Below are 56,959 nucleotides of genomic sequence, written 5' to 3' on the forward strand. Positions count from 1 at the left end.
CAGAGGGGAAACGGGCTGTGGCATCAGGTCAAACGCTTTGACAGTGTACCCGCCTGACGGCGGGTAACTGAAGTGACTTTAAACATACAAGGGGACATTTCTTTTTCTGCTTTACCGTCTGCGCCTATCCATGTGAGAGCGGGGATTTTTCTTTCCACTCTGCCCCCTGGCACTTCTTCACTTTCCCCCTCTCCCTTCCAGGGAGAGGGCCGGGGTGAGGGTAATAACCCCTGCAATAACAGCCACATGACTCACCAGGCCTGTTTTGTGCTAGATTACGCCGGTTTTTGGAACTCAGTCAGAAGAAAAGATTAAATAATGCGCAAATTCTGGACAAAAGAAGAAACTTTGTGGAGTTTCGCCTTATATGGTACTGCCGTTGGCGCAGGAACCCTTTTTCTCCCCATTCAGCTCGGCTCCGCCGGGGCCATCGTTCTCCTTCTCACGGCCTTGATTGCCTACCCGCTGACCTACTGGCCGCACCGGGCGTTGTGTCAGTTTATCCTGTCGGCCAAAACCTCCGGCAGCGGCGGTATCACCAGCGCCGTGACTCACTACTACGGCAAAACGATCGGCAACCTGATCACCGGGCTCTACTTCGTCGCGTTTTTTGTGGTGATCCTGATTTATGCCGTCGCCATTACCAACTCGCTCATCGAACAGCTGGCCAAGCATGGGCCGATTACGACCACAATCAGAGTGCTGGTTAGCCTCGGCGTTGTCGCGGCGCTGAACCTGATCTTCCTGATGGGGCGGCAGGTGACCATCAAAGTGATGGGGTTCCTGGTTTTCCCGCTGATTGCCTACTTCCTCTTTTTATCCCTCTATTTGACCAGCAGCTGGCAGACGTCTTTGCTGACCGAGGGTTTAGTCCTCGACCGCCACGCACTGGGTGAGATCTGGATGTCGATTCCGGTGATGGTCTTTGCCTTCAGCCACACGCCGATTATCTCTACTTTTGCCGTCGCACAACGCGAAAGCCACGGTGAAGGCGCGATGAATAACAGCAAGAAAATCATGCGGGTCGCTTACTTTGTGATTTGCTGTAGCGTGCTGTTCTTCGTGTTTAGCTGCTTCCTGTCGATTCCGGCTCAGGATATTACCGCCGCGAAGGCTCAGGGCCTGACGATCCTTTCCGCGCTGTCGATGGTGCCGGGCACGCCCGCCTGGCTGGGCATTTCAGGCTTTGTCGTCGCGATTGTGGCGATGTCTAAGTCGTTCCTGGGCACCTATTTCGGGGTGATTGAAGGGGCAACAGCGATAGTTAAGTCCTCGCTGGGCGCGGCGGGTATGAGCCGAAGCCGGGCCTTCTGCCGGGCAGTGTCTATCACCCTGATTTCACTGCTGACCTTCGTGGTGTGTTACATCAACCCGAATGCGCTGGCAATGATTTACGCCATCAGCGGGCCGCTTATCGCGCTGATCCTCTTTATTATGCCAACGCTGTCGACCTACCTGGTGCCCGCGCTTAAGCCGTGGCGTTCGCTGGCTAATCTGCTGACGCTGATTATCGGGATTTTGTGTGTGTCGGTGATGTTTATTCACTGATTTCCCTCTTCGAGAGGGAAAGAGGCAAAAGGCAAGAAAAGTAGAAGAGTATCAATGAGATCCCCTCTCCCTTTTAGGGAGAGGGTTAGGGTTAGGGTTAGGGTTAGGGTGAGGGTAAAGCTTATCCCGCTCTTTTCGTCAGCATCCAGAGGCTGATCAGCAAGAAGGTCACGCTAGGTAGCAGCGCCCCCAGAATCGGCGGAATGTTGTACACCAGCGTTAGCGGGCCAAACACCTGGTCCAGCACGTAGAAGATAAAACCAAAGCTTATCCCCGTCACCACTCGCACGCCCATCGGCACGCTTCGCAGCGGGCCAAAGATGAACGACAGCGCCATCAGCATCATTACCGCCACCGAGACCGGGGCAAAAATCTTGCTCCACATATTCAACTGGTAGCGTCGGGAGTCCTGGCCGCTGGTTTTCAGGTACTTGATGTAACCATAAAGCCCACTGATCGACAGCGAGTCAGGATCAAGCGCAACCACGCCAAGCTTGTCAGGCGTCAGGTTAGTTTTCCATTCCCCGCTCACGGTTTGCGACCCGGTGATCTGCTTCGGATCGGAGAGATTTGATTCGTCAACCTGCGACAGACGCCAGACTTTATGCTCGGCGTCATACTTCGCCGCCGCGGCATTGCGAACCGAAAGCAGACGGCGCTCACCGTTGAAATGGTAAATCATGATGCCAGCAATTTCTGTTTCGCTGTTGACGTGATCGATATAGACGAAGTCATGGCCGTCCTTCGCCCAGATGGCGTTGGTGGTGGACAGCAATGAGCCGCCAAGCAGCATTTGCGCACGGTAGTTACGCGCCATTTGCTCGCCCTGAGGGGCAACCCATTCACCGATGGCCATCGTCAATAGAACCAGCGGAATCGCGGTTTTCATCACCGAGGAGGCGATTTGCATCCGGGTGTAGCCAGACGCCTGCATCACCACCAGCTCGCTGCGCTGAGCCAGCATCCCCAATCCCAGCAGCGCGCCTAATAACGCGGCCATCGGGAAGAAGATCTGAACATCTTTTGGCACGCTGAGCAGGGTGTACATCCCCGCGCCCAACGCGGAGTAAGAGCCCTGACCCGTTTTCTTCAACTGGTCAACGAACTTAATGATCCCCGACAGCGACACCAGCATAAACAGAGTCATCATGATGGTGTTTAAGATGGTTTTACCGATATAACGGTCAAGTACGCCAAACATTTAAGCCGCTCCTTTGTAGCTAAAGCGGGCACGCACTTTGCGCATAGGTACCGTATCCCACAGGTTCAGGACAACGGCCAGCGCCAGATACGCCAGGTTGACCGCCCACATCCAAATCATCGGATCCAGCTTTTCCTTTGCCCCGCTGGAGCGCAAAGAGCTTTGCAGCAGGAAGAAGACCAGATAGAGCAGCATCGCTGGAAGCATCGACAGCACGCGCCCCTGACGCGGGTTCACCACGCTCAGCGGCACCACCATCAGCGCCATAATCACCACCGACATGATGAGCGTCAGGCGCCAGTGCAGCTCGGCGCGCGCGGAGGGCTCAGGATTCTTCCACAGTTCGGTCATGCTCATCTGGCTGATATCGGAGGGATCGAGCATCACCGCCTGATGCCCCACCACGGCCTGATAATCTTTAAAATCTGTAATGCGGAAATCGCGCAGCGCCGAGGTGCCTTCAAAACGGGTACCAGTGTTCAACTTCACGATCTGCGTGCCGTCCGGGCGCTGGAAGATTTGGCCAGAGTCCGCGACCACAACGGAAGGGCGTGTACTGCCCTTCGGACGTACCTGAGCGAGGAAGACATCTTTAAACTCTTTCCCCTGTACGCTTTCGATAAACAACACCGCGCTGCCGTTAGTCGCGACCTGGAACTGCCCTTGCGCCAGGGCTGCCATGCCAGGGTTAGCTCTGGCTTCAGCCAGCACTTCGTCCTGATGACGAGCGGACCACGGGTTCAGCCACATCACGTTTACGGTGGCCACAATACCGGTGAAGAGTGCGAGAACCATCGCGGCTTTGACCAGTACTGCTTTACTCAGACCGCAGGCATGCATTACCGTGATTTCACTCTCGGTGTACAAGCGGCCGAGCGTCATCAGTAAGCCGAGGAAAAGGCTCAGGGGAAGGATTAGCTGCGCCATCTCTGGCACACCTAACCCCAGCAAAGATAACACCAGATTTGTCGGAATTTCGCCGTCGGCAGCAGCACCGAGGATCCTGACCAGCTTCTGAGCAAAGAAAATCAGCAGCAAGATGAAAAGGATCGCCAGCTGGCTCTTAAGCGTCTCCCGAACCAGATACTTTATGATAATCACATTAAATACACCTGTAGAAACGAGTCTTTTTGCAGGAAAATCGCTTGTTTCATCGCTTATACGTCATTTATTCTCTTTAATCGTCGAAAACATCGCTAAGATTAGATAGCCCGGCGAACTCGCATTACGGGACGATGTTCAGACACAAGAGAAAACGTAAATCCATTCGTTAAGATTAACACGAAGTCATCGCAACAGCGGAGATGAGTTACTCAAGCTTGCAATTTTAGCCTGTAGCCCCCGCCGTTGTCTTTAAGATTCAGGAGCGTAGTGCATGGAGTTCAGTGTAAAAAGCGGTAGCCCCGAGAAACAGCGTAGTGCCTGCATCGTTGTGGGAGTCTTTGAACCGCGTCGCCTGTCCCCGATCGCAGAACAACTCGATAAAATCAGCGATGGCTACATCAGCGCGCTTCTGCGCCGTGGTGAGCTGGAAGGAAAACCAGGGCAAACCTTATTGCTTCACCACGTACCGAACGTGCTGTCTGAACGCATTCTGCTGATTGGCTGCGGCAAAGAGCGCGAGCTTGATGAGCGCCAGTACAAGCAGGTGATTCAGAAAACAATCAACACCCTCAACGACACCGGCTCAATGGAAGCGGTTTGCTTCCTGACCGAACTGCATGTCAAAGGCCGCAACACCTACTGGAAAGTGCGCCAGGCAGTTGAGACAGCTAAAGAGACGCTGTACAGCTTCGATCAGCTGAAAACCAACAAAACCGAACCACGCCGCCCGCTGCGTAAAATGGTGTTCAACGTGCCAACTCGTCGTGAGTTGACCAGCGGTGAGCGCGCCATTCAGCACGGCCTGGCTATCGCTTCCGGCATCAAAGCCGCGAAGGATCTCGGCAACATGCCGCCAAACATCTGTAACGCCGCTTACCTGGCCTCTCAGGCTCGTCAACTGGCGGACTCGTTCAGCAAAAACGTGGTCACCCGCGTGATTGGCGAACAGCAGATGAAAGAGCTGGGCATGCATTCCTACCTCGCGGTAGGTGAAGGCTCACAGAACGAATCACTGATGTCGGTGATTGAATATAAAGGCAATGCCTCCCCGGATGCTCGTCCGATTGTGCTGGTTGGCAAAGGCTTAACCTTCGACTCCGGCGGCATCTCCATCAAGCCTGCCGAAGGCATGGATGAGATGAAGTACGACATGTGCGGCGCGGCTTCCGTGTACGGCGTGATGCGCATGGTTGCTGAGCTGAACCTGCCGGTGAACGTGATTGGCGTACTCGCTGGCTGTGAAAACATGCCTGGCGGGCGCGCTTACCGTCCGGGTGACGTGCTGACCACGATGTCCGGCCAGACCGTTGAAGTACTCAATACCGATGCCGAAGGCCGTCTGGTCCTGTGTGACGTGCTGACCTACGTTGAGCGCTTCGAGCCAGAAGTGGTTATCGACGTCGCAACGCTGACCGGGGCCTGCGTGATCGCCCTTGGCCATCACATCACCGGCCTGATGTCGAATCACAATCCGTTGGCGCACGAGCTTATCAGCGCGTCTGAGCAAGCCGGTGACCGCGCATGGCGTCTGCCGCTGGGTGACGAGTATCAGGAACAGCTGGAGTCCAACTTTGCCGATATGGCAAACATTGGCGGCCGTCCTGGCGGCGCGATTACGGCGGCGTGTTTCCTGTCGCGCTTTACCCGCAAGTACAACTGGGCTCACCTGGACATCGCCGGTACCGCATGGCGTTCCGGCAAGGCAAAAGGCGCAACTGGCCGCCCAGTCGCCCTGCTGTCTCAGTTCCTGTTGAACCGTTCCGGGTTTAACGGCGAAGAGTAAGCGTAAAGCTTTACCCTCACCCAGAACGGGCATAAAACGCCGTTTGCTTCCCTCGCCCTTCTGGGAGAGGGTTAGGGTGAGGGGCAACAACATTCAACTTAACAAGCTGGTCTCATGAAAAACGCAACGTTTTACCTGCTGGATAACGACACCCATGCCGAAGGGCTGAGTGCCGTGGAACAGCGGGTGTGCGAGCTGGCTGCGGATGGATTCCGTGCAGGCAAGCGGGTGCTGGTCGCCTGCGAAAACGAACAGCAGGCGATTCGCCTCGACGAAGCGCTCTGGCAGCGAGATGCTCAGGCATTCGTCCCGCACAATCTGGCTGGTGAAGGCCCGCGCTACGGCGCACCGGTTGAACTGGCATGGCCCCAGCGCCGCGGCAGCGCGCCTCGAGATTTGCTGATTAGCCTGCTGCCACAGTTCGCAGATTTTGCCACCGCTTTCCTGGAAGTGATAGACTTCGTACCTTACGAAGAATCCCAGAAACAACTGGCTCGTGAACGCTACAAAGCGTACCGCGTTGCCGGTTTCCACTTGACTACGGCGACCTATACCCCGCCGGGAACGACATAGCAGACAATGGAAAAGACATATAACCCGCAAGATATCGAACAGCCGCTTTACGAGCACTGGGAACAGCAGGGCTACTTCAAACCGAATGGCGACACCCGCCAGGAAAGCTTCTGCATCATGATCCCACCGCCGAACGTCACCGGCAGTTTGCATATGGGTCACGCCTTCCAGCAAACCATCATGGACACCATGATCCGTTACCAGCGCATGCAGGGCAAAAATACCCTGTGGCAGGCGGGCACCGACCACGCCGGTATCGCAACGCAGATGGTTGTAGAACGTAAAATCGCCGCCGAAGAAGGTAAAACCCGTCACGATTACGGCCGCGACGCGTTTATCGACAAAATCTGGCAGTGGAAGGCAGAATCCGGCGGTACCATTACCCGTCAGATGCGTCGTCTCGGTAACTCCGTAGACTGGGAGCGCGAGCGCTTCACCATGGACGAAGGCCTGTCCAACGCGGTGAAAGAAGTGTTCGTCCGTCTCTATAAAGAAGACCTGATTTACCGCGGCAAGCGCCTGGTCAACTGGGACCCGAAACTGCGTACCGCGATTTCCGATCTCGAAGTTGAGAACCGCGAGTCCAAAGGCTCCATGTGGCACCTGCGTTACCCGCTGGCCGATGGCGCTAAAACCGCAGACGGTAAAGATTACCTGATCGTCGCCACCACCCGCCCGGAAACCGTTCTCGGTGATACCGGCGTGGCCGTTAACCCGGAAGATCCACGTTATAAAGACCTGATTGGTAAATTCGTGGTACTGCCGCTGGTTAACCGCCGCATTCCTATCGTGGGCGACGAGCACGCGGACATGGAAAAAGGCACCGGCTGCGTGAAAATCACCCCGGCGCACGACTTTAACGACTACGAAGTTGGCCGCCGTCACCAGCTGCCAATGATCAACATTCTGACCTTCGACGGGGATATCCGTGAAGCGGCAGAAGTGTTCGATACCAACGGCGAAGAGTCCACCGTTTACGCCTCCGACATTCCGGCTGAATTCCAGAAACTGGAGCGCTTTGCGGCACGTAAAGCCGTGGTCGCGAAGTTCGACGAAATGGGCCTGCTGGATGAAATCAAACCTCACGACCTGACCGTGCCTTATGGCGACCGTGGCGGCGTGGTTATTGAGCCAATGCTGACCGACCAGTGGTACGTGCGTACCGCCCCGCTGGCAAAAGTGGCGGTAGAAGCCGTTGAGCAGGGCGACATCCAGTTCGTGCCTAAGCAGTATGAAAACATGTACTTCTCCTGGATGCGCGATATTCAGGACTGGTGTATCTCCCGTCAGCTGTGGTGGGGTCACCGTATCCCGGCCTGGTACGACGCGGAAGGCAACGTGTATGTTGGCCGTAACGAAGCGGAAGTTCGCGCCGAAAACAACCTGGGTGCCGACGTGGCGTTGGACCAGGACGAAGACGTGTTGGATACCTGGTTCTCCTCTGGCCTGTGGACCTTCTCCACCCTGGGCTGGCCGGAAAACACCGAAGCGCTGCGCACCTTCCACCCGACCAGCGTTATGGTCAGCGGCTTCGACATCATCTTCTTCTGGATTGCTCGCATGATCATGCTGACCATGCACTTCATCAAAGATGAAGACGGCAAGCCGCAGGTGCCGTTTAAGACCGTCTATATGACCGGCCTTATTCGCGATGACGAAGGCCAGAAGATGTCCAAATCCAAAGGCAACGTTATCGACCCGCTGGACATGGTGGACGGCATCTCTCTGGAAGATCTTCTGGAGAAACGTACCGGCAACATGATGCAGCCGCAGCTGGCGGAGAAAATCCGCAAGCGCACCGAGAAACAGTTCCCGAACGGTATCGAGCCGCACGGCACCGACGCCCTGCGCTTCACCCTGGCGGCGCTGGCCTCTACCGGCCGCGACATCAACTGGGACATGAAGCGCCTGGAAGGCTACCGCAACTTCTGTAACAAACTTTGGAACGCCAGCCGCTTCGTGCTGATGAACACCGAAGAGCAGGATTGCGGCTTCAACGGCGGCGAAATGGTGCTGTCTCTGGCCGATCGCTGGATCCTGGCCGAGTTCAACCGCACCGTGAAAGCGTACCGTGAAGCGCTGGACAGCTACCGCTTCGACATCGCCGCCAACATCCTGTACGAGTTCACCTGGAACCAGTTCTGTGACTGGTATCTGGAGCTGACCAAGCCGGTTATGAACGGCGGTTCTGAAGCGGAACTGCGCGGCACCCGCAATACGCTGGTGAACGTGCTGGAAGGTCTGCTGCGCCTGGCGCACCCGATCATTCCATTCATCACCGAAACCATCTGGCAGCGCGTGAAAGTGCTGAAGGGCATTACCGCAGACACCATCATGCTGCAGGAATTCCCGGCCTACGATGCGTCTCAGGTTGATGAAGCCGCCTTCGCAGACACCGAGTGGCTGAAGGACGTGATCACCGCGGTGCGTAACATTCGCGCCGAGATGAACATCGCCCCAGGCAAGCGTCTGGACGTGTTGCTGCGCGGCTGCAGCGAAGAAGCGATTCGTCGCGTGAGCGAAAACCGCACCTTCCTGCAGAACCTGGCTCGCCTGGAAAGCATCACTATCCTGCCAGTCGATGACAAAGGTCCGGTTTCCGTGACCAAAATTATCGACGGCGCAGAGCTGTTGATCCCGATGGCCGGTCTGGTGGATAAAGCCGCTGAGATCGAACGTCTGGCGAAAGAAGTGGCGAAGATCGAAATCGAAATTGGCAAGATCGAAGGCAAACTGTCCAACGAAGGCTTTGTCGCCCGCGCGCCGGCTGACGTTGTCGCCAAAGAGCGTGAGCGTCTCGAAGGCTTTGCCGACGCCAAAGCGAAGCTAATTGAACAGCAGGCCGTTATCGCCGCGCTGTAATCAGCCCCTGGCATAATTCGCCCCGCACTTCGGTGTGGGGCGTTTTTTATCCAGCTTGCGCCCTCCGTAATGAAGTGCTATTAACTGCTTTTATCCTTCCCTAAGCCTATGAGTCACATGATGAACACCACAGCCCCGGTCGATGTGAAGCTCCAGCTGCGCCGGATTGTTGCCGAAGATAATTCGGCTATCGCCCGGGTTATTCGCCAGGTGTCCGCCGAATACGGCCTGACCGCCGATAAAGGCTACACCGTTGCCGACCCAAATCTTGACGAGCTTTATCAGCTCTACAGCCAGCCAGGCCATGCGTACTGGGTGGTAGAAATCAACGGCGAAGTGGTGGGAGGCGGCGGCGTGGCACCGTTATCGTGTAGCGAGCCAGATATTTGTGAGCTGCAGAAAATGTATTTCCTGCCGGTGGTTCGCGGCAAAGGGTTAGCCAAGAAACTGGCGCTGCAGGCGCTGGATCACGCCCGGGCTCAGGGCTTCAAGCGCTGTTACCTGGAAACCACCGCGTTTCTGAAAGAAGCCGTTGGCCTGTACGAACATTTAGGTTTTGAGCATATTCCTGCCCCCCTCGGCTGCACTGGCCACGTGGATTGCGAAGTCACCATGCTCAAAACCCTGTAATTCTCTGCGAAACGGCGGGCATCAGTGCAGCCAGTGCACGCCATCCTCAGGCTGGAAGTAGCCGTTATACCGCATCTGGAAAGCCGTGATCTCCGGTTTCTCCGGCTCCATTTCGCGCAGAAATCCCTGCGCCAGGCGAACCTGGGCGTCGGTTATCGGCGTGGCAAGCCGGGCTTTTTGCAGCCTTCGGTACCACTGCTGGAGATTTTGATCGCTGCCGTCGACAATCACCATCTGCCAAATCAACAAAACCTGCGCCGCATTTTGCAGATGGGACTCATCCGGGCGGTGAAGATACTGCAAAAACGCGTCCCCCTGCGCTTTCCCCATCTGATCGATCATCGATTCTACCGGCACCACGTCGATCCCCAGGCGCTCACTCAGCCGGCGAATGGCCCGCCGTGAATCCGACGTCAACACCCGAAAGCCGACAATAAACACCACGCAAAGCGTGGCTAACATAATCCAAATCATGAAGTTAAATACCCGGCAGCTGAACGACAATTTGCTATCAATGAATGCCGGGCAGTATAGCGCAATCACTTTTCCTGGTAATGCCTCACGCTGGCGTTATTCGCGGGCATAAAAAAGCCCGGCGTTATGCCGGGCTGGAACAGTTCAAAATGCGCTTAAGCGATGTTCAATTGCTGAATTTTTTTCTCGCGGCGAATTTTTCGCTCTTCAAATACGGCGACGATGGCCATCAGCACGATACAGCCGATTGCGGCGGCGTCCAGGGCGGCAAAGGTGCCAGCCCAGCCGGTGAGGCCGAAAATTGGCGTCCCGTCAGCAATCATCCCCAGACCCAGCTTGGCGAAGCTGTCGCCGATCAGGTAAGCGAAGGTGCCTTTGATACCGTCCGCCGCGCCGATAGCTTTCTTAGGCACGAAGCCAACGGCCGCCACGCCAATCAGCAGCTGTGGGCCGAAGACCAGGAAGCCAAGAGCAAACAGCGAAGCCAGGTAAACGTACTGGTTGCTCGCATGCTGGTACACGCCCAGCGTAGCGATGATTAACGCCAGCGCCACGCAGGCCACCAAAGCACGACGGCCGTTGGCAAGGTCAGACAGCCAGCCCCACAGCAGCGTGCCAACCAGCGCGCCCACTTCGAACAGGGTGAAGCCCTGAATCGCCACTTCTTTGGAGAGTTTCAGCTCCTGGAAAGCATACACAGTGGACCACTGGTCGATGCCGATGCGCACCACGTACAGGAAGATGTTGGAGAAGCACAGCAGCCAGATCACTTTGTTTTTCAGCACGTACTCAACAAAGATCTGCCATTTGGTCATTGAGTTATCTTCGGCTTCTTTGTCTTCTTCGCTGACCTCTTCGCCAAACAGCTCTTCGGCGGTGCCGAGGCCGTAGGATTCAGGGGAATCGCTGCCGTAGCGCAGGGCAATAAAGCCGACAATCAGGGCGATAACGGACGGGAAGATAAACATCCCGATAACGTGGCCGTTGAACAAGTAGTTAGCGCCGAACAGGGCCACACCAGCCGCGCCAGCGCCGCCCAGGTTGTGGGAGATGTTCCACATGCCCAGATAGCTGCCGCGCTTGCGGCGTGGCGTCCATTTGGTGATGGTCGAGTAGCTGCACGACCCGCCGGTGCTCTGGAAGAAACCACTCAGGGCGTAGAAGGCAATCATCAGGAACAGGCTAACCGAGCCTGCGCCCATGCTGGCGCTGAAGCCGAGCATACAGATGGCAGAGAGGATCAGCATAAACGGCAGGAACTGCTTGGTGTTTTTGCCGTCCGCGTAATAGGAAACCAGGGTCTTGCCCACGCCGTAGGTAATGGAGAAGCCGAGGCCGATCATCCCCAGTTGCGTCATGCTCAACCCGTAGGTGGAGATCATGTCGTTCTGGGCGATGTTAAAGTTTTTGCGGATCAGGTACATCGTCAGGTAGCCAATAAACACCACCAGATACGACTGCATGAACGGTTTGAACCACATTTTTCGCCGCACTTCGAGCGGCAGATCCAGGGTGGGCTTACGCACCTGGTTTAGAAAGGCCAGCATGGATGACTCCTGATTTGAATACCTGCTTAATGGCAGGCATTGTAAAAATCAGCGAGTAAACTGGCCTGAGACAGCGTCCAGGCCGAACCGGGAAAATTTCCTAGTTTTGCCCTTTATGGCGCAAAAGGGTGAGGAGTATCACGCTTCGTTAGCCTCACGCGGGGCCTGAGCGTTCAAGAACGGCAGCAGCAGCAAAGCTGATATCCCGGCGGCAATCGCGATCACGGCGAAAAAGCCGCTCCAGTGCCAGATGTCGATCACCCGCGCCAGCGGCCAGCCGGAAAGCGATGCGCCAAGATAGGCAAACAGCCCGACAAACCCCGTCGCCGCGCCTGCCGCCTCTTTGTGCGAGCATTCTGCCGCCGCCATGCCGATCAGCATCTGCGGCCCAAACACGAAGAAACCGGTGGTAAAGAAACAGGCCGCCTGCATCACGTAGCTGGCAAAGGGCATCAGCCACAGAGAGCCCACTGAAAGCAGAATGCCTGCGGCGAAGATCAGGTTCATCGGGCCACGGTTGCCGTTAAAAAGCTTGTCCGAGCCCCAGCCCGCTACCAGTGCGCCGATAAATCCGCCCAGCTCAAACATGGTCACCGCTGAGTTGGCGGTCACCAGCCCGACGCCGAGCGTTTCGGACATGTAAAGATTGCCCCAGTCATTGATCGCCGCCCGCACCACATACACCAGCACGTAGCACAGCGAGAGCAGCCAGATGTAAGGGTTAACCAGCACGTACTTGTAGAGGATTTCTTTGCGCGTCAGCCCCGCGCCTTCCTGCTGCTGGGCGATTTCCAGGGCGTCATGCTGCCAGTCCCCTACCGCAGGCAAGCCCACGGTTTGCGGCCTGTCGCGCAGCCGCCAGCAGAGGAATAACCCGGCGATGATAGCCAGGCCTCCGGCAATCATCATCCCGACACGCCAGCCGTACTGCAGCGCCGCGGCACCCATGATGATCGGGATTAACGCCCCGCCTACGTTGTGCGCTGTATTCCAGACGGCCCACCAGCCGCCGCGCTCGCTGCGGGAATACCACGCCGTCAGCAGCCGGGCACAAACCGGCGATCCCCAGCCCTGGAAAAAGGCGTTCAGCGCCCACAGCAGCGCAAACGCCCACAGCGAGGTCGAGAAGCCAAACAGGATATTCACAACGCCGGTGGCTATCAGCCCGATGCCCATAAAGTAGCGGGCATTGGAAAAGTCGCTGACAATCCCGGAGAAGAACTTCGACAGGCCATAAGTGATGTAAAACAGCGTCGCCAGCAGGCCGATATCGGTTCGCTCCATCACGCCGGTGGCGAGGATTTCCGGCGCGGCGGCGTTAAAGCTTTTGCGGGTGAAATAAAACAGCGCGTAGCCGAGCCAGATAGTGATCAGGATATGACGACGCCAGTAGCGGTAGCGGGCATCAATCTCACTTTTGTTGCTAAGCGGCGCGACGCTTGCCGGGACCTTTAAAAAACTGAACATACTCGTCCCTCAAACATAACGTAATGGCAGACTAACGCTGACGCGTGTGCCGTGAGTGCAGGAAATAGCGAACGTCCCGCCCAACGCTGTCACGCGTTCGCGCATGCCGGTTAGCCCAAAACCCTGCTGCCCGGAACCCGGCGGCAAACCGCTGCCATCGTCTTCAATGACCAGCATCAGCCGCTCGTCCTGTTGCCAGCCCTGGAGCGTTACCGCGCTGGCGCTGGCGTGCTTCACGATGTTATTGAGCCCTTCCTGGCAAACGCGAAACAGCGTCACGCGCTGCCCCTCGCTAAGCAGAGGTTCATCGATTTGCCAGTTGATGTGGCCGACGATGCCGCGACTTTCCAGCTCCATCTCGCGCATCAGGGAGCGTATCGCCTGCTCGAGCGATAAATCATCCAGCTGGCGCGGACGTAAACGCCCAAGCAGGCGGCGAACCGAGTCATATACGCCCAGCGAAAGCTGTTCGATATGCGCCCCGCTACGCTTCACGCCCTCACTTTCTGGCGCCAGCCGCTGCACGATCCCGGCCTGAGTGCGGATCGCCGTAATGGTCTGCCCAATGTCGTCATGCAGTTCGCGCGCCACTTCCCGCCGCACGCTTTCTTCGGTTTCCAGCAGGCGTTCGGCCAGGCGACGGTTGCGCGCCAGCTCGGTTTGCAAAGACTGGTTAAGTTCACGCAGGCGCTGGATCCCCGCCCCCAGCAACAAGCCGGTCAGGCTTTGAGCCAGCAGTGACAGCAGAAGATCCACCGGATGATCGTGCCAGGTCTGGCTGGCGATCAGCGCGATGGCGTTCATCAGGGTGGCAATCAGCGCCCCCTGCCAACCGTAGTGCCAGGCCAGGGCGATAATCGGCAGCGCCAGGCAGAACGGCGTAAAGCGAGAGAGTTCGGCGGGTAGCCCCAACTGCAGCCAGAGGCTGACGGCGAACAGCAGCAAATACCAAATCAGATGCCGCCCCCGCCAGTTAACCGGCTGGGAAACCAGCGCCGGGCCGAGGGGCTGCCAGACGGTGCTGGTCAGATAGTGCCAGAGCACCAGACAAGTCGGCGCCAGGGTTAATCCGCCGGTCAGGGTCAGCAGCAGCGCATTCAGGGCATCACTGCCCTGGTTCAGCCACGGCAGCGACTGAAGCAAAGCGGCCGCAATAAGCGCCGCCCCCTGCCGCAGCAGGGTTCGCCAGTCGCGCTGATGGCGATAGCGGGAAATCAGCGCCACCGGCAGGACAGTGAGCACCCCGCCCAGCATTAACAACGGCAGATGCGCCAGCGCCACTTCCTGCGCGAGCCAGAAAAGCATCAGCCACTCCGCGCCCAGCAGAACCGGCCAGTAACCGCGCGGGCACTGCAGCATCAACCCTAAACGTAACCCAAAGGGGAACAGCAGCACCGCCAGCTCAGGCCGTTCCACCAGGTGCAGGCTGATGCTCCACAGGCAAAACCAGCCGGCGGAAAAGATAAAAGAACTGGCGATAACGGCAATCAGCCGCGAGAAGAAAGGCCGCATTACCAACCGTCAAACAGGCGTCGCGCCAGCGCCACATCGTTGCTGACGTCGAGCTTTTCCATCAGGTTGGCGCGGTGCACGTGCACCGTCTTTGGCGATAGCCCCAGCTCGGTGGCAATCTCTTTCACCGCCATGCCCTGCGCCAGTTTTTCCGCCACCTGCCGCTCGCGCTTCGTCAGCGGATCCTGCCGCCCGGCGGCCAGCTTCAGGGCGATGTCCGGCGTCAGGTAGCAGCCGCCCGTTGCCACCGTACGTACGGCGGCAATCAGTTCGTCGGGGCTGCAGCGTTTGGATAAAAAGCCACGCGCGCCAGCGTTCAGCGCCTGCTCCACCAGCGCCGGGCTGTCGTGCACCGACAGCATGATGATCGCCATCCCTTTCGGCAACTGGCTTAGCAGCTCCAGCCCGGAAATGTCCGGCATCGAGATATCGCAAATGCACACCTGCACGCCCTGCCCCGGCAGCCCGGCCAGCGCCTCGCGCCCGGAACCAAACTCGGCCACGACCTGAAAATCCGCCTCCAGCCCAAGAAGTTGGGCAAAACCAGAGCGGACGATAAGGTGGTCGTCGATAAGGGCAATAGCGGTCATGATGCTTTCCAGGAAGGTAAAAAAACGCGCTTACCTTAGCGACAAGCGCGTGACTGTTCAAGTCTTAAGCGATTCTGACGCCCTGGCTGCGGATTATCCCTGCGCAACCGACAGGCGAATGATCCCGGCCGCGCGGGCCGGTGGCAGCTGCAAAACGTTGCGCCAAAGTTCCTGGACCTGGTTGCAGACCAGCCCCTCTTTGCCGACCCCGTTATGCGGGTTCGACATTAGCTGGAGATCGCTCCCGTAGCGCCGGGTCAATTGCTGCACGATGGGCTGAATGTCTTTTCGAGCCTGCTCGCGTTCGGCATCGGTCACGCTGTGTTTGTCCTCGCCGTAGGCGGAGCGCATCATCGCCGCATCCACCTGCATACGGCGCATCGTCACATCCTTAGGCAGAATTTTCGTGGAGTTGATGCCGCCTTTTACGTCCGGAAACAGGAAGCGGAAACAGGCGTCATCGCTGGATTTTTGCACCATAGCCGTTTGCTGCATGTTCACCTGCATAAACGCCACGACGTTGTCATCCGTCGCGCTTTGCAGGCGCTTCGTCTCCACGGCGAGGATCTGCGGCTGGATGGTGTCGATCACTTCCTGCTCGGTTTTGCCCTGCCGGTGCATCTCTACCGCCTGCTGGCGAATGGACATCCACAGCGCGGGCTCCTGTTCTTTCAGCACCTGGTAAACCGGCATCTGGGCCATAGCATCATCCAGACCCGCCAGTTCCTGCCCGGCCCGCTCGCGAGGGATAAGGTATTTTACGTCAAAGATGTTCCACGCCATGATCGCAACCAGCGCAATGACCACCGCGCCCGCTTTACCGACCCAGCCCTTCTTGCGAAAAACCGCGACCACCGCGGCGATCGCAGCCCCGATATAGCCTGCAATAATGACGTGGGTCCAGTTCATGGTACATCCTTCTACTCTGCTGCGGGTACGCCGCTGTGGAAACGAAACTCGTCGTCATGACTTTGAATAAGCCCGGCCTCAAGCTTGCCAAAGAAACGAACGCGTTCACTGATATCGCCCCCGGCAATCTGCTCCGCCAGGGTTAAATAATCCTGATAATGACGCGCCTCAGAACGCAGCAGCGACAGGTAAAAACGCTGTAATTCATCATCCAGGTACGGCGCCAGCGCGGCAAATCGTTCACAGGATCGCGCTTCAATGTAGGCCCCGCAGATAAGCTTATCGACCAGCATCAGCGGTTCATGAGTGCGAGTTTCACTCAGTAAACCTTTAGCGTAGCGGCTGGCAGTAATTTTGGCGTACGGGATGTTACGGGCAATCATAATTTCCCGCACCTGCCAAAAATGGTGCAATTCTTCTTTGATAAGCAACACCATGCTGTCGATAAGTTTCTGCCCCCAGCCGTTTGCCGTTTTCGGCATGATGCTTTTGCTCAGCCCTTTGTGGAGCGAGAGAAAGTCCGGTTCCTCGCCGTCGCGGAAGGTAAAGGCTTCATAAGGCTGCAGCCAGGCCAGCAGCGCCTGCGAACTGTCTTTATCGGCAACGTATTTGCGGATCAGCAGCATCGCGGTTTGCGCGGCTTTCAGCTCGCACACCATGTGGTCGGTTAACAGCAGCGGCAGATTTTCCGGGCGGCGGGCTTTATGAATCCACGCTTCGGGCGTTGGGCACTGCAGGAATTGGGTAATCGGGGAGAGGAGTTGCTGGTAGTCCATGGGGTATCCTGAAGCGCAGCGGCTGAACGCCGCTGCACCGCTGACTTTTAGTGACGAACGCCGTCGTCGTCTTCGTCCTGATATTCGTCGTCTTCGTCGCCTTCCTCACCCTCTTCGCCGTTCGGGTCTTCGAAGTAGGTGCCCCAGCCGTCGTATTCCACGCCGAATTTCTCTGCCAGATTCAGCAGTTGTTCAACCTGGGCGCCGATCAGTTCAGCATTCAGCGCGCATTCGCTCAGAATGTCGCAGCAGATAACGGTGTCGCCTTCTTCTACTTCCAGCTCCTCCGGGTCGGTCACTTCATAACCCAGCTTGAACGCTTCAACGGCGGCTTTCTCCAGCGTTTCAAAATCATCCGCAGAAAGGTGGTGTTCAATGGTGTACAACGCGTCAGGATCGCTCCCGTCATCCAGCAGTTCTTCAATGATTAAACGTGTTTCTTCGCGCTGTTCTTCCAGCTGTTCTGGATTTGCCATGGCCCTTTCCTCAAATGTGTCGGCAGATACTCTCATTTTCACACACGCCGGGGTTTGCCTCCACCTTTCACCGCAAAGTTTTAACACACGGGGTTGCAATTGAATATTCATACATATAAATTGAATTTTAATTCAATTAAGGCTTGCGCCACGCGAGGAAAAAATGAGTCACTTCTATCAGAAAAACTTTCTTAAGCTGCTCGATTTTACCCCTGCCCAACTGAACGAATTGCTGACCCTGTCCGCCAAGCTGAAAAGTGACAAGAAAAAAGGAACAGAGATTCAGTATCTTACTGGTAAAAATATTGCGCTCATCTTCGAAAAAGATTCGACTCGTACTCGTTGCTCTTTCGAAGTTGCCGCTTACGATCAGGGTGCACGCGTCACTTATCTCGGCCCAAGCGGCAGCCAGATTGGGCATAAAGAATCAATTAAAGATACCGCGCGCGTACTCGGGCGGATTTATGACGGCATCCAGTACCGTGGCTATGGCCAGGATATCGTCGAAACCCTGGCCAGCTATGCGGGCGTGCCGGTGTGGAACGGGCTGACCAACGAATACCACCCGACCCAACTTCTCGCGGATTTACTCACCATGCAAGAACACTTGCCGGGCAAAAGCCTGAATGAGATGACGCTGGTGTACGCCGGGGACGCACGCAACAACATGGGTAACTCCATGCTGGAAGCCGCAGCTCTGACTGGACTGGATTTGCGCCTGGTGGCACCTAAAGCCTGCTGGCCGGATGAAAAGCTGGTCGCCGAATGCAAAGCCATGGCCGAAAAGACTGGCGGGAAAATCACGTTAACCGAAGATGTTGCCGAGGGCGTTAAAGGGGCGGATTTCATCTATACCGACGTTTGGGTGTCGATGGGCGAGGCCAAAGAGAAGTGGGCCGAACGTATCGCCCTGCTGCGCCCTTACCAGGTCAACAGCGCCATGCTGGCGTTAACCGGCAACCCGCAGGTTAAATTCCTGCACTGCCTGCCGGCGTTTCACGACGATCAAACCACGCTGGGTAAGCAAATGGCGCAGGAGTTCGATCTGCACGGCGGCATGGAAGTCACCGACGAAGTTTTTGAATCCTCCCACAGCGTGGTGTTCGACCAGGCTGAGAACCGGATGCACACCATTAAAGCCGTGATGGTCGCCACGCTGGCAAACTAGTTTCTTCGCTCCCAGGGCTTCTCCTGGCCCCTCGTCGGTTATCCGTCCGAGGGGTTTTCTTTTCTCTCGCCTGGTTATTACTAAAAATGTTGCACGTTTGATGCACCACCAGCATTTTTTATGCACTAAAAGGACATAACCTCATCTCCCTCTCTTTTTATGCCCCATACAACAGTCTGTTTTCATTGAAATAAAAAGAATAAATTCGCTGCGCTCACAGTTTGCATGCACGGCATTAGTACCAAAATAAAAATAACTATTTCTCCCTGCGTTTCCCTTCACGGCATTAAACAGATTTCATAATGAATAATCATGCAAATAGAAAAAGGAAAACAATTTAAATCAATAAGTTATGACATTCATCATTAGGAATAAACTCACATAGTTTTAACACTCAAAAATAATTAAAAACGGTTCTTCGTATAATTATGCATTCATCATGATCGATGAAATTACCGTTCTCTGACACCCATCAATTAATAACAAAACAAATAAAAACCACCTTGAGCACGTGATAAATCTCACATTAAATGGTTGTGAAGAAATTAATATACGCCACGAAGACAACTTAACAGGTTATTAAAATCGCGACGCAATACTCATTGCGTCACAGGCACTTTTATTTCCTAATAAATGCAAAGGAATAGTCATGGACAAACATTATGTCGGTTCCGAAATAGGTCAATTACGCAGCGTGATGCTGCATCGGCCAAACCTCAGCCTGAAAAGACTTACTCCTTCAAACTGTCAGGAATTGTTATTTGACGATGTGCTTTCCGTTGAGCGTGCCGGTGAAGAGCACGACGTTTTTGCCAATACGCTGCGCGGCCAGGGCGTAGAAGTCCTGCTGCTCACCGACCTGCTGACCCAGACGCTGGATGTCAGCGATGCCAAGGCCTGGCTGCTGAATACTCAGATTTCAGACTATCGGCTCGGGCCCGCATTCGCCTCGGACGTTCGCGGCTGGCTGGCCGATATGCCGCATCGCGAACTCGCCCGTCGCCTTTCCGGCGGGCTGACCTATGGGGAAATTCCGACGCACATTAAAAATATGGTCGTGGATATTCACGCCACAACAGATTTTATTATGAAGCCGCTCCCTAATCATTTATTCACCCGTGATACGTCCTGCTGGATTTATAACGGTGTCTCTATAAATCCAATGGCAAAAGCGGCTCGCCAGCGCGAAACAAATAACTTAAGGGCCATTTATCGCTGGCACCCAGCATTCACTGACGGAAAATTCATTAAGTATTACGGCGACGAAAATATTAATTATGACCACGCCACGCTGGAAGGCGGTGACGTATTAGTGATTGGCCGAGGAGCCGTATTAATTGGTATGTCCGAACGAACCACACCTCAGGGCATAGAATTCCTCGCTGAATCATTATTCAGGCATCAACAGGCAACGCGCGTGATTGCCGTTGAACTGCCGAAGCACCGCTCCTGTATGCACCTCGATACCGTCATGACCCATCTCGATCTCGACACCTTCTCCGTTTACCCGGAAGTCGTCCGCAAGGACGTGCAGTGCTGGACGTTAACCCCTGACGGCCACGGCGGCATCAAGCGCCACCAGGAAACCAGCCTGGTGAACGCCATCGAAAAAGCGCTGGGTATCGATCAGGTCAAGCTCATCACCACCGGCGGCGATGCCTTTGAGGCCGAGCGCGAACAGTGGAACGACGCCAACAACGTGCTGACCGTTCGCCCCGGCGTGGTCATCGGCTACGAACGCAATATCTGGACCAACGAGAAATACGACAAAGCCGGGATCACCGTCCTGCCTATTCCGGGCGATGAACTGGGCCGCGGGCGCGGCGGCGCGCGCTGCATGAGTTGCCCGTTGGAACGCGACGGAATTTAAGGGAGGAAAGCATATGCAACAGAAACCCACTCTCGTAGTCGCGCTCGGCGGGAATGCACTGCTGAAGCGCGGTGAGCCACTGGAAGCCGACCTGCAGCGTAAAAACATTGAGCTGGCGGCAAAAACTATCGCCCAGCTTACCCACGCCTGGCGCGTGGTGCTGGTGCACGGCAACGGTCCGCAGGTCGGCCTGCTGGCCCTGCAAAACAGCGCCTACCAAAACGTAAGTCCTTATCCGCTCGATGTTCTCGGCGCGGAGAGCCAGGGAATGATCGGCTACATGCTGCAGCAAGCGCTGAAAAATCATCTGCCTGACCGCGAAGTCAGCGTGCTGCTGACCCAGGTTGAAGTGGACTCGCAGGATCCGGCGTTTAGCAATCCGACCAAGTACATCGGCCCGGTGTACAGCAAGGAGCAGGCGGATGCGCTGGTGCGTGACAAAGGCTGGTCGGTAAAAGCTGATGGCCAGTACTTCCGCCGCGTGGTGCCGTCCCCGCAGCCTAAACGCATCGTCGAAAGCGATGCCATTACGGCGCTTATCCAGCGTGATCACCTGGTTATTTGTAACGGCGGCGGCGGCGTGCCGGTGGTGGAAAAAGCCGACGGCTACCACGGGATTGAAGCCGTCATTGATAAGGATCTTTCCGCCGCATTGCTGGCCCGACAGATAGAGGCCGACGCCCTGCTGATCCTCACCGACGCAGACGCCGTTTATCTCAACTGGGGCACGCCGGCACAGCGCCCACTCACCAGCGTGACGCCGGCAGAGCTTGAAAGCATGAGCTTCGATGCAGGCTCGATGGGGCCAAAAGTGTCTGCCTGCAGCCGCTTCGTCGCCAGCTGCCACGGTATAGCCGGGATAGGTGCGCTGGAGGATGGCCCGGCAATTCTGGCTGGGGAGAAAGGCACGTTAATTCGGGAGCCGTGAAAGCCCCCTCACCCTAACCCTCTCCCCAAGGGGGAGAGGGGATAAAGCCAGGGAACAAAACAGATCCACCTGCACTTCCCCCTCTCCCTTCCATGGAGAGGGCCGGGGTGAGGGTAAAAAAATCTTCTCATTCAAAGGATAACAAAAATGACTATCAACCTAAAAAACCGCAATTTCCTGAAACTCCTCGACTTCAAACCGGCAGAAATTCAGTACCTCATCGACCTGGCCCGTGAACTGAAGGCCGCCAAACAGGCTGGAACGGAGAAAAAAACGCTATGTGGTAAAAACATCGCGCTGATCTTCGAGAAAACCTCCACCCGCACCCGCTGCGCCTTTGAAGTTGGCGCGTTTGACCAGGGCGCGCTGGTAACTTATCTGGGGCCAAGCGGCTCGCAAATTGGCCATAAAGAATCCATGAAAGATACCGCCCGTGTGCTGGGGCGGATGTACGACGGGATTGAATACCGCGGCTATGGCCAGGACATTGTTGAAGAGCTGGGGGAATACGCTGGTGTGCCGGTGTGGAACGGGCTGACCAATGAATTTCACCCGACCCAGATCCTCGCCGACCTGATGACCATGCTGGAGCACGCGCCGGGTAAAAAACTGCAGGATCTCTCCTTCGCTTATCTCGGCGATGCCCGTAACAACATGGGCAATTCCCTGATGGTGGGCGCAGCCAAAATGGGCATGGATATTCGCCTTGTTGCGCCCAAAGCCTTCTGGCCTGAGTCAGCGCTGGTCGAGCAATGCCGCGCCATCGCCAAAGAAACGGGCGGCCGCATCATGCTGACGGACAGCGTTGCAGAAGGCGTTGCGGGCGTGGATTTCCTCTACACCGACGTTTGGGTTTCGATGGGCGAGCCTAAAGAAGCCTGGGCCGAACGCGTAAGCATCATGACGCCTTACCAAATTAACCAGAATGTCCTAAACGCGACCGGCAACCCGAACGTCAAGTTTATGCATTGCCTGCCGGCCTTCCACAACGAACACACCAAAGTCGGCAAAGAGATCGAAGAAACCTACGGCCTGAAGGGGCTGGAGGTGACCGAAGAGGTCTTTGAGTCAAAACACTCCATCGTCTTCGACGAAGCCGAAAACCGCATGCACACCATTAAAGCCGTGATGGTCGCCACGCTCGGCGAGTAACACAGTCGGGCGGTGGGAACTCCTCGCTGCCCGTATTGCCCTTGTGCTGCTTCGCGCAGCGGGAGAAAAGGAAATGGCCGATGTTACCCATGAAGGTGCCGCAGACACCTCCACAAGCAGTGAAAGAAAACTCGGACTCAGCGCGCTGGTGGCGCTGGTTATAGGCTCGATGATTGGCGGGGGCGTTTTCAGCCTGCCGCAAAACTTTGCTTCAGTAGCTTCACCCGGCGCATTGCTGATCGGCTGGGCTATCACCGGCGTCGGTATGCTTTGCCTGGCGTTTATTTATCAGAATCTCAGCGCGCGTTGCCCGGATCTTGACGGCGGCGTTTACAGCTATGCCCGGGCCGGGTTTGGCGACTTTATTGGCTTCCAGTCCGCCTGGGGCTACTGGTTCTCCGCCTGGCTCGGGAACGTCTCTTACGCGGTATTGCTGTTCAGCGCCATGAGCTTTTTCATTCCGGTTTTTGGCGACGGGAATAACCTGCCTTCCATTATCGGCGCCTCCGTTGTGCTGTGGCTGGTGCATGCTCTGGTACTTCGCGGGGTACGCGAAGCCGCCTACATCAACACCATCCTCACCGTGGTAAAGGTCATCATCCTGCTGGTCTTTATTGTCGCGGTGCTGATTGCCTTCCGGATTGGCGTGTTCACAGCAGATTTCTGGGGCCGCATGATGCTGGTCGAAGGCTCACGCCCGGAAATTTTCGACCAGGTTAAAAACACCATGCTGGTCACCACCTGGGTGTTTATTGGCATTGAAGGGGCAACCGTTGTTTCCGCCCGGGCGGCAAAACGTGAGGATATCGGTAAGGCGACGGTCATTGGTCTGCTGGGCGCGTTGGCGATTTACGTGCTGGTCAGCGTGCTGTCGATGGGGATCCTCGATCAGGCCGCTCTGGCCGGGCTGAAGAATCCGTCGATGGCGGGCGTGCTGGAAAGCGTGGTCGGGCCGTGGGGAGCAAAGTTCGTTGCCGGAGGCGTGATTCTGTCGGTAGCCGGCGCGCTGCTGGCCTGGACGCTGTTTGCCGCTGAATTACCTCGTGTCGCGGCGATTGACGGCATTTTCCCTAAAATTTTCGCCAAAGAGAACGCCCGCCATTCACCCTCGTTTTCGCTGTGGATCACCAATGGCTTAATTCAGCTCTTCCTGATCCTCACCTTGTTCTACGCCGCTGGCTACCAGGCGCTGTTCTCCATCGCCACGGCAGCCATTTTACCTCCGTACCTGTTCAGCGCGGCCTACGGGTTAAAGCTGGCCTGGACCGGGGAGCGTTATGGGCAAGGGGAATCACGAACCGGCGGCATCCTGCTTGGCCTGATTGCAACGGCTTACGGCTTCTGGCTTTGCTACGCCGCGGGCGATTCGATGTTGCTTAGCTCGCTGTTATTCACGCCGGGCATTCTGGTGTTCCTGTGGCAGAAAAAAACCCAGGGTCAGCAGCTGCTGAAAAGCTATGAACTGGCGATCGCCGTGGCCATTCTGGCCCTGGCCGCATGGACATTAAAACTGGTGATAAGCGGAAATTTACAGATAGCCTGACGCCATTAACGCCACAATCGTGGCGTTAAACTCTTCACTTCAATCCATTGACGACATTTTTAAGGAATAAAATTAATAAAAATCTTTTCTATCAATAAATTACGTTCATCAACCGTGCAATGAAAACGCACCGGTCATCACAGGAGTGTATAGAGACCATGAGGACATCCCGCCTCTCGTTCGAGAAAGAGCAGCGCCAGCTTGAACTGTGCCAACAGCTCATCAGCCACAAGAGTTATCACTCCCAGGAGCAACTGCGCCATGACCTGAAACAGCACGGCTTCGAAGCCATCAGTCAGTCCACTGTCTCCCGCCTGCTCAAGCTGCTGGGCGTCATAAAGTTGCGCAATGCGAAAGGGCAAAAAATTTATGCTCTTAGCCCTCAAACTTTACCTCAGCCCAACGCGGCGCGTTCGGTGGCTGAAATGGTGCTAAGCGTCGAGCACAACAGTGAATTTGTCATGGTGCATACAGTGTCAGGCTACGGCAAAGCGATAGCAAAAATTCTCGATCATCACGCCATCGCTGAGATTTTGGGCGTGGTCGCCGGGAGCAGTGTGGTCTGGATTGCGCCGCGTGAAGTGCAAAAAACGCCGCTGTTGCATCGCCGCATCATGCGTATGCTGGGCCAGGCGTAAATGCGCCGCAACCGATTGCAGCGCCCCTGAAAAAGTGTGATTTTAGCGCTTGCAGAGAACACCCACGCGCGTATAATGCGCCACAATTTGCCGGGAGGAAGCATGGTTTACTGTGTTCAAAAAAATGTCGTAGCTCGACGTCTGAAAGCAGACGCGGCAGGGCGTTTTTCTTCCCGTTGCACCGTCGAATTTCTAAATTCCCAAATTGCTAAGGCCCCTCGTTGAGGGGCCTTTTTTTTGCCCGTCGGCCCGAGAACAGGAGAGAAGCATGACTAACCCGCTCTATAAAAAACACATCATTTCCATCAATGATCTCAGTCGTGAAGAACTTGAACTGGTGCTGGCGACCGCGGCAAAGCTAAAAGCGAACCCCCAGCCGGAGTTGCTGAAGCACAAAGTTATCGCCAGCTGCTTCTTTGAAGCGTCGACCCGAACTCGCCTCTCGTTTGAAACCTCCATTCACCGCCTGGGCGCTTCGGTCGTCGGATTCTCCGACAGCAGCAACACTTCGCTGGGCAAGAAAGGCGAGACGCTGGCGGATACCATCTCCGTCATCAGTACCTACGTGGACGCCATCGTGATGCGCCACCCGCAGGAAGGCGCGGCTCGCCTCGCCACCGAGTTTTCCGGTGAGATCCCGGTGCTGAACGCCGGTGACGGCGCGAACCAGCATCCAACCCAAACCCTGCTGGACCTGTTCACTATTCAGGAAACTCAGGGCCGCCTCGAGAACCTGAATATCGCCATGGTCGGCGACCTGAAATATGGCCGCACCGTGCATTCGCTGGCCCAGGCGCTGGCAAAGTTCAACGGCAACCGCTTCTACTTCATCGCGCCACCCGCGCTGGCGATGCCGCAGTACATTCTCGACATGCTGGATGAAAAAGGCATTGCCTGGAGCCGCCACGAGTCTATCGACGAAGTGGTGGGTGAGCTGGACATTCTGTACATGACCCGCGTGCAGAAAGAGCGTCTGGACCCGTCTGAATACGCCAACGTTAAAGCACAGTTTATCCTGCGCGCCGCCGACCTGATCGGCGCACGCGGCAACATGAAGGTGCTGCACCCGCTGCCGCGCGTGGATGAGATCACCACCGACGTAGACAGCACGCCGCATGCCTGGTATTTCCAGCAGGCCGGTAACGGTATTTTTGCTCGCCAGGCGCTGCTGGCGCTGGTGTTGAATCGCGAACTGGTTTAAGTGAGAGGACAAGAAGATGACGCACGATAATAAATTACAGGTTGAAGCCATCAAGCGCGGCACCGTTATTGACCACATTCCGGCTCAGGTTGGCTTTAAGCTCCTGACTCTGTTCCAGCTGACCGAAACCGACCAGCGCATTACTATCGGCCTGAATTTGCCGTCCCGCGAGCTGGGCCGCAAAGATCTGATCAAAATTGAAAATACCTTCCTGACCGACGAGCAGGTGAACCAGCTGGCGCTGTACGCCCCGCACGCCACGGTTAACCGCATCGACGAGTACGAAGTGGTAGGCAAAAGCACCCCAAGCCTGCCGGATCGCATCGAGAAGGTGCTGCTGTGCCCGAACACCAACTGCATCAGCCACAACGAGCCGGTGGCCTCTTCGTTCGCCGTGAAACAGCGTGCCGACGATATCAGCCTGAAGTGCAAGTATTGCGAGAAAGAGTTCGCTCGCCACGTGGTTCTGGTAGATTAACGACCACTAATGACAAGCCACTCCCCGTCTCTATAATGGGCGGGAGTTTAAATCCAATACTAAGGAGAAAGTATGTCACGTACGCTTAGCACGGAAAATGCACCGGCCGCTATCGGTCCTTATGTTCAGGGTGTCGATCTCGGGAGCATGATCATCACTTCCGGGCAGATCCCGGTGAACCCAAAAACCGGCGAAGTGCCGGAAGACGTAGCCGCTCAGGCTCGTCAGTCCCTGGAAAACGTGAAGGCTATCGTTGAGTCCGCGGGCCTGAAAGTGGGCGACATCGTGAAAACTACCGTGTTTGTGAAAGATCTGAACGATTTCGCGACCGTGAACGCCACCTATGAAGCCTTCTTTAACGAACATAACGCGACCTTCCCGGCTCGCTCCTGCGTTGAAGTGGCTCGTCTGCCGAAAGACGTCAAAATCGAAATCGAAGCTATCGCCGTTCGTCGCTAATTCGCCGCCGCGCTTTGCTTCTGGCCCCGCTTTCACGGGGCCATTTCTTGCTTACTTCACCACCGCCCGCAGCAGTTTTTCCAGCGGATACACCGCCGCAATCACCACTTCATCGCGAGTCTGCGCCGCAGCATCCAGCTGAGCCTGAATGGCTTTCAGCTCGTCATCGCTGAGCGAACCTTGCTTCGCCACCAAATCCGTCAGCCTTAAGCCCAGCCCGGCGAGCTTGTCCACGTCCTCGGCAACCGGCTTGAGCGGTTTTAGCACGTAGTTGCCGTCGATCAGCGCCAGCACGTCCGGGGTGTTGTTCTGCCAGCGGGTGAAGATATGGCGCAGCGCTTCCGCACTGTTCCCGTCTTCCCTGTCGGCAATCAGTTTGTCCACCCAACCGTTAATCGCCCTGACCTGCCCGCTTTCTGCCCCAAGCGCATCGGCAAAGCGGTTCAGCGGCTCAAAGTGGTTGTAATTCCCGGCCTGGAATTTCAGGTGCTGGCGCGTGTAGTACTGCGCCGGCTCGACGGCCTGGGCCAAAATTTGCAACGGCATGATCTCCGGCGTACCGGCCAGGCGCGTGAGCTGCGTAACGGATTCGGTATGCTGACGCAGGCCAACGGACACCGTGGACCAGGCATCGATGGCCTGCATACGCTGGTACATATTGTCCACATCGGTGACGTCTTTAGCCGACCACAGCCGCTCGGCCACGGCAAAAGTCCGCGGCCAGAGTTTGATATCCAGCAGCGGGGAGATCACATTTTCCGCCCACAGCGCCGCTTCGCCGCCGAGGATATTGCTCATCTGCGCGTCGGTTGGCACCACAGGCTGTTTGCCATCAGGAATTCCTTCGAGCTTTTGTCCGGTCGCCGGATAGCGCACGTTGCCCACCAGGAAGTAGCCGTTAAGCTTGTCGTTTTCCAGCGTCACCACCGGGCGCGTTTCCCCCATCCAGGTATCTACCGTAAATGTCACCTGGGTAGGGTTCAGCCATTTTACGTCGTGAACTGCGCGGCGGGATTTGCCCTTGAAGTCGATAAATCCGCGCCAGCCGCCGTCACTTTTCACCAGCGTAAAGCTGCCTTCTACCGCGCTGCCTTTCAGGCGAGGCATGCTGAAGAACCAGCTCTGTGCGCTGTCGGCCTCGCTGATGTGATCCACATTGTTTAGCCCAACCGGCAGGACCTCATTGCGGTAGTGGTAGGCGGTGGACTGCGGCTGGTCGAGGTAAAAGCCCGTGGACAGAATGCCTTTGTAGCCGTGGGCCGCGATTGCCCCCAGCGAATCCTGCCCCTGCCAGGACTGGATCAAAATGTTCTTCGGTAGATCCGGGTGATAAATCTCGTCCCAGCCCATCATCTGGCGCTTATGCTTCTCGAGAATTTTCTCCAGCCGCTGGTTGAAGTACGTTTGCAGCGCGTGTGAGTCGGCCAGGTTGTGCTGCTTCATAAATTGCTGGATGGCGGCGTTTTCTTTCCACTGGGTGTCATCCACCTCATCGCCGCCGATATGCAGATAATTATCCGGGAAAATAGCGGTAACTTCGCCAATCAGCGTATCGACAAATTTGTAGGTCGCTTCGTTAGCCGGGTTCAGCAACGGCTTCAGGACGCCCCAGTTGCGCTCCATCTGGTATGGGCCCGGCGCGCTCATCAGCTCCGGGTAAGCGACAGCCAGCGCTGAGCCGTGGCCTGGCAGGTCAATTTCCGGCACAACGCGAATGCCCAGCGAGGTGGCATAGCGTACCACCTGCTTCATTTGCGCCTGGGTGTAGAACTGCCCGTCGCTCGCCAGCTGCTGGAGCTTAGGATAATGGGTCGACGCAAAGCGCCAGCCCTGATCGTCCGTCAGGTGCCAGTGGAAGACATTCAGCTTGGCGGCTGCCATCCCGTCCAACTGGCGGAGAATGTCGTTCACCGGCATAAAGTGGCGAGCCGAATCAAGCAGCAGCCCGCGCCACGGGAACCGCGGCACATCTTTGATTTCGACATAAGGAATCGACGTATTTTGCGGACCATTTTGAATCAGCTGCAGCAAGGTCTCCATGCCGCGCATCGCGCCAAAGCGCGTGTTAGCGGTGAGCTTCACGCCGTCCGCCGTCACGCTTAAGGCATAGCTTTCGTCGCTGTCTGCTTTAGGTAGAGGATCAACGACCTGTTTAATTTGAATAGCAATCGTGGGTTTTGCAGGCTGTGCAGCCGCTGGCTGAAGCTGCCACCCGGTTTGCAGGCTGATACGCTGCCGCCAGCGATCAACGGCGCCGTCGAGCTTGTCGCCGCTAATGGCAATAGACACGGCGTTAGTCAGCGGCAGGCTGCCCTGCGTGGCCGGGAGTTCGACCTGCTGCGGCCAGGGCATTAACGGGAGATCCCCTGCGGGAGCGGCCTGCGCCTGGCAGGCAACGGCGATACCTGCTGCCAGCAGGCTGAAACGAAGCGATTTGAACATGGACAATCCTTTCACGTGACGGGCCAGAAAATAGCAAAAACAATCTGTTATCACGTGAAGGATTTTTCAGCAAGGCGGCGGCGAGATGTGGATCACATCTCGCCATTTTTTGGACTACTGCCAGCCGTAACGGCGGCTGTAGAAGCCTTTTACCGCCTGAGTCAGCATCATGTAGCCTGCCAGGATGATCACCAGCAGCGGGAAGTAGCTCAGCGGCAGCGCCTGCAGGTGGAGGTACTCCGCCAGCGGGGAGAACGGCAGTGCAATCCCGAGCGCCATCACCAGCAGCGTCATCACCATCAGCGGCCAGGCCGGACGGCTTTGCAGGAACGGAATGCGGCGGGTACGGATCATATGCACAATCAGCGTCTGTGACAGCAAGCCTTCCACGAACCAGCCGGACTGGAACAGCGTTTGCGCTTCCGGGGAATTGGCTTTGAAAATCCACCACATCACGCCGAAGGTCACGATATCGAAGATGGAGCTGAGCGGCCCGAAGAACACCATAAAGCGGCCCAGGTCGGCCGGGTTCCAGCGCTGCGGCTGCTTGATTTGCTCATCGTCGACGTTATCAAACGGGATCGCGACCTGCGAGACATCGTACATCAGGTTCTGAATCAGTAAGTGGATCGGCAGCATCGGCAGGAACGGCAGGAAGGCGCTGGCCACCAGCACGCTGAAGACGTTGCCGAAGTTGGAGCTGGCGGTCATTTTGATGTACTTGAGCATGTTGGCGAAGGTACGACGCCCTTCGATCACGCCCTCTTCCAGCACCATCAGGCTTTTTTCCAGCAGGATGATGTCGGCAGCTTCACGGGCGATATCCACCGCGCCGTCGACGGAAATACCGATATCCGCCGCGCGCAGGGCCGGGGCATCGTTGATGCCGTCACCCATAAAGCCAACCACATGGCCTTCACCGCGCAGCAGGCGAACGATGCGCTCTTTGTGCATCGGCGTCAGGCGGGCAAACAGCGTGGTTTGCAGCGCTACGCGCGCCAGCGCTTCATCGCTCATTGCCTCGATGTCGCTGCCGATGATCACGTCGCCCACGTCCAGGCCGACTTCACGGCATACTTTTGCCGCGACCAGTTCGCTGTCGCCGGTCAGGATTTTTACCGCAATGCCGCTGGCTTTCAGCGCTTTTAACGCCGGCGCGGTGGTTTCTTTCGGCGGATCGAGGAAGGCAATGTAGCCTTCAAGGATCAGGTCGGACTCATCCACGCGGCTGTAGTCTGCGCTGCGAGCAGGCAGGAATTTGGTGGCAACGGCAACCACACGCAGGCCCTGGCTGTTTAGCGAGTCGGTTACGCTGCGAATGCGCGTCAGCATCCCTTCGCTGAGCGGCACAATTTCGTCCCCGTGGCGTACGTGGGTACAGACGTTGAGGATCTCCTGCAGCGCGCCTTTGCAGATAAGCTGATGCACGTCGGCCTGCTCGGAGACCACAACCGACATGCGGCGGCGGTCAAAATCAAAAGGAATTTCATCTATTTTGTGCCAGCGGGCAACCGCCGTACGAGCATGGTCAGCCTCGACGCCTTCCAGTACCGCCACGTCGAGCAGGTTTTTCAGGCCGGTCTGGTAGTGGCTGTTCAGCCAGGCGGTATGCAGCACGCGATCGCTTTGCTCACCGAAGATATCGGTGTGGGTTTCCAGCACGATGCGGTCCTGTGTCAGGGTGCCGGTTTTATCGGTACACAGGATGTCCATCGCGCCAAAGTTCTGGATAGCATCCAGGTGTTTCACAATGACTTTTTGCTTCGACAGTTTGACCGCCCCGCGCGCCAGCGTGGAGGTCACGATCATGGGCAGCATTTCCGGCGTCAGGCCGACGGCAACGGAGAGCGAGAACAGCGCAGCTTCCCACCAGTCGCCCTTGGTGAAGCCGTTAATCAGCAGCACCACCGGCACCATCACCAGCATAAAGCGGATCAGCAGCCAGCTTACGCGGCTGATCCCCCGCTGGAAGGCGTTAGGTTCACTTTCCTGCTGGGTGACACGCCCGGCAAGCTGGCCGAACCAGGTGTTGCCGCCGGTGGCGATAATCATCGCCAGCGCGGTGCCGCTCACCACGTTGGTGCCCATAAAGCAGAGGTTGTCGCACTCCAGCGGGTTGTGCTGGTCGTGCTGACGGCTGACGGCGACTTTCTCAACCGGCAGCGATTCCCCGGTCAGCGACGCCTGGCCAACAAACAGGTCGCGCGCCTGCATCACGCGCAGGTCGGCCGGGATCATGTCACCTGCGGCGAGCTTAACAATGTCACCAGGTACCAGCTGGTCCAGCGGAACTTCGACGTAGGCATATTCGCCCTGATCGTTGATCACGCGCAGCACGGTGGCCGTGTTGCTCACCATCGCTTTCAGCGCATCCGCCGCGCGGGTGGAGCGGGTTTCCTGGATGAAGTTCAGCAGGGTGGAAATCACCACCATCAGCGCGATGACGCTGGCGCCGAACAGATCATCTTCCGTGGCGTAGGAGAAAATCCCCAGCGCCGTCAGCAGCAGGTTGAACGGGTTGCGGTAACAAACCCAGAGATGCACAAACCACGGTGCGGGTTTCTGCGCCGGGATCTGGTTCAGGCCGTGGGTTTCGCGCGCCTTTTCGACTTCGCGAGCGTCCAGCCCTTCCGGATGGCTGCCAAATTCAACGTAGAGCTGCTCTTCGCTGGCAGCGGCATATTTCAGGCAGGCCTGGGTCAGCGTCGCCGGAATATCGGCGGCCTTCGCCACCACTTTCCCGTCAGGCATAGGATCGCGCTGCACCAGGCGGCGCGGCAGGTGGCGGCTCAGTTGGGACATCAGCTGGCGTGTGAGGTTTTTAAATTGCATAAACGTCCTTAGCACCGTCTTAGCGGTACCTAAGTTTCCTGCAGGCGCAACAACGCTGCACCAGGCAGGAGAGCATCAACAAGCAGGGACGTAAAAGAGAGCGGTCGTCACTGCCTTACAAAACCGGTAAGGCAGCGGGCGTTAACCTGTGGCTTACCGGAAAATTCCTGTTACTTCAGGGTGAGGACTGGGATCGGGTTCCATGTCATCTCCGGTAGCGTTGAAAGAAAAATAGCATTACGCCTTCTGGCATAATGAGAATGCCCGGTATACTACGCCCGTAAAACTAAACCGTCTGTAAACCAGATTTTGCCCATATCGGGAACGGGATAGAGCGTTAATATTTTAATCCTGGTAAGTATATTCTAAATAATCAGGATTACAGGTTGGTGGCAAACGAGTGACAATCACTGCATTCGTGTCCCAAAGGAAAAAGGGCTAGCCACCATTGTCTAACCAGCCAATTTGCACCGTGACCGCCAGGGAAAAGAACAACCATGCAAAGTCGCCTTACCATCAAAGATATTGCCCGCCTGAGCGGCGTGGGGAAATCTACCGTTTCGCGCGTATTGAACAATGAAAGCGGCGTCAGCGCCCGCACGCGGGAACGGGTTGAAGCGGTAATGCAGCAGCATGAGTTCTCCCCTTCCCGCTCGGCGCGCGCGATGCGCGGGCAAAGCGACAAAGTCGTCGCCATTATCGTGACCCGCCTGGACTCCCTGTCGGAAAATCTGGCGGTGCAAACCATGCTGCCTTGCCTTTACGAGCAGGGCTACGACCCGATCATGATGGAAAGCCAGTTCTCACCAGAGATGGTTGAGGAGCATCTTGGCATGCTGCGCCGCCGCAATATCGACGGCGTGATTTTGTTCGGCTTCACCGGCATCAACGAGAAAGTGCTGCAGCCCTGGCGCTCCACGCTGGTGCTGATGGCGCGCGACGCCAGCGGCTTCGCTTCAGTGTGCTACGACGATGAAGGCGCCATTCACATCCTGATGTCTACGCTTTATCAGCAGGGCCACCGGGATATCAGCTTCCTTGGCGTACCGCACGGCGACGTCACCACCGGTTACCGTCGTCACCAGGCGTATCTCGCGTTTTGCCGTGACCACGATATTGTCCCCAATGCTGCCCTGCCGGGCCTCGCCATGAAGCAGGGCTACGAGCATGTGGTTGAAGTCCTGACCCCGAAAACCACCGCCCTGCTGTGCGCCACCGACACCCTGGCGCTGGGCGCAAGCAAATACCTCCAGCAGCAAAACCGCAGCGATATTCAACTGGCGAGCGTGGGAAACACGCCGCTGATGAAATTCTTGCATCCTGAAATCATCACCGTTGACCCAGGCTATGCCGAAGCCGGTCGCGCCGCGGCTTTGCAGCTGATCGGACAGATTTCTCAGGGCCAACAGCTGCGGCAAATCGTCATCCCTAGCCACCTGCAATAAAACGCCCCTGAACGGGATTTTGTGATCTTCGCCCGGTTTCGGGAACGTTCCCATTTTCGCATAATAGAAACCTGGCTACCCTTACAACAGGTCATTACCTCCTACCCAGGGTGTTACTCATGAGCAAAGTAAAACAACAAGACATCGACAAACTGATCGAACTGGTTGGCGGACGCGAGAATATCGCCACCGTCAGCCACTGCATTACCCGCCTGCGTTTTGTGCTGAACCATCCCGAAAATGCCCATCCTAAAGAGATCGAAAACCTGCCCATGGTGAAAGGCTGCTTTACCAATGCCGGTCAGTTCCAGGTGGTTATCGGTACCGATGTGGATGATTACTACAAAGCCCTGATTGCCACGACCGGGCTCGACTCCGCGGACAAAGAGCAGGCCAAAACGGCGGCCCGTCAAAACATGAAATGGCACGAGCAGCTGATCTCCCACTTCGCAGAGATCTTCTTCCCGCTGCTGCCTGCGCTGATCAGCGGAGGTTTGATCCTTGGCTTCCGTAACGTCATTGGCGACCTGCCGATGAGCAACGGGGAAACCCTTGCCCAGATGTATCCGGCGCTGAAAACCGTCTATGACTTCCTGTGGCTGATTGGCGAGGCGATCTTCTTCTATCTGCCGGTGGGCATTTGCTGGTCCGCGGTGAAGAAAATGGGCGGCACGCCAATCCTCGGCATCGTGCTGGGCGTTACGCTGGTCTCCCCGCAGCTGATGAATGCCTACGAACTGGGCACCAAAATTCCGGAAGTGTGGAACTTCGGCTGGTTCACCATTGAGAAAGTCGGTTACCAGGCGCAGGTTATCCCGGCGCTGCTGGCCGGTCTGGCGCTCGGCTTCATCGAAACACGGATGAAACGCATCGTGCCGGATTATCTTTATCTGGTTATCGTGCCGGTATGTTCTCTGATCCTGGCCGTCTTCCTGGCACACACCGTGATCGGGCCGTTTGGCCGTATGATCGGCGACGGCGTGGCGTTCGCGGTTCGTCACCTGATGACCGGCAGCTTCGCCCCTGTTGGTGCCGCGCTGTTTGGCTTCCTGTATGCACCGCTGGTGATTACCGGCGTTCACCAGACCACGCTCGCCATCGACATGCAGATGATCCAGAGCCTGGGTGGGACACCGGTTTGGCCGCTGATTGCGCTGTCCAACATCGCACAGGCATCTGCTGTTGTCGGCATCATTATCTGTAGCCGCAAGCAGAACGAACGTGAAATCTCCGTCCCGGCGGCTATTTCTGCCTACCTCGGCGTGACCGAGCCGGCCATGTACGGGATCAACCTGAAGTACCACTTCCCGATGCTGTGCGCGATGGTCGGTTCCGGCCTAGCTGGCCTGCTGTGCGGCCTGAACGGCGTGATGGCAAACGGGATTGGCGTCGGCGGTCTGCCGGGCATTCTGTCCATCCAGCCTAAGTTCTGGGGCGTCTACGCCATTGCGATTGTTATCGCGGTGATTGTGCCGATTATCCTGACCTCCATCGTCTACAAGCGTAAATTCCGCCAGGGCACGCTGCTGGTGGTGTAGTGAGATTGACCGGGGGCAGAAATGCCCCCTTTTTCGTCAGAGCAAAGTGACTTTTTCTCGCTTTGTGGGTTATCAGCTGAAAATCAGCCCATTGATTTTCCTTGTTTATTTTTGATGGCACTGAAGGTTCTTTCTACTACCAGAAGCTTGTCATCAGTTTGTGGGGCAATTCCGCCCCTTCAGCTAGCAGGAACTCGCTATGAATATCACTCCTCCGTGGTGGCAAAACGGCGTCATCTACCAGATTTACCCGAAGAGTTTCCAGGACACGACCGGCAGCGGGACCGGCGATCTGAAGGGCGTGATTAAGCGTCTGGATTACCTTAAGACGCTGGGCGTTGATGCCATCTGGCTCACACCGTTTTATGTCTCGCCTCAGATAGATAACGGCTACGACGTCGCTGACTACTGTGCGATAGATCCGACCTACGGCACGCTGGAAGATTTTGATTTGCTGGTAACCGAAGCCCACCAGCGCGGTATTCGTCTGGTGCTCGATATGGTGTTTAACCACACTTCCACGGAGCACGCCTGGTTTAAGCAGGCGCAGGATAAACACAGTCCGTACCGCGAGTTCTATATCTGGCGCGACGGCAACCCGGATGTTCTGCCGAACAACTGGCGTTCGAAGTTCGGCGGCAATGCCTGGCAGTGGCAGGCGGAAACGGGCCAATACTACCTGCACCTTTTCGCGCCTGAGCAGGCCGATCTCAACTGGGAAAACCCAACGGTTCGCGCCGAGCTGAAGAAGGTTTGCGAGTTCTGGGCCAACCGCGGCGTGGACGGCCTGCGCCTCGACGTAATTAACCTGGTGTCAAAAGACCAGACGTTCCCGAATGACGTGAACGGTGGCGACGGGCGTCGTTTTTACACCGATGGTCCACGAGTTCATGAGTACTTGCAGGAATTCAGCCGCGATGCCTTTAAGCCACTCGGCCTGATGACCGTTGGCGAAATGTCCTCCACCTCGCTGGATAACTGCCAGAAATACGGTGCCCTGGACGGCAGCGAGCTGTCGATGACCTTTAACTTCCATCACCTGAAAGTGGACTATCCGGGTGGCGAGAAATGGACGCTGGCAAAGCCTGACTACGTGGAGCTGAAATCCATCTTCAACCACTGGCAGCAGGGTATGCACAACGTGGCGTGGAACGCGTTGTTCTGGTGTAACCACGACCAGCCGCGCATCGTGTCCCGTTTTGGTCACGAAGGCGAACTGCGAACCACCTCCGCGAAGATGCTGGCCATGGTGCTGCACGGTATGCAGGGCACGCCGTACATCTATCAGGGCGAAGAGATTGGGATGACCAACCCGCATTTCTCCAGCATCGACCAGTATCGCGACGTAGAAAGCCTCAATATATTTACCGAGCTGCGAACCCTTGGGCGCGACAGCGATACGCTGATGGCTATTCTTGCCAGCAAGTCACGCGACAACAGCCGCACGCCGATGCAGTGGGATGCTGGCCGCAACGCCGGCTTTAGCGAGGGCACGCCGTGGATTGGCCTGTGTGATAACTACCAGGCGGTCAACGCCGTAGCGGCACTGGAAGACAAAGAGTCGGTCTTCTATACCTACCAGCAATTGATCAAGCTGCGTAAGGCGGAGCCGGTGCTGACCTGGGGGAATTATCAGGATCTGCTGCCGGAGCACCCGCTGGTGTGGAGCTACAGCCGCCAACACGAAGGCCAGACGCTGGTGGTTGCCGCGAACCTTAGCGCGGAGACGCAATGGCTGCAGCTGGAAGGGCATGAAGGCGAATGGGAGGTGCTGATGAGTAACTATGCTGATGCCGCCCCTAAGCCTGCGGAGATGAGCCTGAGGCCGTTTGAGGCGGTGTACTGGGTTAAGCGTTAATCTGGTACTGGCAACCCCGAATGCCGCTTCTGACCCTCTCCCTGGAAGGGAGAGGGTCAGGGTGAGGGGAAAATTACCCTTTCAGCGCCTGAATTCGGCTCAGCCAGCCGTTAAGACCCTCATCGATCAGCGCTTCCGTAATCGTATTCGCCCCCTGAATAAGCGCAGGTACCTGCCAAATCATACCGGTCTTATTCGCCATCGCATGGAACGGCAGCAGTAATTCTTCCACCGTGTAGCGGTTGGCACCTTCTGCACGATAGGCTTCCGCCAGGCCGCCTGTCGACGTCATGACCATCAGCTTTTTCCCGTGCAGCGCGGTGCCGTTGGTGCCGTAAGCAAAGCCAAAGGTCAGCACCTGATCCTGCCAGTCCTTGAGGATCGCCGGGGAGCTGTACCACCAGAACGGGAACATCAGCACAATCGTATCGTGCGCCAGCAGCAGCGCCTGTTCACGTTCAACATCAATCTGGTGATCCGGATACTCACGCTTAAGCTCGTGCACGGTGACGCCTGCAATACTTTTCAGGGCCGTCACGCCAGCGCGGTTAATACGGGATTCATCAGGGGCGCGATGCGCCGCCAGCACTAATATTTTATTCATCTTTCAGGCCTCATTTTTGGAATGAGGCTATCTTTTCAGATGACAGGGCTTACCTGTAGTCCATAACATGGCACATCTGTTTCAACCAAAGGTTACAAGCATGATGCTTTCCGCAGACGTTCATCGGCTCATTCCGGCTTTTCTGGCGGCGGCAGACTGCCAGAGTTTTTCCGAGGCTGCCCGTCAGTTGGGCGTTACGCCCGCGGCGGTAAGTAAAAGCATACGCCAGCTTGAACAGCGGCTGGGCATCGTGCTCTTTGTACGCAATACACACTTTGTGGTGCTGACCGAGGCAGGTACGGTGCTGCGTGATGAGGTCGCACCGCTGTGGCAGGCGCTGAACCAGGCGCTGGTTAACCCGGGGGCGGAACCCTCGGGGCTGCTGCGCGTCAGCGTGATCCCCGGTTTTGGCCGCCACTGCCTGATGCCGATCCTGGCTGAATTCCAGCGGCGCTATCCGCTGATTCGCTTTGAGCTGTCGATGGAAGCCCGTAGCGTCAACCTCATTGGTGAACGCATTGACGTGGCCATCGGCCACCGCACGGTAAGAGATAACCGTGTGGTCGCCCGCGAGCTGTATACCTCGAAAATGATTACAGCGGCGTCACCGGCCTATTTAGCACAATTCGGAACGCCACGGACGCCGGAAGAACTCGCGGAGCATCGCTGCCTTATCCACCGCAACTCCGGCACCGGGCGCCTGCAACAGTGGATGAATAACGAAACCCTGTTTGAAGAGCCTTCAGCCTGGTTTATCTCCACCTCACCGGATTCGCTGGTGGATGCGGCGCTGTCCGGCATGGGGATCGTTTATCTCGCCGACTGGTATCTCACCAAACCGATTGCCGAAGGAAAACTGCTGCCGATTTTGCAGAATATTGCTACTGAACCACAGCGTCTCTGGGTGAAATATGCCGGAGCAAAAGTCCCGCTCAAAACGCGGGTTTTTGTCGAGTATTTATACGAAAAACTGCTCCAATAGTTATTGGCATTTTTAGCAATGCCCACCGCTTCTGCTGCCCCCGATTTACTTTGTCCTGCATCAATAAAATCGCAAACATGTTTGATGCAAATCACTATATATAGACCTTAAAATGCACCCCGACCCTATATGTTGTATTCATCGACTATTATAACAACAGCCTCCACAGGATAAGTTTGGGGATTACCTGTGGATAAAAAGGGTCGAATTTCGGGAAGTTTTGACAGGACAGACGGCTACGCGCCCCCGGATACCCCCCTGCCTTTGTGGATAACCTAACAATAAACGGAGAAATCATGACACCGCATGTGATGAAAAGAGACGGGTGCAAAGTGCCTTTCACTTCAGAGCGCATCAGAGAAGCCATTCTGCGTGCAGCTAAAGCAGCGGGAGTCGATGACGCGGACTATTGCGCCACCGTCGCAGATATCGTCAGTCAGCAGATGGCCGGTCGCCGCCAGGTCGACATCGGCGAGATCCAGGTCGCCGTGGAAAACCAGCTTATGGCCGGAAACTACAAGCAGCTGGCGCGCGCCTATATTGAGTATCGCCATGACCGCGATATTGAGCGCGAGAAGCGTGGCCGCCTGAACCAGGAAATTCGCGGCCTGGTTGAGCAGACCAACTCCGCCCTGCTTAACGAAAACGCCAACAAGGACAGTAAGGTCATCCCCACCCAGCGCGACCTGCTGGCCGGGATCGTCGCCAAGCACTATGCCAAGCAGCACCTGCTGCCGCGTGATGTGGTACTCGCGCACGAACGCGGTGATATTCACTATCACGATCTCGACTATTCTCCGTTTTTCCCAATGTTCAACTGCATGCTTATCGATCTCAAAGGCATGCTGACCCACGGCTTTAAAATGGGTAACGCCGAGATCGAACCGCCAAAATCCATTTCTACCGCAACGGCGGTTACGGCGCAGATTATCGCCCAGGTTGCCAGCCATATTTACGGCGGAACCACGATTAACCGCATCGACGAAGTGCTGGCCCCGTTTGTGACCGAAAGCTTTAACAAGCACCGTAAAATTGCCGAAGAGTGGCAGATCCCGAATGCTGAGGAATACGCACACTCCCGCACCGAGAAAGAGTGCTACGACGCCTTCCAGTCCCTTGAATATGAAGTGAATACCCTGCATACCGCCAACGGACAGACGCCGTTTGTCACCTTTGGTTTTGGTCTCGGCACCAGCTGGGAGTCCCGCCTGATCCAGACCTCGATTCTGCGCAATCGCATCGCCGGGCTGGGCAAAAACCGTAAAACCGCAGTGTTCCCAAAACTGGTCTTTGCGATCCGGGACGGTCTGAACCATAAGTTCGGCGATGCTAATTACGACATTAAGCAACTGGCACTGGAATGCGCGTCCAAACGCATGTACCCGGATATTCTTAACTACGACCAGGTAGTGAAAGTCACCGGTTCATTTAAAACCCCAATGGGTTGCCGCAGCTTCCTCGGCGTATACGAAGAAAACGGGGAGCAGATCCACGATGGGCGTAACAACCTCGGCGTGATCAGCCTGAACCTGCCGCGCATTGCGCTGGAAGCCAAAGGGGATGAAACCGCCTTCTGGAAACTGCTGGACGATCGCTTACTGCTGGCGCGTAAAGCACTGATGACCCGCATTGCCCGCCTGGAAGGCGTCAAAGCCCGCGTGGCCCCCATCCTCTATATGGAAGGTGCCTGCGGCGTGCGCCTGAAAGCCGACGACGACGTGTCTGAGATCTTTAAAAATGGCCGGGCGTCTATTTCCCTGGGCTATATCGGCATCCATGAAACGGTGAATGCCTTGTTCGGTAACCAGCATGTTTACGACAACGAAGCCCTGCGCGAGAAAGCCGTTGCCATCGTTTCCCGCCTGCGCGAAGCCACCGACAGCTGGAAAGAAGAAACCGGCTACGGCTTTAGCCTGTACAGCACGCCAAGTGAGAACCTGTGCGACCGCTTCTGCCGCCTGGATACCGCCGAGTTTGGCGTTGTGCCTGGCGTGACGGATAAAGGCTACTACACCAACAGCTTCCACCTCGACGTCGAGAAAAAGGTGAATCCTTACGACAAAATCGACTTCGAAGCACCTTACCCACCGCTGGCTAACGGCGGTTTTATTTGCTACGGCGAGTATCCGAACATTCAGCACAACCTGCGGGCGCTGGAGGATGTGTGGGATTACAGCTACAAGCACGTGCCTTACTACGGCACCAATACGCCAATCGATGAATGCTACGAGTGCGGCTACACCGGCGAGTTCGAATGTACCAGCAAGGGCTTTACCTGCCCGAAATGCGGTAACCATGATGCGGCGCGCGTGTCCGTTACCCGTCGCGTATGCGGTTACCTCGGCAGCCCGGATGCTCGCCCGTTCAACGCCGGCAAGCAGGAAGAGGTTAAGCGTCGCGTGAAGCACCTGGGTAACGGACAGATCGGTTAACGATTTCCGTTTTAGCCTTTAACGCTGCCAAATCTTTGGGACAAAGCTGACTTTCAGCACGTTTTTCGCAAAGCAATTGACGTTAGAACAAGGCGGCAAAGGAAGGAATCCCCGGGAGCTTACATAAAGTAAGTGACCGGGGTGAGTGAGAGCAGCCAGCACAGTGATGGCGTCAATTGAGATGCGAAAATGAATTATCATCAATACTACCCTGTCGACATCGTCAATGGCCCCGGCACTCGCTGCACGTTGTTTGTCTCAGGCTGCGTGCACGAATGCCCCGGCTGCTACAACAAAAGCACCTGGCGCGTGAACTCGGGCATGCCGTTTACCACAGAAATGGCTGACCGCATTATTACCGACCTGAAGGACACCCGCGTTAAGCGCCAGGGGATTTCGCTCTCGGGCGGTGATCCGCTGCATCCACAGAACGTACCGGACATTCTGAAACTGGTGAAACGCGTGCATGCCGAATGCCCGGGGAAGGACATCTGGGTGTGGACGGGGTATAAGATTGATGAGCTGAACGCCGCGCAGCTGGAAGTGGTGGCGTTAATCAACGTCCTGGTGGACGGCAGGTTTGTTCAGGATTTAAAAGACCCGGCGCTGATCTGGCGCGGCAGCAGCAACCAGGTCGTTCATCACCTGCGCTAACACAGGCTTCCCGGTCGCCCGCGGGAAGCCTCATTTCAGCACATCATGACGATGCACGGTTCCCCATTCACACATCATATCCAACACCGGGATCAGCGACTTACCGCGCTCTGAAAGGCTGTACTCCACCTTGGGTGGGATTTGCGGGTATTCGTCCCGGATAATCAACCCGTCGTTTTCCAGCTCCTTTAGCGTCAGGCTCAGGGTCCTGAACGAGATAGTCTCAATGCAGCGTTTGAGTTCGTTGAAGCGAATCACCGGCTTATGCTCCGCCAGCGCATAGAGAATGATCATTTTGTATTTCCCATTCACCAGCGACAGCGTGTAGGCAAAGCCCGTGTCGCCCATAAATGCGCAGGAATCTGGCATAGCCTTTTCGCTCATTACACTATCCTTTAGTATAGTACATATCAACAATGACAGTATTGTACTTTAATTTAAAGCCTCCTATGATGCAAACATCAAATAAACGCCGATGAACAGTCATCTTAAGAGGAATTAAGTATGAAGACGTTAATTGTTGTTATTCATCCGAATATTAATGAGTCTAAAATTAATAAACATTGGGTAGGTGAATTAGAAAGTCATCCAGAGTTATATACTGTCCATAATCTTTATCAGATTTATCCCGATGGCGTTATTGATGTGGAGCGCGAGCAAAAACTGATTGAGCAACACGATAAAATTATTCTGCAATTTCCGCTGTACTGGTTTAACAGTCCGCCATTGTTAAAACAGTGGCTGGATGAAGTTTTTACCTATGGCTGGGCCTACGGCTCTACCAGCGGGCATAAGCTCAGAGGCCGTAAGTTCGCGCTGGCGGTAAGCGCCGGCATCAAAGAGGAGGACTTTTCACCTGACGGGCGTTATCAGCATTCGTTACAGGAAATACTTCTGCCGTTTGAAATGACAGCGAAATATGTCGAAGCGGATTATCAACCCTTCTACGCATTTTATGGTGCCGAATATGAAGTGTCAGATCAGCAGTTGGAAAAGAGTGCTAAAGGATATATTGATTATCTGCAGTCCTTTTAATACTTAGCATCTAACCTCTGAAAACTATCTTCTCAATAATTATTGAGCGGTATATCTTTGCTATTAAAAAGCCACGTAAACAACCGTGGCTTTGATTTATCAGTGACAGGAAAATGCTTGTTAAATAAGCGCCAGGCTACCCACAATAATGCCGCTTAGTGCCACCAGACCGCCGGTGAGCCACAAGGCTTTAGCCGGGAAAGCTTTATGCAGCATGATAAGCGACGGCAGGCTGACCGCCGGAAGCGTAATCAACAGCGCCAGCGCCGGCGCCGTGCCCATGCCTGCCAGCATCATGGTTTGCACGACAGGAATTTCTGCTGCAGTAGGGATCACGAACAGGCAGCCGACAACCGCCATGGCAATCACCCAGAACAGCGTGTCACTCACCACGCCATCAGCGTGGGGGAACAGCCAGACACGGGCGGCGCCAAGCGCCAGCACGGCGAGGATATAGACAGGGATTGTGCTCCAGAAGAGCTGCCACAGCGCTTTTCCCCAACGAATAAGGAAAGAATCGTCTTCAGTCGAACGGCTAACGGCAGGGACTGGTTCAATGATGTGCGGCTTATCTTTTACCCAGCGCTGCACCAGCAAAGCCACACCGAGAACCGTCGCCAGGCCCGCCACTAACCGCACCAAAGCAAACTGCCAGCCCAGCACAAACCCCATAAAGACCAGTGTCGCAGGGTTCAGTAGCGGGTTCCCCATCCAAAAGGCCAGCGCCCCGCCCATGGAAACGGACTGGCGACGCAGGCCCGCCGTCACCGGTGCCGCACAGCAGGTGCACATCATGCCGGGGAGTGAAAACAACGTACCGAAGAACGTCCCGCGGAGACGCTGTTGCCCCAGGGTGCGCAGCAGCCAGTCACGGGGAATAAGCACCTGTACTAGCGACCCCAGGATGACGCCCAGTACCGCCGCTTTCCAGACGGCCAGAAAATAAACCATCGCATAATCCAGCGCGGCCTTGAGCGGGTTTGCATCCGCCTGAGCGATGATAGATTTTCCAATACTGTGGGTTTCCGCGGCGGTAAACGCTTTGCCGTAGTATGGCTGCCACTTCACGTACCAGAGCCCGGCTATCACCACCAGGAAAAACAGCGCGGGCTTCCACCACGGAAATGTACGCACTCCCCGGACGGAGGCGGAAGAAAGAGACATCGTCGTTTCCCTGAAATTGATTAGCGAGAGAAGTATTTATCGCGCCATATTATGCGCGACAGGCACAATGGGAAAGATTAAACACCAGAAGATTGTGCGGCTAATTCACGCAGTTGACCTGAGTCGAGAATCGTCACGCCTTCCCGTGCTGGATTGAGCGCTTCAGAAAGCATCGCTTTCACCACGTCCACTGACTCAATAGCTTTTAGCTTGCCGGGCAGCATTTTAAAAATTGGCACCATCAGCGTTTCATTTAACCTCCGGGCGTGGCGTTCCCCCAGCAGCATTGAAGGCCGAGCAAGGGTCAGGCGCGGCCAGTTCTGTGCTATCAGCGCGTCTTCCATTTCGCCCTTAACGCGGTTGTAGAAGAACGGCGAGCGGCTGTTCGCCCCCAGCGCACTGACCACCAGCATATGTTTTGCACCCAGCCGGAGGCCAGCAAGTGCTGTATCCACCACCAGCGTATAGTCGACGAGGATAAAGGCTTCCTTGCTGCCCGCATCGCGTAGCGTCGTTCCCAGGCAGCAAAAGACGATATCGATCGGTTCAGTGACCTGCGCAAGCGCGTCGGAAAGCTGCGGGTCGTGAGGATTGATCACCTTGTTCAGCGCTACCGGCAGCGGCCGGCGAGTGGGTGCCACAATCGAGCTGATGCGCGAGTCCTGACTAAGCAGGCGGAGTAAATGGCCGCCAACAAGCCCCGTGGCTCCGGTGATTAAGATTCGACTCATAATGCCTCCTGTTCTCGCTAAGCGCTTGCAATGTCAGCATGGTAGTCCAGGCTTAATAGTGCCACAAACATAACGGAGGAAAGATGAGCAAGAAAATTGCAGTTCTGATTACCGACGAGTTTGAGGACTCTGAATTTACCTCACCGGCTGAGGAGTTTCGGCAGGCCGGACACCAGGTAATCACTATCGAGAAGCAGGCGGGAAAAACGGTTACCGGCAAACAAGGCGAAGCCAAAGTGAAGATCGACAAGGGGATCGACGAAGTCCGTCCGGCCGACTTTGACGCCCTGTTGCTCCCTGGCGGTCATTCCCCTGACGCCCTGCGTGGCGACGATCGGTTTGTCAGCTTCACCCGCGATTTTGTTAACACCGGAAAACCCGTGTTTGCCATTTGTCACGGCCCACAACTGCTGATCAGCGCAGACGTGATACGCGGCAGGAAGCTCACTGCGGTAAAACCTATCGTCGTTGATGTGAAAAATGCCGGTGCAGATTTTTACGATTGTGAAGTCGTCGTTGATGGGCATCAGCTGGTCACCAGTAGAACGCCTGAGGATCTACCGGCGTTTAATCGTGAAGCATTGATTCTGCTGGGCCGCTAGTCCTCACGTAACCAGTGTAGCTTTTTCCCGAAGCCAAGCGTGTTGTCGGTCATTTTCAGCTCATCAAGCCGAATTTCCCACATCGGGGCCGACATCACTTTCGCAATCGGAAAACGCTTTAAGTAGCGGATACGGAAGTCAGCCGCTTCTTCTGCCGCCAGCAGGCGAATGTCCCCCCGGAACTGTACGCCACGGATAAGCGCCACGGTTTTGGGCTGACCGTTTATCGTCCCGGCGACTGGCGCTTGCTCCCCAATCAGCTCGCCGTGGCGGGATGAGGCATCGCTCAGCAGATAAAAGGCCACGCGTTCCGGGTCGAAAATATAAAACGCGTTAGAACACCAGAGCGACTGTCCACTGCCCACGCAGTAGCTCAGAACATGTTGTTTTGTCAGCCAACGGCTGATGGCATTGAGTGATTCCATCGTCATCCTGAACAGTGATACTCTGCGACAAACGTTAATTATGCGCCCGCCCTATGACTTCCTGGTATCTCTATTTAATTCGCTGCCCCGATAACCGCCTCTATACCGGTATTACCACCGATGTAGCACGCCGCTTTGCCCAACATCAGTCCGGAAAAGGAGCCAAGGCGCTGCGTGGCAAGGGGGATCTGGATTTGGTGTTTAGCCAGAGGGTAGGAAACCGGTCGCTGGCGCTGCGGGTCGAGTACCGAATTAAACAGTGGAACAAAGCCGAGAAAGAGCGACTGGTGGCGGGAAAGCTCGCCCTTGAAGACCTGCTGACAAGCCTTCAAGGGGAAACTCGCTAAACGTTGTTGAAGTGGTCAGAATACTCCACCAGGCCACTGACACCGTTCAGGGCATCATCCGCCAGGGGATGAACCTGGAATGCCGCTTCGGTGCCAGGCCAGCGACAGCGCAGACCGTAACGGGCCGCAGGCTGGAAGCCAAGGTGACCGTACATCTCCGGCGATCCGAGCGTGACCACGGCGGCATAGCCAAACTCATTCAGAGAGTCCAGCCCTTCGTATACGAGCTGTTTGGCAATACCCTGCCCGCGAACCGACTCATCGACTGCCAGCGGCGCGAGCCCCACCCACTGTAACTCTTCGCCTTCTACAGCGACCGGGCTGAAGGCAACATAGCCAATCACCTGCCCTTCATCGTCGGTGGCGACGAGACCCAGCGTTAACAGCCCGTCTTCCCGCAGTGCCTTCACCAGCTCAGCTTCGCCATCGCCTTCAAAGGAACGGCGCAGCAGTGCGTCGATGCCGGGCGCATCAATGGGAATTTCTACACGAATTAACATGGCTCACCTATCGAATTACCTTCAGGGGCGGCGTTATGTTTCAAACCCGCCTCAACAAAATCAGCCAGCTGTAATAGCAGGATGCGTAGCGGTTTAGGCATGGCATCCAGCTCAATGGCATCCATTAGATTCTTCACATATAATCCAAGTTCCGTGTCGCCTTCAATGACCAGACGACGCTGGAAAAACAGGGTGTCAGGATCCTGCTTGCGAGCGGCTATCAGCAACAGATCGTTGGCCTCAGCGCTAAAGCTCACATCTGCAGGTGCATCGTCGCACACCAGCAGCTTATTGTCCTCAACGGAAGTAAACCACTTCAGGCCCAGATCGCGTACTTCAATACTTAGCCAGCGGCCTGCCAGAAAGTCCAGCTCGCCATCCTGCAGCGCCTGGCGGAACTGCCAGCCCAGCACCTGCTCCAGTACCTGACGCTTAACGGCAAAGGGGGTTAACTTGACTGGAACCCGCAGCAAAGAAGGACCAGCCTGAACCAGGCGAGAACGCAGTTTATCGAACACGGGGTTAACTCCTTTAAAAGATTTGCCGCTATTTTGCCATAACGACAATTCCCGATGGCGCGCCAAATCAACAATTCCGCAGGTTGCTGCGGGGCCGAATTGGCGGCGGCTACACTAAGCAATACGCCTTTCTCTGCCCCAAATCAAAAATTGTCGCCGACAGGTTAACTAAAATCCCGGTTCGTTAACAATTATGCTGCCCGTCCCTGTGCAGCGCGGGCATGTATTCATGCCCCCTATGATTCAGGATAAAATATGGAGTTGCTTTGCCCGGCCGGAAACCTTCCGGCGTTGAAAGCGGCCATCGATAACGGTGCAGATGCGGTGTACATCGGCCTGAAAGATGATACTAATGCGCGTCATTTTGCCGGTCTTAATTTCACCGAGAAAAAGCTGCAGGAAGCCGTCAGCTACGTGCATCTTCGCGGCCGCAAGCTGCATATTGCCATCAATACTTTCGCCCACCCGGACGGTTACTCACGCTGGCAGCGGGCAGTCGATATGGCAGCCCAGTTGGGTGCCGATGCGCTGATCCTGGCGGATTTAGCCATGCTGGAATATGCCGCTGAGCGCTATCCGCATATCGAGCGCCATGTGTCGGTGCAGGCTTCGGCCACCAACGAAGAGGCAATTCGCTTCTATCATCGCCACTTCGATGTTGCCCGTGTGGTGCTGCCGCGCGTGCTCTCCATTCATCAGGTCAAACAGCTCGCTCGCGTCACGCCAGTGCCGCTGGAAGTCTTCGCCTTCGGAAGCCTGTGCATTATGGCGGAAGGGCGCTGCTATCTTTCGTCTTACCTTACCGGCGAGTCGCCCAATACCGTGGGTGCCTGCTCCCCAGCCCGTTTTGTGCGCTGGCAACAAACGTCACAGGGTCTGGAATCCCGCCTCAACGATGTGCTGATTGATCGCTATCAAGACGGCGAAAATGCGGGCTATCCTACCCTCTGCAAAGGGCGTTACCTGGTTGACGACAGGCCTTACCACGCGCTGGAGGAACCCACCAGCCTTAACACGCTCGAGCTGCTGCCAGAGTTGCTGGCCGCCAATATTGCGTCAGTGAAAATCGAAGGTCGTCAACGCAGCCCCGCATATGTCACTCAGGTGGCAAAAGTCTGGCGGCAAGCTATCGATCGCTGCATGGCCGATCCTAAAAACTACCAGGCCCAGCCCGCCTGGATGGACACGCTGGGCTCTATGGCCGAAGGCACGCAAACCACGCTCGGTGCCTATCACCGCAAATGGCAGTAGGAAAAAGCATGAAATATTCATTAGGGCCGGTGCTTTACTATTGGCCGAAAGAGACGCTGGAAAAGTTTTATCAGGCCGCGGCGAAAAGCCGGGCCGATGTTATTTACCTCGGCGAAGCGGTGTGCAGCAAGCGCCGGGCAACCAAAGTCGGCGACTGGCTGGATATGGCCAAAATGCTCGCAGGCCAGGGCAAGCAAGTGGTGCTTTCTACATTAGCACTGGTGCAGGCTCCGTCAGAATTGGGTGAACTGAAGCGCTATGTAGAAAACGGCGACTTTCTGATTGAAGCCAATGATATCGGCAGCGTGAATATGGCCGCCGAACGCAAACTTCCGTTCGTCGCCGGACATGCGCTCAACTGCTATAACGCCGTGACACTGCGCCTGTTATTAAAACAGGGCATGATGCGCTGGTGTATGCCGGTCGAGCTTTCCCGCGACTGGTTAGCCAATATGCTCAACCAGTGTGATGAGCTCGGCATTCGTGACAAATTCGAAGTGGAGGTGCTGAGTTACGGCCATCTGCCGCTGGCTTATTCCGCCCGCTGCTTCACCGCACGCTCCGAAGACCGCGCCAAGGATGAATGCGAAACTTGCTGCATTAAGTACCCTAATGGCCGGGATATGCGCTCTCAGGAGCAACAGCAAGTCTTTGTGCTGAACGGCATTCAGACCATGAGCGGCTATGTCTATAACCTCGGCAATGAGCTGACGTCGATGAAAGGGCTGGTGGATATTGTTCGCCTGTCACCAATGGGCTTAGGAACGTTGGATATTTTGAACGCCTTCCGCGCCAATGAGAACGGCAGCGCCCCGCTACCGCTGGCTAACCGCAGCGACTGTAACGGCTACTGGCGACGCGTCGCCGGGCTGGAGCTTCGGGCCTGACAATAGCTCACTTTGTTAACAAATTTGGTCATCGTTTAATGCACTATTAAGAGTGCAGCTTTTCTGGCCGGCGCGGTATTCCTGCGCCAGGCTGGAAGAAGACCTTCAATCTGATGACTACGCTGTAACAAAAGTGAGCGGTTATGACTGACAAAAATGTGGCTTTCTCGGTGCTGGATTTAGCGCCGATCCCTCAAGGCTCCTCGGCGCAGGAGGCTTTTTCCCACTCTCTGGATCTCGCCCGACTGGCTGAAAAGCGCGGCTATCACCGCTACTGGCTGGCGGAGCACCACAATATGGTCGGCATTGCCAGCGCGGCAACGTCGGTGCTGATTGGCTATCTGGCCGCGAATACCACCACGCTGCATTTAGGTTCCGGCGGCGTGATGCTGCCGAACCATTCCCCGCTGGTGATTGCCGAGCAGTTCGGTACCCTGAATGCGCTCTATCCTGGGAGAATCGATCTCGGGCTTGGCCGTGCGCCGGGCAGCGATCAGCCGACGATGAGGGCGCTGCGACGCCATATGAGCGGCGACGTGGATAACTTCCCCCGGGACGTTGCAGAGCTGGTGGACTGGTTTGACGCCCGCGATCCGAATCCGCACGTACGCCCCGTGCCGGGTTACGGTGAAAAGGTACCGGTCTGGCTGTTAGGCTCCAGCCTGTATGGCGCTCAACTGGCGGCACAGCTGGGCTTGCCGTTTGCTTTTGCTTCGCACTTTGCGCCTGACATGCTGTTCCGGGCGCTGCAGCTCTATCGCGAGAACTTCAAGCCGTCCGAGCGGCTGGCAAAACCTTACGCGATGGTGTGCATCAATATTGTGGCAGCAGACAGTACCCGCGATGCCGAGTTCCTGTTTACTTCCATGCAGCAGGCGTTTGTTCGCCTCCGTCGCGGCGAAACCGGCCAGCTTCCACCGCCGGTAGAGAATATGCATCAGCTCTGGTCTGCCTCTGAGCAATATGGGGTTCAACAGGCCCTGAGCATGTCTCTGGTGGGGGATAAAGCAAAAGTGCGCCACGGCCTGGAGTCCGTACTGCGCGAAACTGAAGCGGATGAAATTATGGTTAACGGCCAGATTTTCGATCATCAGGCGCGTTTGCATTCGTTCGATTTGGCGATGCAGGTGAAAGAAGAGCTTTTAGGTTAGTGATGTATTGGGCCCTCTCAGCTCGGAGGGCCCGTTAATCTTTACTTATAGACCGGCAGAACATCGAAGGTAGACAGGATGTGTACCAGCGCGTTGCCCACGCCAAAGACCAGAATCAGGGCAATCATCGGTTTACCGCCCCAGACGCGGAATTTCGGGCTGCCGAAGCGTTTACGTGATTTTCTCGCCAGCAGCGCGGGGACAATGGCCGCCCAGATCGTCGCCGCCAGTCCAGCATAGCCAATCGCATACAGAAAACCGTTCGGCCACAACAGGCCACCGACAATCGGCGGCACAAAGGTCAGCAGCGCCGTTTTCAAACGCCCCATAGCGGAATCATCAAACCCAAACAGATCCGCCAGGTAATCGAACAGCCCCAGAGTGACGCCGAGGAATGAACTCGCTACCGCAAAGTTCGAGAACACCACCAGTAACAGGTCCAGGCTTCGGCTGTTGAGCACGCCGCTCAGCGCCTGCACCAGTACGTCAATGTTGCCGCCCTTCTCCGCGATGCCAATAAACTCAGGGCGTGGAATATTCCCCATCGTTCCCAGCAGCCAGATGGTATACAGCCCCAGCGCCATCAGCGTGCCGTAAATCAGGCAGCGAATAATGGTGTGAGGATCTTTGCCGTAATACTTCATCAGGCTAGGCACATTGCCGTGATAGCCGAAAGAGGCCAGGCAGAACGGCAGCGTCATTAATAAATAGGGCGTGTAGGACGCATTGCTCTCCGCCACGTTAAATAGCGTGGTTGGTGTGACATGCCCAAGCAGGCTGCCGAAGGTCAGGAAGAAAGTAATGACTTTTGCGCCAAGTACAATGGCCGTCATGCGGCTAACCGCTTTGGTACTCAGCCAGACGATAAACGCCACAGCCAGCGCAAAGACCAGCCCCGCCAGACGAGCCGGCACGTCCAGCGACATCTCCGAAAACGTATGGTGCAGGATGGAGCCGCTGGCCGAAATATAGGCGTAGGTCAGGATATAAAGCACAAACGCAATCGACAGGCCGTTGATCGCGTTCCAGCCGCGCCCCAGAAGATCTTTTGTGATGGTGTCGAAGCTGGAGCCGATGCGGTAGTTCAGGTTCGCCTCCAGGATCATCAGCCCGGAATGCAGCATACAGAACCAGGTAAAGACCAGCGCAGCCAGTGACCAAAAGAACCAGGCTCCTGACATCACCACCGGGAGCGAAAACATCCCTGCGCCAATGATAGTCCCACCGATGATCATTACCCCGCCTATTAACGAAGGCTTTGTGCCGGGGGCGGTTAACGTTGTCATATCGAATCCCTGAAAAACTGAGCACGACGAAATTGTCTTATGTGGCTCATTGTACCAGTACATGAGTACAAAAGGGATAAAAAAAAACCCGATTGCAATAACCGGGGCTTTTATCACTGCCGTTTAAAAATAATACGGCAGATTATAGGTCAATTATGCATCACCGAAGCGACGACGAGCGGTTGCAGCTCCGTCTTCACGACGCGGGCCACGGCCACCTTCACGGCGTTCACCGCTGAAGCTACGGCCTGCACCTGCCCCAGCGCCTTCGCGACGTGGACCACGACCGCCTTCACGACGCTCGCCGCCGAAGCCACGACCACCGTCACGACCGCCACGGCGTTCGCCGCTGCGCTCTGGACGAGGCTGTGCGTCACCCAACAGCTGCATATTCATCGGCTTGTTCAGAATACGAGTACGGGTAAAGTGCTGCAGTACTTCACCTGGCATGCCTTTCGGCAGCTCGATGGTGGAGTGAGTCCCGAACAGCTTGATGTTACCGATGTAACGGCTGCTGATGTCGCCTTCATTAGCGATAGCGCCAACGATGTGACGAACTTCAACGCCATCATCACGGCCCACTTCGATGCGGTACAGTTCCATATCGCCAGCATCACGACGCTCACGACGTGGACGATCTTCACCACCACGCTCTGGACGGTCGCCGCGCGGGCCACGATCATTACGGTCGCCACGACGTTCGAAGCGATCGTCACGCTCTTTGAATTCGCGACGTGGGCGCATCGGTGCATCTGGTGGCAGGATCAGAGGACGTTCACCCTGAGCCATTTTCAGCAGTGCTGCAGCCAGCGTTTCGATGTCCAGCTCTTCTTCAGCAGAAGGCTGAATTTTAGCCAGCAGGCCACGGTACAGATCCAGATCGCTGCTTTCCAGCTGCTGCTGAACTTTAGCGGCGAATTTAGCCAGACGACGCTCACCCAGCAGATCTGCGTTTGGCAGTTCTACTTCAGGAATCGTCAGCTTCATGGTGCGTTCGATGTTGCGCAGCAGGCGACGCTCACGGTTCTCAACGAACAGCAGCGCACGGCCAGCACGGCCAGCACGACCGGTACGGCCGATACGGTGAACGTAAGACTCGGAGTCCATCGGGATGTCGTAGTTAACAACCAGGCTGATACGCTCCACGTCCAGGCCACGGGCCGCAACGTCGGTGGCGATCAGGATGTCCAGACGACCATCTTTCAGGCGCTCCAGGGTCTGCTCACGCAGCGCCTGGTTCATGTCCCCGTTCAGCGCGGCGCTGTTGTAACCGCTACGCTCCAGCGCTTCAGCCACTTCCAGGGTCGCGTTTTTGGTACGAACGAAAATGATCGCCGCATCAAAATCTTCTGCTTCCAGGAAACGAACCAGCGCTTCGTTTTTACGCATGCCATAAACAGACCAGAAGCTCTGGCTGATGTCCGGGCGAGTAGTTACGCTGGACTGAATACGCACTTCCTGAGGATCTTTCATGAAGCGACGGGTAATGCGACGAATCGCTTCCGGCATAGTAGCAGAGAACAGCGCGGTCTGATGTTCGGCCGGGATCTGCGCCATGATGGTTTCAACGTCTTCGATGAAGCCCATACGCAGCATTTCATCCGCTTCATCCAGCACCAGACCTTTCAGGCCGGACAGGTTCAGGGTACCGCGTTTCAGGTGGTCAAGCAGACGCCCTGGGGTACCCACAACAATCTGAGGTCCCTGACGCAGAGCGCGCAGCTGCACGTCATAACGCTGGCCGCCGTAAAGGGCCACAACGTTCACGCCGTGCATGTGTTTAGAGAAATCCGTCATGGCTTCAGCAACCTGAACCGCCAGTTCGCGGGTCGGGGCCAGCACCAGAATTTGTGGTGCTTTCAGCTCAGGATCGAGGTTGTTCAGCAGCGGCAGGGAAAACGCTGCAGTTTTACCGCTACCAGTCTGGGCCATACCCAGAACGTCACGGCCATTCAGCAGGTGTGGGATACACTCAGCCTGAATTGGTGATGGCTTTTCGTAGCCCAGATCGTTCAGGGCCTGAATGATAGAGGCATGCAGCCCCAGATCAGAAAAAGTAGTTTCGATGATATCAGTCATGTAGTACATGTGCCTCGTTGATGGCGGCCAGTCTACGTAACTCATCGTGAAATTGATCTGCAATTTTCATTGAAAAGTGTGAACCGGCTCAAATTTGATTGATTAACGAACAAAAACGCCCTCACCCGTGAAGGTGATGACTTTAGTTAAAAAGTTTATGGGACGATCGTTGTTCGTCAGCTATTGCTGGTCCGATTCTGCCAGGTCGTCATGCTCCTGGCCCAAGAGCGCTAATTCCAACAATGCATAACGATGCTCAACGTAGTTGTGTACGTTGTTAGCAACCGCTAACTTGAACAGTGCCTTGGCGCTGTCCTTATCCCCCAGACTTAGGTAGTACTTACCTAAATAGAAGTTGGTTTCACTGAGATGCTCAGCGAGCGAGGTGTTATCCGTTGCGTCCGCCTTGAGGCGTTCCATTAGCTCTTTTTCGCTAATGTTGCCCAGGTAGAACTCGACAATATTCCATCCCCATTGCTCTCTATCCGATTTCTCGAGACGCTGTTGTAGCGCCACTTTGGCCTGTTTTTCGTCTAAATTGCGTTCAGCAATATAGAGCCACAGGCTACGGAAAGGATCGTTGGGATCGTCTTGATAAAACGCCAGCAGATCATCTTGCGCTAAACGATAACGACCACCGTAATAGAGGGCGATACCGCGATTTAAGTGCGCGTAGTTGTAAGTTGGATCAAGCTCAAGTACAGAATCAAACGCTTCATAGGCAGCATCAAAATTGCCTGCCTGCGTTAAATAAATGCCTAAGTAATTGAATACTTCAGGCATATCGGGACGGATGGCCAGCGCTTGTGAAAAATCATTCCGCGCCAGAGCCCTCAGACCGAGGCTATCATACAACACTCCGCGCTCATATAAAAGCTGTGCGCGTTCGTCATCGGTTAAAGCCCGACTGGCAAGTATTTGTTCCATGCGTGCCAGAATCACTTCCTGCTGCAGCGTAGGCTGCAATGGCACCGCTAATACTTCGTTCTTACGCCAGGCAGAGTTGCTGCATCCGGCCAGCGTGATAGCTGTCGCAACGAAACACCAGCGCAAAAAAGGCTTCATTTCCTACTCCCGAAGACAACAAATGGATGAACGTCCTGTCCCCCGGCTGCAAACGAGACATCCTGTCCCGTAACAAACAGCTCTCCATGTCACCATGGAGAGCTTAATTGGCAAACCTTACTCAGCTTCTGGCGCGGCTGGTGCTGCACCTTCTGCCGGAGACTGCTCGGTTGCTTCTTTAATGCTTAAACGGACGCGGCCCTGACGGTCAACTTCCAGTACTTTCACCGGAACTTCCTGACCCATCTGCAGATAGTCAGTCACTTTCTCTACGCGCTTATCAGCGATTTGAGAGATGTGAACCAGACCTTCTTTACCGCCGCCGATAGCAACAAACGCACCGAAATCAACGATACGAGTGACTTTACCGTTATAGATACGGCCCACTTCGATTTCCGCGGTGATCTCTTCGATACGACGGATAGCGTGTTTCGCTTTGTCACCGTCGGTCGCTGCGATTTTAACGGTACCGTCATCTTCGATTTCGATGGTGGTGCCGGTTTCTTCGGTCAGCGCACGAATCACAGCCCCACCCTTACCGATCACGTCTTTGATCTTGTCTGGGTTGATTTTGATGGTGTGAATACGTGGTGCGAACTCAGAGATATCGCCACGAGGTGCATCGATAGCCTGTTCCATCACGCCCAGAATGTGCAGACGCGCACCCTTAGCCTGGTTCAGAGCCACCTGCATGATTTCGCGGGTGATACCTTCGATTTTGATATCCATCTGCAGCGCAGAGATACCTTCACGGCTACCGGCTACTTTGAAGTCCATGTCGCCCAGGTGATCTTCGTCACCCAGAATGTCGGACAGAACCACGAAGTTGTCGCCTTCTTTCACCAGGCCCATTGCGATACCCGCAACGGCGGCTTTGATTGGCACACCTGCATCCATCAGTGCCAGAGAAGCACCACACACGGAGGCCATGGAAGAAGAACCGTTAGATTCGGTGATTTCAGAAACCACACGAACGGTGTACGGGAATTTATCAGCTTCTGGCATAACGGCCAGAACGCCACGCTTCGCCAGACGGCCGTGACCAATTTCACGACGCTTAGGCGAACCTACCATCCCGGTCTCGCCTACGGAGTACGGAGGGAAGTTGTAGTGGAACAGGAAGCTGTCAGTGCGCTCGCCCATCAGCTCGTCCAGCGTCTGTGCGTCACGTGCGGTACCCAGCGTTGCGGTAACCAGCGCCTGAGTTTCACCACGGGTGAACAGTGCAGAACCGTGAGTACGCGGCAGAACGCCAGTACGAACGTCCAGGCCACGAATCATGTCTTTCTCACGGCCATCGATGCGCAGCTCGCCTGCCAGAATACGGCTACGAACAACGTTTTTCTCGATAGCGTGCAGAATGTCAGACAGTTCGCCAGCATCCAGAGATTCGTCTTCTGCGGTCAGCGTCGCGATAACGTCAGCTTTGATGACGTCAACCTGGGCATAACGCTCTTGCTTCTCAGTGATGCGGTAAGCATCGCTCAGGCGGGATTCAGCCAGTGCGGCAACGCGCGCATTCAGCGCTTCGTTCACAGCTTCTGGCTGCCAGTCCCAACGTGGTTTACCGGCTTCGGCAACCAGCGCGTTGATTTCTTTGATGACAATCTGCTGCTGATCGTGGCCGAAGACAACGGCGCCCAGCATCTGGTCTTCGCTCAGCAGTTCAGCTTCGGATTCAACCATCAGCACTGCGCTTTCGGTACCGGCAACAACCAAGTCCAGCTTGCTGGTTTTCAGCTCTTCGGCAGTTGGGTTCAGCACGTACTGGTCATTGATGTAACCAACGCGAGCGGCACCGATTGGGCCGTTAAACGGAATACCGGACAGGCTCAGCGCTGCAGAAGCACCGATCATGGCTACGATATCAGGGTGAACCTGTGGGTTTACGGAAACAACGGTGGCGATAACCTGCACTTCGTTGACGAAACCTTCAGGGAACAGCGGGCGAACCGGGCGGTCAATCAGACGCGCAATCAGGGTTTCGCCTTCGCTTGGACGGCCTTCACGACGGAAGAAGCTACCTGGGATACGACCAGCAGCGTAGGTACGCTCCTGATAGTTAACGGTCAGCGGGAAGAAGTCCTGGCCTGGCTTGGCTTTTTTCTGGCCAACAACGGTAACGAATACCGCGGTGTCATCCATGCTTACCATTACAGCAGCGGTAGCCTGGCGAGCCATCATGCCGGTTTCAAGCGTGACCGTATGCTGGCCATACTGGAATTTACGAACGATCGGATTC

At 55.9% G+C, this 56,959-nt stretch carries 50 protein-coding genes (1 of these 50 cut by a window edge); 26 read left to right on the plus strand and 24 right to left on the minus strand.

Translation table 11 applies throughout. The annotated features are described in order from the left end of the window. Positions 1 to 318 precede the first annotated feature (318 nt). Positions 319 to 1,548 (plus strand): amino acid permease, encoded by a 1,230-nt coding sequence (locus B9Y90_RS08265; protein ID WP_085540941.1) that lies wholly within the window; start codon positions 319 to 321, stop codon positions 1,546 to 1,548. Positions 1,549 to 1,669: 121 nt separating this feature from the next. Here the strand turns inward: B9Y90_RS08265 and lptG are convergent, their stop codons facing one another. Further along, complete coding sequence (gene lptG / locus B9Y90_RS08270; RefSeq protein ID WP_039287956.1) at positions 1,670 to 2,749, minus strand: LPS export ABC transporter permease LptG; 1,080 nt, start codon at positions 2,747 to 2,749, stop codon at positions 1,670 to 1,672. Beyond that, entirely contained in the window at positions 2,750 to 3,850 is a 1,101-nt protein-coding gene (gene lptF, locus B9Y90_RS08275) for an LPS export ABC transporter permease LptF (protein ID WP_039287959.1), read from the minus strand. 274 nt (positions 3,851 to 4,124) lie between these two features. On the opposite strand from lptF, the gene pepA reads away from it, so the two are divergent. The 4 genes from pepA to B9Y90_RS08300 all read left to right on the plus strand — a co-directional run bounded on the left by pepA (position 4,125) and on the right by B9Y90_RS08300 (position 9,701). Continuing rightward, positions 4,125 to 5,636, plus strand: a complete 1,512-nt coding sequence (gene pepA / locus B9Y90_RS08285; protein WP_008460793.1) for a leucyl aminopeptidase — start codon at positions 4,125 to 4,127, stop codon at positions 5,634 to 5,636. A 114-nt stretch (positions 5,637 to 5,750) separates the two neighbouring features. Further along, entirely contained in the window at positions 5,751 to 6,209 is a 459-nt protein-coding gene (locus tag B9Y90_RS08290; RefSeq protein WP_085540942.1) for a DNA polymerase III subunit chi, read from the plus strand. A gap of 6 nt (positions 6,210 to 6,215) precedes the next feature. After that, on the plus strand, positions 6,216 to 9,071 hold the full coding sequence (locus B9Y90_RS08295) for a valine--tRNA ligase (protein ID WP_085540943.1): 2,856 nt from the start codon (positions 6,216 to 6,218) through the stop codon (positions 9,069 to 9,071). 108 nt (positions 9,072 to 9,179) lie between these two features. After that, complete coding sequence (locus B9Y90_RS08300; RefSeq protein ID WP_139827369.1) at positions 9,180 to 9,701, plus strand: GNAT family N-acetyltransferase; 522 nt, start codon at positions 9,180 to 9,182, stop codon at positions 9,699 to 9,701. A gap of 21 nt (positions 9,702 to 9,722) precedes the next feature. Here B9Y90_RS08300 and B9Y90_RS08305 read toward each other — a convergent pair whose 3' ends face one another. The 8 genes from B9Y90_RS08305 to rraB all read right to left on the minus strand — a co-directional run bounded on the left by B9Y90_RS08305 (position 9,723) and on the right by rraB (position 17,452). Continuing rightward, complete coding sequence (locus B9Y90_RS08305) at positions 9,723 to 10,175, minus strand: DUF1198 domain-containing protein (protein ID WP_008460785.1); 453 nt, start codon at positions 10,173 to 10,175, stop codon at positions 9,723 to 9,725. Positions 10,176 to 10,330: 155 nt separating this feature from the next. Continuing rightward, positions 10,331 to 11,722: a hexose-6-phosphate:phosphate antiporter gene (gene uhpT, locus B9Y90_RS08310; protein ID WP_039298084.1), complete on the minus strand. Its 1,392-nt coding sequence runs from the start codon at positions 11,720 to 11,722 to the stop codon at positions 10,331 to 10,333. A gap of 138 nt (positions 11,723 to 11,860) precedes the next feature. Further along, positions 11,861 to 13,189: an MFS transporter gene (locus B9Y90_RS08315; RefSeq protein WP_039287971.1), complete on the minus strand. Its 1,329-nt coding sequence runs from the start codon at positions 13,187 to 13,189 to the stop codon at positions 11,861 to 11,863. A 9-nt stretch (positions 13,190 to 13,198) separates the two neighbouring features. Beyond that, on the minus strand, positions 13,199 to 14,701 hold the full coding sequence (uhpB, locus tag B9Y90_RS08320) for a signal transduction histidine-protein kinase/phosphatase UhpB (protein WP_085540944.1): 1,503 nt from the start codon (positions 14,699 to 14,701) through the stop codon (positions 13,199 to 13,201). Further along, a complete protein-coding gene (gene uhpA, locus B9Y90_RS08325; RefSeq protein WP_085540945.1) occupies positions 14,701 to 15,291 on the minus strand; it encodes a transcriptional regulator UhpA in 591 nt (196 codons plus the stop codon). Before uhpA ends, uhpB begins: the two co-directional genes overlap by 1 nt. 93 nt (positions 15,292 to 15,384) lie before the next feature. Beyond that, a complete protein-coding gene (locus B9Y90_RS08330) occupies positions 15,385 to 16,200 on the minus strand; it encodes a topoisomerase II (RefSeq protein ID WP_085540946.1) in 816 nt (271 codons plus the stop codon). Between the two features lie 11 nt (positions 16,201 to 16,211). After that, complete coding sequence (miaE, locus tag B9Y90_RS08335) at positions 16,212 to 16,976, minus strand: tRNA isopentenyl-2-thiomethyl-A-37 hydroxylase MiaE (protein WP_085540947.1); 765 nt, start codon at positions 16,974 to 16,976, stop codon at positions 16,212 to 16,214. Between the two features lie 47 nt (positions 16,977 to 17,023). Continuing rightward, positions 17,024 to 17,452, minus strand: coding sequence for a ribonuclease E inhibitor RraB (gene rraB, locus B9Y90_RS08340; RefSeq protein WP_039287986.1), 429 nt, complete (start codon positions 17,450 to 17,452; stop codon positions 17,024 to 17,026). A gap of 163 nt (positions 17,453 to 17,615) precedes the next feature. Here rraB and argF (B9Y90_RS08345) point away from each other — a divergent pair, with 163 nt between their 5' ends. From argF (B9Y90_RS08345) to ridA, 9 genes are all read left to right on the plus strand, one after another. Continuing rightward, entirely contained in the window at positions 17,616 to 18,620 is a 1,005-nt protein-coding gene (gene argF / locus B9Y90_RS08345) for an ornithine carbamoyltransferase (RefSeq protein WP_085540948.1), read from the plus strand. A gap of 649 nt (positions 18,621 to 19,269) precedes the next feature. Continuing rightward, a complete protein-coding gene (gene arcA / locus B9Y90_RS08350) occupies positions 19,270 to 20,490 on the plus strand; it encodes an arginine deiminase (RefSeq protein ID WP_039287993.1) in 1,221 nt (406 codons plus the stop codon). Between the two features lie 13 nt (positions 20,491 to 20,503). Beyond that, positions 20,504 to 21,418: a carbamate kinase gene (locus B9Y90_RS08355; protein WP_085540949.1), complete on the plus strand. Its 915-nt coding sequence runs from the start codon at positions 20,504 to 20,506 to the stop codon at positions 21,416 to 21,418. Positions 21,419 to 21,565: 147 nt separating this feature from the next. Then, positions 21,566 to 22,570 carry an ornithine carbamoyltransferase gene (argF, locus tag B9Y90_RS08360; RefSeq protein WP_085540950.1) on the plus strand — a complete coding sequence of 335 codons (1,005 nt, stop codon included), beginning with the start codon at positions 21,566 to 21,568 and terminating at the stop codon, positions 22,568 to 22,570. A 73-nt stretch (positions 22,571 to 22,643) separates the two neighbouring features. Further along, positions 22,644 to 24,113: an arginine-ornithine antiporter gene (gene arcD, locus B9Y90_RS08365; protein ID WP_085540951.1), complete on the plus strand. Its 1,470-nt coding sequence runs from the start codon at positions 22,644 to 22,646 to the stop codon at positions 24,111 to 24,113. Positions 24,114 to 24,271: 158 nt separating this feature from the next. After that, positions 24,272 to 24,751 carry an arginine repressor gene (locus B9Y90_RS08370; protein WP_039288004.1) on the plus strand — a complete coding sequence of 160 codons (480 nt, stop codon included), beginning with the start codon at positions 24,272 to 24,274 and terminating at the stop codon, positions 24,749 to 24,751. Positions 24,752 to 25,019: 268 nt separating this feature from the next. After that, positions 25,020 to 25,952: an aspartate carbamoyltransferase gene (gene pyrB / locus B9Y90_RS08375; RefSeq protein WP_085540952.1), complete on the plus strand. Its 933-nt coding sequence runs from the start codon at positions 25,020 to 25,022 to the stop codon at positions 25,950 to 25,952. Positions 25,953 to 25,968: 16 nt separating this feature from the next. Continuing rightward, positions 25,969 to 26,430: an aspartate carbamoyltransferase regulatory subunit gene (pyrI, locus tag B9Y90_RS08380; protein WP_008454720.1), complete on the plus strand. Its 462-nt coding sequence runs from the start codon at positions 25,969 to 25,971 to the stop codon at positions 26,428 to 26,430. 72 nt (positions 26,431 to 26,502) lie between these two features. Then, positions 26,503 to 26,889: a 2-iminobutanoate/2-iminopropanoate deaminase gene (gene ridA / locus B9Y90_RS08385; protein ID WP_008454721.1), complete on the plus strand. Its 387-nt coding sequence runs from the start codon at positions 26,503 to 26,505 to the stop codon at positions 26,887 to 26,889. Positions 26,890 to 26,940: 51 nt separating this feature from the next. Here ridA and B9Y90_RS08390 read toward each other — a convergent pair whose 3' ends face one another. Both B9Y90_RS08390 and mgtA read right to left on the minus strand, forming a co-directional pair. Then, positions 26,941 to 29,331, minus strand: a complete 2,391-nt coding sequence (locus B9Y90_RS08390; protein ID WP_085540953.1) for a beta-N-acetylhexosaminidase — start codon at positions 29,329 to 29,331, stop codon at positions 26,941 to 26,943. Between the two features lie 114 nt (positions 29,332 to 29,445). Beyond that, on the minus strand, positions 29,446 to 32,163 hold the full coding sequence (mgtA, locus tag B9Y90_RS08395; RefSeq protein ID WP_085540954.1) for a magnesium-translocating P-type ATPase: 2,718 nt from the start codon (positions 32,161 to 32,163) through the stop codon (positions 29,446 to 29,448). A gap of 497 nt (positions 32,164 to 32,660) precedes the next feature. On the opposite strand from mgtA, the gene treR reads away from it, so the two are divergent. The 3 genes from treR (at position 32,661) to treC (ending at position 37,004) form a co-directional block, all read left to right on the plus strand. Continuing rightward, on the plus strand, positions 32,661 to 33,608 hold the full coding sequence (treR, locus tag B9Y90_RS08400; RefSeq protein WP_085540955.1) for a trehalose operon repressor TreR: 948 nt from the start codon (positions 32,661 to 32,663) through the stop codon (positions 33,606 to 33,608). 119 nt (positions 33,609 to 33,727) lie between these two features. Further along, complete coding sequence (gene treB, locus B9Y90_RS08405) at positions 33,728 to 35,146, plus strand: PTS trehalose transporter subunit IIBC (protein ID WP_085540956.1); 1,419 nt, start codon at positions 33,728 to 33,730, stop codon at positions 35,144 to 35,146. A 199-nt stretch (positions 35,147 to 35,345) separates the two neighbouring features. Next, positions 35,346 to 37,004 carry an alpha,alpha-phosphotrehalase gene (gene treC, locus B9Y90_RS08410; RefSeq protein ID WP_085540957.1) on the plus strand — a complete coding sequence of 553 codons (1,659 nt, stop codon included), beginning with the start codon at positions 35,346 to 35,348 and terminating at the stop codon, positions 37,002 to 37,004. Between the two features lie 73 nt (positions 37,005 to 37,077). Here treC and B9Y90_RS08415 read toward each other — a convergent pair whose 3' ends face one another. Then, positions 37,078 to 37,608 carry an NAD(P)H-dependent oxidoreductase gene (locus tag B9Y90_RS08415; protein WP_085540958.1) on the minus strand — a complete coding sequence of 177 codons (531 nt, stop codon included), beginning with the start codon at positions 37,606 to 37,608 and terminating at the stop codon, positions 37,078 to 37,080. A 100-nt stretch (positions 37,609 to 37,708) separates the two neighbouring features. On the opposite strand from B9Y90_RS08415, the gene B9Y90_RS08420 reads away from it, so the two are divergent. From B9Y90_RS08420 to nrdG, 3 genes are all read left to right on the plus strand, one after another. After that, positions 37,709 to 38,590 carry a LysR family transcriptional regulator gene (locus B9Y90_RS08420; RefSeq protein WP_085540959.1) on the plus strand — a complete coding sequence of 294 codons (882 nt, stop codon included), beginning with the start codon at positions 37,709 to 37,711 and terminating at the stop codon, positions 38,588 to 38,590. Positions 38,591 to 38,886: 296 nt separating this feature from the next. Beyond that, on the plus strand, positions 38,887 to 41,022 hold the full coding sequence (gene nrdD / locus B9Y90_RS08425; RefSeq protein WP_085540960.1) for an anaerobic ribonucleoside-triphosphate reductase: 2,136 nt from the start codon (positions 38,887 to 38,889) through the stop codon (positions 41,020 to 41,022). A gap of 189 nt (positions 41,023 to 41,211) precedes the next feature. Beyond that, positions 41,212 to 41,676, plus strand: a complete 465-nt coding sequence (nrdG, locus tag B9Y90_RS08430; protein WP_085540961.1) for an anaerobic ribonucleoside-triphosphate reductase-activating protein — start codon at positions 41,212 to 41,214, stop codon at positions 41,674 to 41,676. Between the two features lie 30 nt (positions 41,677 to 41,706). On the opposite strand, the gene B9Y90_RS08435 is transcribed toward nrdG, so the two are convergent. Further along, positions 41,707 to 42,060, minus strand: coding sequence for a winged helix-turn-helix transcriptional regulator (locus tag B9Y90_RS08435; protein ID WP_085540962.1), 354 nt, complete (start codon positions 42,058 to 42,060; stop codon positions 41,707 to 41,709). 120 nt (positions 42,061 to 42,180) lie between these two features. Here B9Y90_RS08435 and B9Y90_RS08440 point away from each other — a divergent pair, with 120 nt between their 5' ends. After that, positions 42,181 to 42,711: an NAD(P)H-dependent oxidoreductase gene (locus tag B9Y90_RS08440; RefSeq protein ID WP_085540963.1), complete on the plus strand. Its 531-nt coding sequence runs from the start codon at positions 42,181 to 42,183 to the stop codon at positions 42,709 to 42,711. Between the two features lie 120 nt (positions 42,712 to 42,831). Here the strand turns inward: B9Y90_RS08440 and B9Y90_RS08445 are convergent, their stop codons facing one another. Together B9Y90_RS08445 and B9Y90_RS08450 are read right to left on the minus strand one after the other, a co-directional pair. Continuing rightward, a complete protein-coding gene (locus B9Y90_RS08445; RefSeq protein ID WP_085540964.1) occupies positions 42,832 to 43,875 on the minus strand; it encodes a permease in 1,044 nt (347 codons plus the stop codon). Positions 43,876 to 43,952: 77 nt separating this feature from the next. Continuing rightward, positions 43,953 to 44,606, minus strand: a complete 654-nt coding sequence (locus tag B9Y90_RS08450) for an NAD(P)H-binding protein (protein WP_085540965.1) — start codon at positions 44,604 to 44,606, stop codon at positions 43,953 to 43,955. Between the two features lie 83 nt (positions 44,607 to 44,689). On the opposite strand from B9Y90_RS08450, the gene B9Y90_RS08455 reads away from it, so the two are divergent. Then, entirely contained in the window at positions 44,690 to 45,208 is a 519-nt protein-coding gene (locus B9Y90_RS08455) for a type 1 glutamine amidotransferase domain-containing protein (protein WP_085540966.1), read from the plus strand. On the opposite strand, the gene B9Y90_RS08460 is transcribed toward B9Y90_RS08455, so the two are convergent. Further along, positions 45,205 to 45,633, minus strand: a complete 429-nt coding sequence (locus B9Y90_RS08460; protein WP_085540967.1) for a YhbP family protein — start codon at positions 45,631 to 45,633, stop codon at positions 45,205 to 45,207. The genes B9Y90_RS08455 and B9Y90_RS08460 overlap by 4 nt on opposite strands. A gap of 53 nt (positions 45,634 to 45,686) precedes the next feature. Between B9Y90_RS08460 and B9Y90_RS08465 the strand changes: the two genes are divergently transcribed. After that, entirely contained in the window at positions 45,687 to 45,980 is a 294-nt protein-coding gene (locus B9Y90_RS08465; protein WP_085540968.1) for a GIY-YIG nuclease family protein, read from the plus strand. Here B9Y90_RS08465 and B9Y90_RS08470 read toward each other — a convergent pair. Both B9Y90_RS08470 and ubiT read right to left on the minus strand, forming a co-directional pair. Beyond that, entirely contained in the window at positions 45,977 to 46,480 is a 504-nt protein-coding gene (locus tag B9Y90_RS08470) for a GNAT family N-acetyltransferase (RefSeq protein ID WP_085540969.1), read from the minus strand. The genes B9Y90_RS08465 and B9Y90_RS08470 overlap by 4 nt on opposite strands. Further along, a complete protein-coding gene (ubiT, locus tag B9Y90_RS08475) occupies positions 46,474 to 46,998 on the minus strand; it encodes a ubiquinone anaerobic biosynthesis accessory factor UbiT (RefSeq protein WP_039288056.1) in 525 nt (174 codons plus the stop codon). Before ubiT ends, B9Y90_RS08470 begins: the two co-directional genes overlap by 7 nt. Before the next feature lie 255 nt (positions 46,999 to 47,253). Between ubiT and ubiU the strand changes: the two genes are divergently transcribed. The 3 genes from ubiU (at position 47,254) to B9Y90_RS08490 (ending at position 50,287) form a co-directional block, all read left to right on the plus strand. Further along, entirely contained in the window at positions 47,254 to 48,249 is a 996-nt protein-coding gene (gene ubiU / locus B9Y90_RS08480; RefSeq protein ID WP_085540970.1) for a ubiquinone anaerobic biosynthesis protein UbiU, read from the plus strand. An 8-nt stretch (positions 48,250 to 48,257) separates the two neighbouring features. Then, the gene (locus B9Y90_RS08485; RefSeq protein ID WP_172744681.1) at positions 48,258 to 49,136 is read left to right on the plus strand and encodes a U32 family peptidase; all 879 of its coding nucleotides are present in this window, start codon (positions 48,258 to 48,260) and stop codon (positions 49,134 to 49,136) included. A gap of 143 nt (positions 49,137 to 49,279) precedes the next feature. After that, positions 49,280 to 50,287 carry a luciferase-like monooxygenase gene (locus tag B9Y90_RS08490; RefSeq protein WP_008454765.1) on the plus strand — a complete coding sequence of 336 codons (1,008 nt, stop codon included), beginning with the start codon at positions 49,280 to 49,282 and terminating at the stop codon, positions 50,285 to 50,287. 41 nt (positions 50,288 to 50,328) lie between these two features. Here B9Y90_RS08490 and mtr read toward each other — a convergent pair whose 3' ends face one another. The 5 genes from mtr to pnp form a co-directional block, all read right to left on the minus strand. Next, complete coding sequence (mtr, locus tag B9Y90_RS08495) at positions 50,329 to 51,573, minus strand: tryptophan permease (RefSeq protein WP_085540971.1); 1,245 nt, start codon at positions 51,571 to 51,573, stop codon at positions 50,329 to 50,331. Positions 51,574 to 51,726: 153 nt separating this feature from the next. Further along, a complete protein-coding gene (locus B9Y90_RS08500) occupies positions 51,727 to 53,652 on the minus strand; it encodes a DEAD/DEAH family ATP-dependent RNA helicase (protein ID WP_039298146.1) in 1,926 nt (641 codons plus the stop codon). Continuing rightward, positions 53,645 to 53,722: a protein YrbN gene (gene yrbN / locus B9Y90_RS26400; RefSeq protein ID WP_099458804.1), complete on the minus strand. Its 78-nt coding sequence runs from the start codon at positions 53,720 to 53,722 to the stop codon at positions 53,645 to 53,647. Before yrbN ends, B9Y90_RS08500 begins: the two co-directional genes overlap by 8 nt. A gap of 110 nt (positions 53,723 to 53,832) precedes the next feature. Then, positions 53,833 to 54,717 carry a lipoprotein NlpI gene (gene nlpI, locus B9Y90_RS08505; protein ID WP_039288069.1) on the minus strand — a complete coding sequence of 295 codons (885 nt, stop codon included), beginning with the start codon at positions 54,715 to 54,717 and terminating at the stop codon, positions 53,833 to 53,835. A gap of 117 nt (positions 54,718 to 54,834) precedes the next feature. Beyond that, positions 54,835 to 56,959 carry the 3' portion of a polyribonucleotide nucleotidyltransferase gene (gene pnp, locus B9Y90_RS08510; RefSeq protein WP_085540972.1) on the minus strand. 5 nt of this gene lie beyond the right edge of the window, so 2,125 of the gene's 2,130 nt are visible here — the last part of the coding sequence; the start codon falls outside the window, past its right edge; the stop codon is at positions 54,835 to 54,837.

It is taken from the genome of Cedecea sp. NFIX57 (assembly GCF_900177785.1).
Lineage (GTDB): Bacteria > Pseudomonadota > Gammaproteobacteria > Enterobacterales > Enterobacteriaceae > Cedecea > Cedecea neteri_C.

What these genes read in the sequence shown, in the direction of transcription:
- B9Y90_RS08445 (WP_085540964.1), bottom strand. Translation starts at nt 43,875, where the DNA reads ATGTCTCTTTCTTCCGCCTCCGTCCGGGGAGTGCGTACATTTCCGTGG.
- argF (WP_085540948.1), top strand. Translation starts at nt 17,616, where the DNA reads ATGAGTCACTTCTATCAGAAAAACTTTCTTAAGCTGCTCGATTTTACC.
- B9Y90_RS08420 (WP_085540959.1), top strand. Translation starts at nt 37,709, where the DNA reads ATGATGCTTTCCGCAGACGTTCATCGGCTCATTCCGGCTTTTCTGGCG.
- ridA (WP_008454721.1), top strand. Translation starts at nt 26,503, where the DNA reads ATGTCACGTACGCTTAGCACGGAAAATGCACCGGCCGCTATCGGTCCT.
- uhpT (WP_039298084.1), bottom strand. Translation starts at nt 11,722, where the DNA reads ATGCTGGCCTTTCTAAACCAGGTGCGTAAGCCCACCCTGGATCTGCCG.
- B9Y90_RS08500 (WP_039298146.1), bottom strand. Translation starts at nt 53,652, where the DNA reads ATGACTGATATCATCGAAACTACTTTTTCTGATCTGGGGCTGCATGCC.
- B9Y90_RS08330 (WP_085540946.1), bottom strand. Translation starts at nt 16,200, where the DNA reads ATGAACTGGACCCACGTCATTATTGCAGGCTATATCGGGGCTGCGATC.
- B9Y90_RS08370 (WP_039288004.1), top strand. Translation starts at nt 24,272, where the DNA reads ATGAGGACATCCCGCCTCTCGTTCGAGAAAGAGCAGCGCCAGCTTGAA.
- pyrB (WP_085540952.1), top strand. Translation starts at nt 25,020, where the DNA reads ATGACTAACCCGCTCTATAAAAAACACATCATTTCCATCAATGATCTC.
- mgtA (WP_085540954.1), bottom strand. Translation starts at nt 32,163, where the DNA reads ATGCAATTTAAAAACCTCACACGCCAGCTGATGTCCCAACTGAGCCGC.
- nlpI (WP_039288069.1), bottom strand. Translation starts at nt 54,717, where the DNA reads ATGAAGCCTTTTTTGCGCTGGTGTTTCGTTGCGACAGCTATCACGCTG.
- B9Y90_RS08415 (WP_085540958.1), bottom strand. Translation starts at nt 37,608, where the DNA reads ATGAATAAAATATTAGTGCTGGCGGCGCATCGCGCCCCTGATGAATCC.
- B9Y90_RS08305 (WP_008460785.1), bottom strand. Translation starts at nt 10,175, where the DNA reads ATGATTTGGATTATGTTAGCCACGCTTTGCGTGGTGTTTATTGTCGGC.
- nrdG (WP_085540961.1), top strand. Translation starts at nt 41,212, where the DNA reads ATGAATTATCATCAATACTACCCTGTCGACATCGTCAATGGCCCCGGC.
- B9Y90_RS08300 (WP_139827369.1), top strand. Translation starts at nt 9,180, where the DNA reads ATGAGTCACATGATGAACACCACAGCCCCGGTCGATGTGAAGCTCCAG.
- argF (WP_085540950.1), top strand. Translation starts at nt 21,566, where the DNA reads ATGACTATCAACCTAAAAAACCGCAATTTCCTGAAACTCCTCGACTTC.
- B9Y90_RS08485 (WP_172744681.1), top strand. Translation starts at nt 48,258, where the DNA reads ATGAAATATTCATTAGGGCCGGTGCTTTACTATTGGCCGAAAGAGACG.
- B9Y90_RS08315 (WP_039287971.1), bottom strand. Translation starts at nt 13,189, where the DNA reads ATGTTCAGTTTTTTAAAGGTCCCGGCAAGCGTCGCGCCGCTTAGCAAC.
- treR (WP_085540955.1), top strand. Translation starts at nt 32,661, where the DNA reads ATGCAAAGTCGCCTTACCATCAAAGATATTGCCCGCCTGAGCGGCGTG.
- treC (WP_085540957.1), top strand. Translation starts at nt 35,346, where the DNA reads ATGAATATCACTCCTCCGTGGTGGCAAAACGGCGTCATCTACCAGATT.
- mtr (WP_085540971.1), bottom strand. Translation starts at nt 51,573, where the DNA reads ATGACAACGTTAACCGCCCCCGGCACAAAGCCTTCGTTAATAGGCGGG.
- miaE (WP_085540947.1), bottom strand. Translation starts at nt 16,976, where the DNA reads ATGGACTACCAGCAACTCCTCTCCCCGATTACCCAATTCCTGCAGTGC.
- pyrI (WP_008454720.1), top strand. Translation starts at nt 25,969, where the DNA reads ATGACGCACGATAATAAATTACAGGTTGAAGCCATCAAGCGCGGCACC.
- B9Y90_RS08265 (WP_085540941.1), top strand. Translation starts at nt 319, where the DNA reads ATGCGCAAATTCTGGACAAAAGAAGAAACTTTGTGGAGTTTCGCCTTA.
- B9Y90_RS08450 (WP_085540965.1), bottom strand. Translation starts at nt 44,606, where the DNA reads ATGAGTCGAATCTTAATCACCGGAGCCACGGGGCTTGTTGGCGGCCAT.
- arcD (WP_085540951.1), top strand. Translation starts at nt 22,644, where the DNA reads ATGGCCGATGTTACCCATGAAGGTGCCGCAGACACCTCCACAAGCAGT.
- treB (WP_085540956.1), top strand. Translation starts at nt 33,728, where the DNA reads ATGAGCAAAGTAAAACAACAAGACATCGACAAACTGATCGAACTGGTT.
- B9Y90_RS08390 (WP_085540953.1), bottom strand. Translation starts at nt 29,331, where the DNA reads ATGTTCAAATCGCTTCGTTTCAGCCTGCTGGCAGCAGGTATCGCCGTT.
- uhpA (WP_085540945.1), bottom strand. Translation starts at nt 15,291, where the DNA reads ATGACCGCTATTGCCCTTATCGACGACCACCTTATCGTCCGCTCTGGT.
- rraB (WP_039287986.1), bottom strand. Translation starts at nt 17,452, where the DNA reads ATGGCAAATCCAGAACAGCTGGAAGAACAGCGCGAAGAAACACGTTTA.
- pepA (WP_008460793.1), top strand. Translation starts at nt 4,125, where the DNA reads ATGGAGTTCAGTGTAAAAAGCGGTAGCCCCGAGAAACAGCGTAGTGCC.
- uhpB (WP_085540944.1), bottom strand. Translation starts at nt 14,701, where the DNA reads ATGCGGCCTTTCTTCTCGCGGCTGATTGCCGTTATCGCCAGTTCTTTT.
- B9Y90_RS08455 (WP_085540966.1), top strand. Translation starts at nt 44,690, where the DNA reads ATGAGCAAGAAAATTGCAGTTCTGATTACCGACGAGTTTGAGGACTCT.
- B9Y90_RS08465 (WP_085540968.1), top strand. Translation starts at nt 45,687, where the DNA reads ATGACTTCCTGGTATCTCTATTTAATTCGCTGCCCCGATAACCGCCTC.
- B9Y90_RS08295 (WP_085540943.1), top strand. Translation starts at nt 6,216, where the DNA reads ATGGAAAAGACATATAACCCGCAAGATATCGAACAGCCGCTTTACGAG.
- B9Y90_RS08460 (WP_085540967.1), bottom strand. Translation starts at nt 45,633, where the DNA reads ATGGAATCACTCAATGCCATCAGCCGTTGGCTGACAAAACAACATGTT.
- B9Y90_RS08290 (WP_085540942.1), top strand. Translation starts at nt 5,751, where the DNA reads ATGAAAAACGCAACGTTTTACCTGCTGGATAACGACACCCATGCCGAA.
- B9Y90_RS08470 (WP_085540969.1), bottom strand. Translation starts at nt 46,480, where the DNA reads ATGTTAATTCGTGTAGAAATTCCCATTGATGCGCCCGGCATCGACGCA.
- arcA (WP_039287993.1), top strand. Translation starts at nt 19,270, where the DNA reads ATGGACAAACATTATGTCGGTTCCGAAATAGGTCAATTACGCAGCGTG.
- ubiU (WP_085540970.1), top strand. Translation starts at nt 47,254, where the DNA reads ATGGAGTTGCTTTGCCCGGCCGGAAACCTTCCGGCGTTGAAAGCGGCC.
- B9Y90_RS08440 (WP_085540963.1), top strand. Translation starts at nt 42,181, where the DNA reads ATGAAGACGTTAATTGTTGTTATTCATCCGAATATTAATGAGTCTAAA.
- B9Y90_RS08355 (WP_085540949.1), top strand. Translation starts at nt 20,504, where the DNA reads ATGCAACAGAAACCCACTCTCGTAGTCGCGCTCGGCGGGAATGCACTG.
- yrbN (WP_099458804.1), bottom strand. Translation starts at nt 53,722, where the DNA reads ATGAAAATTGCAGATCAATTTCACGATGAGTTACGTAGACTGGCCGCC.
- nrdD (WP_085540960.1), top strand. Translation starts at nt 38,887, where the DNA reads ATGACACCGCATGTGATGAAAAGAGACGGGTGCAAAGTGCCTTTCACT.
- B9Y90_RS08490 (WP_008454765.1), top strand. Translation starts at nt 49,280, where the DNA reads ATGACTGACAAAAATGTGGCTTTCTCGGTGCTGGATTTAGCGCCGATC.
- B9Y90_RS08435 (WP_085540962.1), bottom strand. Translation starts at nt 42,060, where the DNA reads ATGAGCGAAAAGGCTATGCCAGATTCCTGCGCATTTATGGGCGACACG.
- lptG (WP_039287956.1), bottom strand. Translation starts at nt 2,749, where the DNA reads ATGTTTGGCGTACTTGACCGTTATATCGGTAAAACCATCTTAAACACC.